This window comes from Emticicia fluvialis, from assembly GCF_024793945.1.
Lineage (GTDB): Bacteria > Bacteroidota > Bacteroidia > Cytophagales > Spirosomataceae > Emticicia > Emticicia fluvialis.
Genome location: NZ_JANUSD010000002.1, coordinates 230,687 through 288,357 on the forward strand (window position 1 = coordinate 230,687; position 57,671 = coordinate 288,357).

Consider the following 57,671-nt stretch of genomic DNA (forward strand, 5'->3'; position numbering starts at 1 on the left):
TTTTTATCTTTTTCAATAATAGATGGCGCCCACATGGCACGTTTTGCCCATTTTATAGATGCGGTGTCTAATATGCGTTCATGTTTGGTCCAGGTTACAAGATCCGGAGAAGAAAAGGCATCAAAAAATACCTGTTTGCCGTAAGGAGCCGAATAGGTGGGGTATATCCAATACTTTTTGCCGAAAATGGTACCTTCGGGGTCGGCGTACCATCCTTGAAAAACGGGGTTTCCGGCTGTTTTTTTATTTTGAGCAAAGATACAACTAACAGCCAAGGCTATTAGCAGTGTGGTTAACAGAAAACGAACCGGGCTTTTTAGCTTTAACATAGGTTTTGATAGAAAATAAGGTTGAAATTTTTTGAGTTGTAAATATAAGCCACAAATGTTTATTTTCTGAAGGAACAACCAATTAAGCCAGGTAGTCGTCATGGCTTTTAAACGATGTAACATCGGTATTTAAGGTAATGAAGTTAAATAGGACAGCAGAACCAGGTTTTAATTGAAGCCCTGTTTTAAAAAAATGCATTCGTTAAAGGCAATGCCCTTCAATAAAAGTTGATATATTTGTATAAGATTATCTTCAATTACCCCGTTGTTACTAAAATCCAGAAGCATTCTGTCTATTTAAATTAGCATCATGACAAGAAAAATTCCATATCTGTTTTTTGCTTTCTTCTTATGTATCAGCTCTCTATGTTTTGCTCAGCCTCCCGGATTTATCGATGAAAAAATCTCTGATAACTGGACAATACCCGTTGGGCTGACTTTCGATAAATTGGGTAGAATGTATGTTTGGGAAAAAGCAGGGAAAATATATATGGTCGAAAAGGGAGTAAAGAATCCGGTTCCTGTTTTAGATATCAGTGAAGAAGTACTTAATTTCAATGATCATGGGCTCAATGGAGTTGTTCTGGATCCTGATTTCCTTAACAACGGCCATATTTATCTGCTTTATACTGCCAGAAGGCATCATGTTTTATACTATGGCACGCCCGAGTATAATCCTGGCATTGAAGAAAATTTTAAAACATCTATCGGCAGGGTTACCAGATATACGCTCAAAAAAGATGATGACTTTAAAAGTACTGATTACAATAGCCGGAAAGTTCTGATTGGAGAGAGTATATCAACAGGTATTCCTATTCTGACAGATAATCATGGTGTTGGTTCTTTGGTTTTCGGGAAAGATGGTACCTTGCTTGTGTCGGTGGGCGATGCATCTATTACCAGCGAGCCACCATCTGATGACAGTAAAAGTCCATGGTTTCTTGAAGCTATTGAAGTAGGCATTATTACTCCTGAGCTAAACGTAAATGCTTTTAAAAGCCAGATTATTAATTGCTTTAACGGTAAATTGCTTAGAATTGACCCAGTAACCGGCGATGGACTGGCCTCTAACCCTTTCTATGAGGCAGCAAACCCCAGAGCGGCGAAATCTAGAGTCTGGGCTTATGGTTTGCGTAATCCGTTCCGGTTTGTGGTGCAACCAAATACTGGTAGCACGAATCCGGCAGATGGTAATCCGGGTACTTTATTTGTAGGTGATGTAGGCTGGGACCACCGGGAAGAAATTAATATAGTAACTAAAGGTGGGCAGAATTTTGGCTGGCCCATGTATGAAGGTATTAGCTATGTAAATCAGTCATATTCAGACTCGGCTTACAGGCCTGTGAATCCGGTAATGCCGATTGTTGAGTGGCGAGGGCCTTTGGCGCAAAGTACAGTTAATGGCGAAACTTATGGCGTTGGGTCTCTGCAGTTTAAAGGGAATCCTTTTACGGGGATTGCCTCAATAGGAGGTATTTTTGATACATCAGATGCTTTTCCGGAAAATTACAGGAATCTGTATTTTCAGGGTGACTACCAAGGCTGGGTAAAAGCATTCAGGCTTAACGGTAACAACAATGCAGTTGAGGTAATTGATATCACAGACGGTGTTTTTCCGACTTGCTTTGCCCAGAACCCACTTGATGGCAGTATTTATTATGTCAGCTATGATTATCCGGATAAAAATGAGGTTAGAAGAATTTACTTTGACCCTCAGGCAAACCTGAGACCAATTGTAGTTGCTGAGATGTCGACCAATTACGGTAAAACACCCCTATTTGTTAAGTTTAAAGCCAGCGATTCAAAAGACCCTGAGGGTGGACCCTTAAAATTTCATTGGGATTTTGGAGACGGGATTACTTCTGATGAGCCTGACCCATACAATGTGTATATTCATACGGACGACCAAATTAAAGAAGCAACCGTAACACTTACTGTTACAGATAACGTGGGTAAGTCAGACACCAAAACGTTTGTGGTCTATCTGAATAATACCCCACCGAAAATATTAAAAACAAGCATTGATTCGCTCGATAGTTTTTCAAATGTAGCAGACTACAAAGTAAAACTTTCGGCATATGTTGTTGATGATGAACATACTGATTTATCGTATCAATGGATAGTTGTGTTGCACCATGACCAGCACACCCATTTTGTAACCAGTTTTAAAAAACCGGAGGGAGAGGTTGTTCTGGGTCGCGTGCCATGCGATAACCAGGAGTATTACTACAGAATAAGTCTTGTGGTAACTGACCCAACAGGTTTAAGTGGTACTTTCAACAAAGGCGTAATTCCGATTTGTCCAAAAGACCCTGACCCGGATCCTGACCCCGACCCTGATCCGGATCCCGACCCAGATCCTGACCCTGACCCGGAAGAAATTATCCTGGGGGTTTATCCAAATCCTACCCCAAACACGATTTCTTTGCTGGCCAATAAAGATTTTGAAAATCAATTTGTAAAAATAAACCTGGTTGATAGCAGAGGCCAGTCAATAAGCAAAAAAGAGGGCTATTGGGTAAACTTGAAAGAAGACGTGAATAAGGCTTTGTCGAGCCAGAGTATAGGTATCTATTTTCTTACTATAAATTACGGCGATAAGACCAGGGTTTTTAGAATTTATAAAGAATAGCCACAAAAAAGCCGGATGATTATAGATTCATCCGGCTTTTGAATTTAAAAAGTATGCCAATTTTAAAGATAAACTACCTGCCCCGTTTTTACAGATTCATCGCAGGCAAAAGCAATTTTCAAGCTATTTACGGCATCCTGAATGTGGTCTGTCAGGTCTAGATCATCCTGTATAGCTTTCAGAAAATATCTTTGTTCTCTGTTGCAAAGTTCCTGATGGTCAGGCTCGTCAGTCAGGTTTATCCATTCATCATCTTGTAAAAACTGATTTTTTACGTCAATGTCGGCATGATGAAAACGTAACGACTCCGTTTTGGTGTGAGAATCGACATTGTCTGACTTACCGGTGCCGCCTGCTTCTTTCGCTACAATTGAAACACAGCCTTTAGGGCCTATAACGTCTTTAACAAAAAATGCGGTTTCGCTCATCATGGGTCCCCAGCCTGCTTCATACCAGCCTACTGAGCCATCTTCAAATCTAATTTGCAACTGGCCGTAGTTATAATTATCCTGCGGAATATCATCTGTCAATCTGGCGCCAATTGCTGTTACCTGTAAGGGTTTAGAGCGGGTCATCTGGCACATTACGTCTATATAATGCACGCCGCAATCTACAATAGGGCTAAGGCTTTTCATCAGGTTGCGGTGCACATCCCACATATTGCCGTGGCTCTGCTGGTTAAGATTCATCCGCATTACCAGAGGCTTACCAAGCTGATGCGACAACTCTACGAATTTTTCCCATGACGGGTGATGACGCAAAATATAACCTACAACCAATTTTTTGCCATACTTATTGGCTGCGGCAGCCACTCTTTCTGCACCTTCTACGGTGTCGGCCACCGGCTTTTCTATAAATACATGGGCACCACTTTCAAAGGCTTTGATGGCAAAAGCCTCGTGGGTGTCGGGGTAAGTAGAAATACAAACGGCATCAGGCTTGGTTTTGGCCAATGCTTCGTCGTAATCTGAGAACAAAGGATAACCACCCCCAAGGCGCTCATTTAATACTTCTTTACTTTTACCGGTTGAAACAATACCGCAAATTTCAAATCCGCCAATGGTTTTGTAGGCAATAGCATGCGATGCCCCCATATTACCACAGCCAACTACTAATACTCTGATCTGGCTCATAAGTTTTGTTTTACTAAATTAGGATTGCTCAATTAACAACGGAAAAACTATGTTTTTTACCTTGATAAATTACAAATTTATAACCTTAAACGTTCCCAACCCGGCTGTGGAGTTCCATAATGCAGTGAAGAGAATGTTGATATATTTTCAATGTATTTTGAAAATATAATATATTTTATCTTTTCAGTTTAGGTGATACGTTTAAAATAAATTCTATTTATCGAAATATTTGTATTTTCTTGAAACTGTGAAAGTTTCTGACTGTATAGCTACTGACTAACGTGTACTTAATTCATCAAGAGCCAGCCATGCCATTAAACCCGGGCCTATTTCAAGGGCTGTTTCGTCAATATCAAAAGTAGGGGTATGCACACCAGAAATTATGCCTTTGGCCTCATTTCTGGTTCCCAGTCGGTAAAAGCATGAGTCAACCACCTGAGAGTAAAACGCAAAGTCTTCACCCGCCATCCATAAATCAAGGTCAATTACGTTTTCTTTGCCCATGTAAGCAGTAGCAGCTGTTTTCATGCGGCGGGTCAATTCAGGATGATTTTTCAGAAAAGGGTAACCTCTAACAATTTCAAAATCACAGATACCGCCCATGGCTTCTGTAATGCCCTCTGCCATTTTTTTCATGCGTCGCAGCCCGTCTTCTCTCCATTCTTCATCCATACATCTGAAAGTACCCTGAATGGTAACCTCATTAGGAATCACATTAGTAACGCCATCGGCAATGAATCTCCCAAAAGAAAGTACCGAAGGGTTGGCCGGTTTTTTATTGCGGGAAATTATCTGTTGAAGTGAAACTATTACATGCGAGGCAATCAGTACGGGGTCAATTAATTGGTCGGGCATGGCGCCGTGTCCGCCTTTGCCTTTAATGGTCAGGTAGAGTTCATCGGTACTGGCCATGTACATCCCTTCCCGGAATCCGATTTTACCAACAGGCACATTAGGCGCCACATGTTGCCCCAGCATACTGGCAGGAGCCGGATTTTCAAGTACGCCTTCTTTTATCATAATGGATGCACCACCGGGGGCTTTTTCTTCTGCCGGCTGAAAAACCAGCTTGATGGTTCCTTCAAATTCATCTTTCAGTTGGCTCAGAATACGTGCTGTGCCTAACAAAGAAGACGTATGTACATCATGCCCGCAAGCGTGCATAACGCCCTCATTAACCGATTTATAGGGTACATCGTTTTTCTCAAAAATGGGTAAGGCATCCATATCGGCTCTCAGACCCACCACTTTGCTTTCAGGATTGCGCCCTTCAATAAGCGCTACTACACCTGTATCAGCAATGCCTTCCTGTGGAGACAGGCCAAGGTCTTTCAGCTTTTGTGCAACAAATCTGGCTGTATTGTATTCCTGAAACGAAAGCTCGGGATTAGTATGCAGATAACGGCGATTGGCAATAGTTTCAGCGGCATATTCTTTGGCCAGCTGTTTTATTTTTGAGTCGAGAGACATAGGCGTAACAGTAGTTAACAAACAAAGCAGTATTTATCTGCCTGTAATTCAAACTTATATTCAGGCCGCTAAGATACGCATGTATCGTGGCTTTATTGAGTAATTAAATAAAAAATAGTGCTACCCGGCAGCTGGCACTATACATTAAACCGGGTAGCTTTTTTTATTTTTCGGTTTTAGGTTCTTCTGTTTTTTCTGCGGGCAAACCTTCCCCTTTCAGGTAATTGGGCAGATTCAGCCCGGCCATATTGAAAAGGTCGTTTAGCGGGGGTACGGTTTTCATCATGCCGGATACAAAATTAGCAGTAGATGAGTTGCCGTTTTCAGAGGTACCATTGCCAGAGTCCCACACTGTAATTTTATCAATTTTAATGTTTTTGACAGCCTCTACCTGTGTTTTAACTAATTCGGGTAGTTTTTCAATCAGCAATAGCTGGAACGCCTTGGTTGGGTCGCCGCCGGCAGCAGCTACTACCTCTTTATAACCTTCGGCCTGCTTGGTTAGTATTTCATATAAACCTTTTGCTTCGGCTTCCATTTTGGCATAAATGGCATCAGCCTCACCTTTGGCATTTTCTCTGATGCGTTCTGCTTCGGCCTGGGCTTCTATAATGGCTCTCTGCTTGGCAATTTCAGCAGGCACCACAATATTGGCAATTTGGGTAGAGCGTTCTCTTTCCGAGCGAGCCAACTCTGCTTTTTGCTCGGCTACATAGGCTTCTTCCAATGCTTTGGCCTGTTGCACTTTTTCGGCCGAAATGGCCAGACGAAGCGCTTCTGCCTCTTTTTCTCTTCTTTGTGCCTCAGAATTGGCAATTGAAATGCGGGCTTCGTTTTCGCCCTGCACGGCAACGGCATTGGCCTCTGCCGTTTTTACACGGGTGTCGCGGCTGGCTTCAGCCTTACCAATGGCTTCATCTTTACCTGCCGATGCGATGCTGATTTCTCTGTCTTTCTGGGTTATTGCAATTTTAACGTCTCTGTCGCGGTGGGTTTCGGCAATTTGTGTATCTCTTTCGCGGTCGGCCATGGCTTTACCTGTTTCCCCGATTTTCTCTTGTTCAGCCACACTTATCTTTGCTTCATTAATGGCCTTTGCTGCTGCCTCTTTACCCAATGCTTCAATATAGCCAGACTCATCTTTAATGTCTGTTACGTTAACGTTTATTAGCTTCAACCCGATTTTTTTCAGTTCTGTATCAACGTTTTTCGATATGTTATCCAGAAACTTGTCACGGTCTGAATTGATTTCCTCAATGGTCATTGTGGCAATTACCAAACGCAACTGACCAAACAGGATGTCTTTAGACAGCTCCTGAATCTGGTCGGCGCTCAGGCCTAATAGTCTTTCAGCGGCGTTATTCATACTATCAGCCTCGGTTGAAATGGCAATGGTAAAGCGGCAGGGTACATCTACCCTGATATTCTGGCGGCTCAGCGCATTGGTCAGGTTGGCCTCAATTGAGATGGGTTTCAAATCAAGAAAAGCAAAGTCCTGAAACACCGGCCAGATAAATTCGCCCCCTCCGTGAATACATTTAGCCGAGCTGCCGCCTGTTCTACCATAAATCACCAGGATTTTATCAGAGGGGCATCTTTTGTATCTTGAAATAAGAGCCGTGATTGTTACAAATAGCACAAACACCGCCACAATAATAATTAAAAGTGGAGAAGTCATTTTTAAAAGGAGTGTTTAAATGATTAAATTTTTTCTACAATTAAGGTGTTGTTTTCAACGCCGATGATTCTGACAGACTCGCCGGTTTTGATTCTTTCTTGAGCAGTTATGGCGTCCAGTTCAAAAAAAGCGCCTTTTACGCTTATCTGTACTTTGCCTTTACCATTCTTTTGACCAGGGATGCTCAAATAAACCGAGCCGACCTGATTGATAGTGCTTGCAATACGGAAGGTATTGTTTTGAGATAGTTTTCTTATCTGCAAAATGATAAAGAAAAAAAGGGCAACAAAAACGGCTCCAACTATAATGGCAAGGGCAATTAGCAAAAGAGGGTTGGCTATCAGTTGGTAAAATGAAATGCCTGTCCAACTGAATCCTAAAAGAAAATTGATAAGGTTCCGGAACGAAAAAAGCTGGAAGGGTTCATCGGTACCACTCATGTCTCCATCAAAATCAGCATCAAGGCCGTCGGCCGCATCAACTCCTGCAAACGTCAGGATGGTCTGAATCAGAAAGATAACACTAGTCGGCACAGCCACATACCAGAAGGAACGGAGCAGAGGCTCTAAGTTGTTTAAAAAATCCATAGGGTTTAATGAAGTTTATGTCAAAAGCCAAAAGTTTAATACCCCAAAATAATGAAATTATCGGGTAAACGTGCCAGGTGATTTTGACAAGAGGGCGAAATGAATTAGAAACCGGTTTGAAAACGGTATGTTTTGCTGTTTTGTCAGCAGCATTGTGGAGTAAAAGCAGGCAAATGTGATGGTTTTTATGATGTTTAATTTTTTATTAAAAATGCACAATCAGGTTTTTCGTTTCTTCTTTTTGGCCGAAGGAAACAATACGTTGTTGAGAATAAGCCTGTAGCCGGGTGAATGTGGAAAAAGATTCAGGTCGGTAGGAATGCGGTGAAAACCCCGCCGACCCTCAGGGTCATGGCCACCGTAGAAAACCCATTGGCCAAGGCCTAGTTCTCCATAAATATAGCGGTCAGACTCCCTTCCTTCGCCCATCACCAGTACATTGGGTTTAACGGTCTTTTTATTAAACGAAGAAGTTTGCCCCATAAACTCCCTGATCAGATGCTCATGGTTCTGGCAAAGCATGGCCGGGATGACATCCCACTTGGCTGAGAATTCGAACAAATTGAAATAAGAAGTTATTTCGTCGTCGAAGCGGCCTGACCATACGTTGATGTCTGAAAAAGACATAGAGCCATAATAACCCTCGTTATCGTTAAGCGACAGGTTGAAGTTATGAAAGGCCAGTGTTTTGTCGAAATCCAGTTTCGACTGGGCTTGGGCGTCTATGTCGTCGCCATCAAACCGGCTACTTACGATATCGGTATTTTCGGCAGATAGCGCAATGTCGAGCGTTTCAGCCCCCGAACACATAGCAAACAGGTATCCTCCGCCCATACAAAACATCTTTATCATTTTGGCGACATCCAGTTTCAGGCTCGAAATCTTTCTGTAATTAAGCCTGCGGGCAATGTCTTCCTGTGCTTTCATGTCGGCAGGCGACATCCGACGCATGTTTTTGCCGAACTGGCCTGTAAAATCTTCATGGTGCAAATGCAGCCAGTCATACTTGGCTAAATCTCCTCTGATAATCTCTTCATCATAAATGACCTCGAACGGAATCTCGGCGTATTTTAATGCCAGTAAAACGGCGTCGGTATCTTCAAAATTTGAAAGGCTTATTTTAACGGGCGAGTAAACAGCAATTTTGGCAGCTTTAAACAGCCGCACCATTTCCATGTTTACGTCGGGGTCAGAAATTTCTCTTTTAATGGTTTGTACACTGGCAGACGATAACACCTCAAAAGCTACCCCTCTAATCAGGCATTCTTTCTGCAGCGTGGGCGTGTAATCGAACAAAAAGCTACCACCTCTGTAATTTATGAGCCAGTCCAGTTCAATGTTGGCTTGTAAATGCTGGTAGGCAATACCATAGGCTTTCAGATGGTTCGATTGACTGTCGTCCATCGGTATCAGTATTGAGTTGGCAAAAGATTGCCAGGCGTTCAATAATAAGCATAGAACCAGTAATTTCTTTGCCATTGCCCAGGTAAGTTTTTAATCAAATATACTAAGCAATTTTAAAGATTCAGTGTTTTTTGTCTTTTTATTTGCTGATAACCAATGCTTTAGTGCAAGTATTAAAGGTGGGTGGATTTTACCAGAGAAAAAGAATATTACCTGATAGTTTGTAGCGATTGGTTATGCGGGCAATAAAATTAACAACAATCGTGCATTAAGAAGTAAAGTTTTGATTGGGCTCAATGAGGTCCCATAAATTACCGTATAAATCCTCAAATACAGCTACTGTTCCGTACTCTTCTACTGACGGTTCTCTTATAAAATTGATTTGTTGCGCTGTCATATTTTCATAATCCCGCCAGAAGTTATCTGTAAAAAGAAATAAAAAAACACGCCCGCCTGTCTGATTCCCCATTCTTGTTTCCTGCTCTTCTGATGATGCCTTAGCCAGCAATAAACTGCAACCCGAAGTGTTTCCGGGAGGGCTAACGATTACCCAGCGTTTGTTGTCGTTTAAGGGTGTGTCCTGAAGGAGCTTGAAATTCAATTTTTTTGTGTAAAATTCTATGGCTTCATCATAATCCTTTACAATTAAGGATATCCGGGCAATTTGCTGTTTCATGGCTGTGGTGATTAATGTCAATTCTTTATTGTTTTTTAGCCCGTTTTACTTTTTTGCCATCACCCAGCCAAAGCAGGGCGTTCAGCAGAAGCTGGTTTTGAGTAGCGTTGTTGAAGGTAAAAGATAATTCTTTGTTGGTTTTGCCTTCGTAGTCAATGTCGTTATGCCCCATGTTGGCATAAATCATTTTATAATTTTTGTTGGTCCAGACCACCGGATAATAGCCACTATGCCAAATCTCATGCTGTTTGGGGCCTGTGCCTAGCGGGAAACTGCCGGGGTCAATAGATAAGAGTATTTCAATATCAGGGTTCGCTTTTAAATCATTGCTCCAGCGATACCATTCATTGGGCGAAGATTTGAAGGTTTCCGGCAGGTTCTTCATGGCAGGATGATTTTTGGCCTCTACTCTTAAAACCGCCGGGGTCGGTCGCCATGTATTACTCTTATATTCGCCGGAACCCAGAAACTGGTTATGGTACCAATCCCAGTCCTGATTAAAAGCTGAATTATTGAGCGCAAATGCTGAAAAGTGAAAACCCATCCAGGCACCACCGTTATCCATATATTGTCTGAACGCCTCTCTTTGTGCGGGGTCTTCCGGGCGTGTATCCAGAAATATAACAACCTGATACTTTTTTAAGAATCCGGTATTCAGATTGTTCCAGTCATTGGTTGAATCATAGACAAAGTTATTTTCTTCTGCCAGTTTCGGAAACCACCTGTTGGCTTCGCCAACAAAGCTTATGTGGGCTTTGTCGTTTTTGGCGGTGTAAAAAGCAATTACTTTAAATTGGGGTTTACGTTTTTGCGCATGGCCAACTAAGCAGACAAACAACACAAGTAGTGTAACTAAGCAGACACGCGCAGTAGAAATCATTCTATTTTATGGTTGAATTGTAAAATCTGGTTTTTGGCTCTATTTCTTGTCTTTTAGTTTATCTGCATGTTTTGGGTTCAGGGTGGCATAAATAGCCATGGCGTGCCCATGCCCCAGGTCAAAATCCGCTTTCAGCCATCCCACAATTTCACCGGCTTTAACATCAGGCCTTAATAAGCCTTTGGCTTCGGCCAGTTTTTTAAAATCTTCAGGGGTTTTTCCTGTTTTCTTTTGTATGTTATCAATATAAGCCTGAAACGACATGGCAGTACAGATTTAATTCTGAATAGAGTTTTTTCTCAATACTATAATTTATTAAGGTAAAATGCAAGAGGAGCGTTCTGGTAATGCTTATGGAAAAATGATGCAAGATATTTCAGCAAGCGTTAAACAAACTAATATTTAAAGTCTGACACAGGATTCACCAGCAATTTGCTGAGTTGTTCATGGTGGATTTTACTGTGGTCAATACAAATTTGTATAAGCTTGAATCTGGGCATATAAAAATCTAAAACACCCGGTATGTAAACATGAACCATTTCATTCATACGGGTTTCATTAAGCGACCAAACGTATGCCGAAAATTGATTAGATAATTGTGCCCAGCTGTTTAATATTTCTTCAGATAAAAACTGACCATCATGCCGGTAGGGGTGAGGTACGCACCGGATACAGGCAAACCAGGCAGACTCTATCTGCCATATCTGACAGAGTTTATCCTTCAATGCAGGGTCGATGGACTCAGTTTTTAGGTTTTGGATTATTTTTCTGCTGCATTGAACATGGTAATGCACGCTTTCTTGCAGATACTGATACTTATTAGCACGAATGTTGGTGTTGGTTGTTGGAGGCATAAATCAATTGGTTTATGCTTCAAAACAAATCAGCTGCACTGACAACCGTATGTCAGTGCAGCTGAAGATTTTTTAAAAATTTACTTAAGGCCTAAATATTTATTGCTTTTTTGAGGCGCTGTCTACTGCATAACTGTTATGGTTGAGATAAGAAAGCAATAAGGCAAAAAAGAAAGTATGTATCATTTGAGACGGGATACCGCCCCAATCTTCTATCATGCAGGAACCAAAAATAAGTATTACCATCGTGATACCCCCAACCAGTAAAGCCTGTCTGGTAAACAGACCAATAATGATTAATACGCCAATAACGAGTTCAACTATGGGCAGCGCATAGCTGAACGGCTTAACCAGTGCGGCTGGCAGCAAGGAGTTTTCATATTTCCCAAGCATCCATTCGCTGAATTTGGCCAGTTTAAAAACCCGCACAAAACCGTGGCCAAACATGCTCATGCCCACTGCCAGGCGAAGAAGCAAAAATGTTGAAGAATTGTTAATCATGGTTGTTAATAGATTATTGATTTATTGCTGATACAATCAGAATTGTCAGGGTTTTATAACAATTTTTCCCTTGGTTGAGCCAGTCTCTATCTGTTGGTGGGCTTTGCCTATTTCATCAAAAGTATAAACACCAGAAACATGTGCTTTAAGGGTTCCGCTTTCAAGAAGAGAGGCTATTTGTTGCATATCTTCTCCGTTCGACTGCACCAGGAAGAAGAAACCGTTAATGCCTTTCTCTTTTGCTTTTTCAACTATGCCTTCTGAGGTGTTTGAGGGTAATGTAATCACTGTTCCGCCTTTTTTTACTACTTCAAATGAGCGTTCAATGTTATTACCACCAACGGTATCCAGCACAATATCAATATCATTTATTACTTCTTCAAAGGGTTGGGCTTTGTAATCGAAGTATTCATCAGCACCCAGACTTAACACAAATTCTTTATTGACCGCTGAAGCAGTGCCTATTACGTAAGCGCCCAAGTGCTTTGCCAATTGAACCGCAAAATGCCCGACACCACCTGCAGCGGCATGTATCAACACACGGTCATTAGGTTTTATTTTACTGTGCGTATGTAGTGCCTGCCAGGCTGTCAATGCAGCCAGAGTAGCAGCTGCCGCTTCTTCATGGGTAATATTGCCTGGTTTCAGTGCCAGATGTGCTGCAGGAGCGGCCACGTATTCGGCATAAGCCTTACCATGGCCGGGGAAATTGACCATGCCAAAAACTTCATCGCCCACTTTAAAGGTTGTTACTTCTGAGCCCGTCCGGGTTACCACACCGGAGATATCCCAACCCAATATAACCGGACTCTCAGTTTTCAGCCTGCCGGCCATGGCTTTGCCTGAGCGTGTCTTTGCATCTACCGGATTAATACTAACGGCTTTTACTTCTACCAATACTTCGTTTTCATTTAGGGCCGGAATGGGCAAATTCTCTATTGAAAAGTTTTCAACGCCGCCAAATTCTTTTAATACTATTGCTTTCATTGTTGTTTAATGTTTTAATGGCACAAAATTAGCGCCTGCAAAAACATATTTGCTTGTATAAGTACAGGTTTGTCTTGTATATTTGCAGGCATGCAGATAAGAAATTTATACGAGCCTTTTGAAATTGAATATGTTGAAACCAGCGAGTGTCCGATAACCGGACACAAACATAATTTTTTTGAGCTGGTTTACATCATTGACGGCACGGGTGTTCAGTGCATTAATAAAAATAAATGGACTTACGGACCCGAAAAACTGTTTTTGTTAATGCCTCAAGACTGTCATTCGTTTGAGGTTGAAAGAGCCACCCGGTTTTTCTTTATCCGTTTTAATGATGTGTATCTCAAAGAACAAGGTAAAGAATGGCTCCGCAGGCTGGAATTCATTTTCCAGAATTATAACCGGCTACCGGGATGCATACTTAAAAATAAGGCCGATAAACCTCTGGTAAAATCACTGATTGAAGCACTGATTCGTGAATATGTGAATCAGCAGCCTTATCAGAGAGAACTCAGCCAGCAGATTGTAAACACCCTGCTTACCGTTGTTGCCCGCAATGTATCGCTCGCCTCAACCGAACTGCCTAAAAATACCGAAAGTAAAGACCTGAGCATTTTGGGCTATATACATAAAAACATTTACACACCCGAATTGTTGAAAACCGATGCAATGGCAGATCAGTTTAATATTTCGCCTAACTACATAGGAGAGTACTTCAAGAAACTAACCGGCGAAAGCTTACAACAATACATTATCAACTATAAGTTGAAACTGGTAGAGACCCGCTTGCAGTATAGCGATATGCGCATGAATGAAATTGCTTTTGAATTGAGTTTTACTGACGAAAGCCATCTGAACCGCTTATTCAAAAAATACAAAGGCCTTAGCCCATCAGAATTCCGCAGGCAGAAAACTGCAATCACTGTCAGTTAATGTGTACTTATCTTTTCTTTTTCAGCCAGCGATTAATGCGATGGGTTGCCCAGGCCGAACCAGCTCCGATAACTGCCCCGACTAATACATCGGTAGGGTAATGGACTCCCAGATGCAAGCGCGAATAAGCAACAGTACCAGCCCATGCATACGCCGGCACTATTACATACCACTTAGGTACGGCAAGGCTTAAAGAGGTAGCTGCCGAAAACGCAGCGGTAGTATGGCCCGATGGGAAAGATGGGTCAGTTTCTAAAACGTAGGGGTTAATAAACGGATACTTCTCGTAAGGGCGCGGTCGGTCAATTACTTTCTTCAAAACAAAGGTTGTTCCTAAAGATACCGCCAGTGCGGCACCAGAGGCCAACCCTTCTCTTTGAAGGTTTTTATTCTTAGTGATTAACCCTACACCCAGCATACCAATCGGAACGGCCGCACTGACAGGGTAGGTAGACTTGCTGAAATTTTCAAAGGCAGCATCTAGCCTGTGATTTCTGTTCGATTGAATGTTTTTTAGAACGTTGATGTCAAAATTCTGCGCCGAAACATCAAAATGCAAGAGTAAGACCATCAAAAGGCAGGCAGGTAGCTTCATACAACGTTTAATTATAAGCTTAAAATGGCTCTTTCGTTTTCTAATAAATGCATGTTTTCATCCAGATGTTGCGCTGATATCCGGTTATCAAACTCGTCTTTATACCTTTCTTTCAGCTGTTTGCGTTTAATGGCCTCCAGGCATCGGCGCAGGTCTTCTCTGGTTTCAATTATAAGCTCCGGAACAAGCGTTGGTTTCCCTTCATCATCTTTTGCCACCATAGTAAAATAAGACGTATTGGTATGTTTTTGCTCTCCTGTTTTTACATTTTCACTAACTACCCTTATGCCTATCAGCAATGAGCTTTTACCTACATAATTAACCGAAGCATGTAAAGATAGAAGCTCGCCAACCTCTATGGGCTGCAAGAAAGTAACACCATCAACAGACACCGTAACCACATAGGCGCCTGCATGCTTAGAGGCACAGGCATAAGCTACTTTATCCATTAATGACAATAGAATACCACCGTGAATCTTCCCTCCGAAATTGGCATAAGACGGAATCATAAGCTCAGTAATGGTAGTGCGTGAATAAGAAACGGGTTTTGGTTTTAACTCTGAATTCATAAGTATCGGGTATGCAGTTGTAAATATATAGAAATTAACGTATCAAGGTATTAATCTTTGTATTGTAGCAAAGATTAGACCTTGCTAATATTTTAAAAATTGTTTTAACTTTAAGCCATATTGTGCTTTTGAAGCTGATATAGTTCAAATATTTCTAAAAATAATTACAAGTTAGAATAATGTTTTGATTAAATTGCTTTTAACAGAATAATCATTAAATACTAATAACAATTAAAATTTGGGAGAAATAAATAAAACTGATTACTTTTGCGCTGAAACAATACAACCCTATTGAACTATTAATATTTTAATTCTAAGCTAAAATAAAGTACCTATTTAAGATGAAACGAATTGCAGTTTTTACTTCTGGTGGAGATGCTCCGGGCATGAATGCTTGTATTAGAGCGGTGGTACGTGGAGCAATCTATCATGGACTGGAGGTATTTGGTATCAGAAGAGGATATAGCGGAATGATTGCGGGAGACGTTTTTCCGATGACCTCGCAATCGGTAAGTAATATTGTTCAAAGAGGCGGAACCATTCTTAAATCTGCACGCAGTAAGGCATTTATGACACCCGAAGGTAGAAAAAAAGCCTACGAGAATCTGATGAATGCCGGTATAGAAGGGCTTGTAGCGATTGGTGGAAACGGAACATTTACAGGAGCTGAAGTTTTTTATAACGAATACGAAATACCAACCGTAGGTTGCCCGGGTACTATTGATAATGACCTGTATGGCACCGACTACACAATCGGGTTTGATACTGCCGTAAATACTGCCCTTGAGGCCATAGATAAAATACGTGATACAGCTGATTCGCACGACCGCGTGTTCTTTATTGAAGTTATGGGGCGCGACTCTGGCTATATTGCCATTCAGTCGGGTATTGGTGGCGGAGCCGAAATTGTAATGGTACCAGAAACCCATACACCGCTTAAAAAAGTACTAAGCACCTTGAAAGACGGATGGACACGCTCTAAGTCTTCTTCAATAGTTGTAGTTGCTGAGGGTGACGAAGAAGGGCACGCCACTGAAATTGCTGAAAAGATTAAGTCGCAGGTGGCTGATAAGTTAGATATCAGAGTTACCACCCTGGGGCATATTCAGCGCGGTGGAACCCCAACTGCCTACGATCGTATTCTGGCCAGCCGCCTGGGTGTGGGTGCAGTAGAAGGTCTAATAAAAGGAAACAAAAACGTAATGGCAGGTATAGTGAACAACGAACTGGTTTATACACCGTTTATTGACACTATCAAAAAACCAAAGCCTATCCATGATGATTTACTTAGAATGGTTCATATTTTAAGTATTTAATCATCTCAACTCAATCAGTATGTTTGTTCTGACCGAAAACTACTCTGTTGCAAACCATTTCCTGGCAGAACTCCGTGACCAGCAGATTCAGAAAGATGCCCTCAGGTTCCGTAAAAATATGGAGCGGCTGGGTGAAATCTTTGCCTATGAAATCTCTAAGACACTGAGTTACCAGAATAAGGATGTAACCACTCCTCTGGGCGCAAAAATTACTCAGCAGATGTCGCAGCAGATAGTGCTGGTTACTATTCTCAGAGCAGGTTTGCCGCTTCATCAGGGCTTGCTTAATTTCTTCGATAAGGCCGAAAACGCATTTATAGGCGCATATCGTGGCAAGCATGATGAGAAGGAGTCGTTTGAAATAGAGATGGACTACATTACAAGCCCTGATATACAAGACAAAATACTGATTATCAGTGACCCTATGCTGGCAACCGGTAAGTCAATCGAGAAGGCCTACCATGCCATGCTAAGATACGGTATACCAGCCAAAACGCATATCGTATCTGCTATAGCCAGCAGAAGAGGCGTACGTTTTATTAATGCCCGCCTGCCGCAATGCCGTTTATGGATTGGTGATGTTGATGAGGAAATGAACAATAAATCTTATATTGTTCCTGGCTTGGGTGATGCCGGAGACCTGGCCTATGGTGGTAAAGTCTGATGCTTATTTTGGGGCGCTTAATGTTGCCGAAAGCCTGAATTGCAGCACAACCTTTTTGCCCGATATGTTTTCAAGAATTGGCCTTAAAACTAAATCGGCATTTTTTCTGGTTTGTTCAAGAATACCCATTTCCAGTGCCGATTGCTGAATTTTGCTTTCTGCACTTTTATAGGCTTCATTTAGTAGTTGTTGCTCGTTCATAAACGCATACTGCGTATCATAAATCTTCGAATTTTTGTGGTCTATGCTATAATGGCACAGCTCGGGGTCTGGCAAATGCACAATAAGCGTATCGTTTTTTGTAGCTACGTCTTCTGCCCTTACTTTGGTTAAATCAATACACCCTATTGCATTGCCCTGTACAATCAGAATTGCCTTCGGGTTTGGCAAATAGCTTCGTTTTATTTCCTGCTCAACCACATCACGAAAAGTAAAATTAGCCAGTTCTATCTTGCCCAGCGTTGTCATTTCTTTCAAAACAATATTGTGGGTGGTGCTTGCCTCTTCTGTGCCAAACGGGTTAAAGTTCTTTAGTTTTTCCCACAGAAAAATGGCTACAAAAGCAACAATCAGAATAATCAGTAGGTTTATGGGGCGTCGCATAGGTTATGGCTTAAATCTGGCAATGCTTACAAAAAGGCGGAAACCTCACAAGGTAAGGTAACTTACTTTTTGGCTTCTTTGTCTTTTTTGCCAAACAATGAAAAATGAACATAACGTTTCGGATTGGCCTTCAGGTCTGCTAAAAGAACAGCCAGGTTGGCAGCAGTACGGTCAAGATTAACATAAAGCGAGTCGTTTGTAGCCAGTTTGCCTATGGTGCCTTTTCCATGGTTGATTTCGTTCAGTATCTGGTGCATACTGGCAACAGAGCGGTTAAGTTGTGCCAGTGTTTCTCCCATCCTTATGGCATTTAATGAATCTGCAAAAGTGTTTGTCTTTTTCAGAATGGGTTTAATCTGGGTGTCCAGGCTTGTCGTAAGCGTATTCAGATTGGCCGTAAGCAAAGCAGCATTGGCTGTTACAGCAGATAGGTTCTGGGCGTTAGCAGCAACTACTGAATTTACACCCGTAGTGGTGGCATCGGCATTGCTGATAAGCGCTTTCAGAGCCACGCCCGTCTGATCAAATTGTTTAACAACCGTTGTGAGCGAAATAAGCAGCGAATCGGCATTTTTTAAGATTGGAGAGGCTTTTTCGCTCAGGCCACTCATCAAACCACCCTCAATTTCACTTTTAAGAACGCCCTCATCTTTGATTGGATTTCCTGCCTGAATCAGCATTTTTATCATTTTACCTCCCAACAGCCCGTTATCAGCCAGAATGGCCACCGAGTTGTCGTTGAGCATTATATCTCTCTTAATGGCAAGTAAAACTTTTACTCTGTTGCGGTCCTGCTCTGGTATTACTTCTACTACTCGCCCTATGGTAACACCATTATACATTACAGGGTTTGAGGTCTGCAGGCCTTCAACATTAGAGTAATAGGCATAGTATTCGTTTTCAGTGCTGAAAACGTCCAGGCCTTTCAAGAAATTAAAGCCCAGATAAAAAATAACAAATGTTATAATACCCAGCAGTCCTACTTTTACTTCCTTTTTCATAATAATACGTATATGGTGAATTTAATTATAAGCACAGACGCTGTCAACTTTTTTAAACCTGATCGCCCGTACTTGTGGTTCTATCGGTTAGTAATTTAAACTTATTTTTCTACTTCTTCTTTATATGCTTTTATGGCTTTAACTATGGCACTGGCAATTTTGTTGTGTCCTTCCTCACTTTCCAGAATCTTTCTGTCAGTTGTATTCGTCAGATACCCGGTTTCAATATAAATTCCGGGCATGGTTGTTTCCCATAGCACCTGAAAACCCGCCTGTTTTACCCCTCTGCTTTTACGCCCGTTTTTTTGAAATTGTTTTTCAACCTTCGAAGCCAGATTTAAGCTTTGTTTCATAAAGGCATTCTGGTAATTTGCCATTTTTATGTGTGCAAGTGGTGAATTCGGGTTGAAATCGTAGTTTTTCTCGTAATTATCTTCTAACAATATTACGCCGTTTTCACGTTTGGCCAGTTCAAGGTTTTCTTCTGTTTTATGCAGCCCCATTGTATAGGTTTCAGACCCATAAACAGCAGATGAATAGGGGTTGGCATTTACATGAATGCAAATAAACAAATCGGCTTTGCTGCGGTTGGCAATGGCGCCTCTTTCATGTAGTGGAATAAAAACGTCTTTTTTACGGGTATATACCACCTTTATGCCCAGTTCTTCCTCAATTAGCCGGCCTGTTTTAAGCGTAATGCTTAGTGCAATATCCTTTTCTCTTAGTTTTCCGTGGCTGGTGCCGGGGTCTTTTCCGCCATGACCTGCATCAATTACGATAGTTCTTATTTTTCCCGTTTGCGCATCTGCCGAAACAGTTGCAACAATGGCAATAAACAAAGCTTTAAGAATTTTTAACATGATTTTCCGGGCAAACGTTCTGTCTAATGTTTTAATAAGCTAATTTTGTGCCACGTTACACCGTTATTCCAGTGATAGAACGTAATTTGATTACAAAAATACTATTTTTGAGGCGACAATAAATACAATCTTGTCTGAAAACATAAGAAAAACGCCCGGCGGTTAACAGTTTTTCGGTATAATTTTAAATGAAATATAATCTCTTGAAGTTTCCACTTATACTCTGTTGCTTTTTGTTCAGTGTATCTGTCTTTGCGCAGTTTCCGACTATTGACCCGCTCAGGCGCGCCGGTACCGGAAATAGTGGCTTTGGACAGCCACTTCCGGAGACTCCCAGAAAAGCCCGTGCAGCAGGTAATAAGTTGTTTGCCGAAAAACAGGATACCGTAAAAGTAATTATTCCTGACTCACTGAAGAGTAAAGATAACAGCCTTCAGTCAATCGTAAAATATACTGCCCAGGATTCAACAGTAATGGAAGTAGACGGCCGTACGGTGCATCTCTACGGCCAGGCTAAGGTTACCTATGGCGATATTGCTCTGGATGCCGACTACATCAGGCTTGACTGGGGAAAGAACGAGATTTTTGCACACGGCTCGCCGGATACCACCAAAAAGGGAGAGAAAGTAAAAGGCAAACCTGTTTTTACACAGGCCGGAGACACGTATAATACAGATACCATCAGGTATAACTTTAAGTCAAGGAAGGCCATTATCAAGAATATTGTTACCAGGCAGGGTGAAGGTTTTGTGCAGGGAGAGCGGGTAAAGAAAGACCCCGAAGATAACCTGTACCTGGTACACGCCAAGTACACTACCTGTAACCTGAAAGAACCGCATTTTCATATTGCAGCCAGAAAAATCAAGCTTGTCAATAAAAAACAGATAATATCGGGGCCATTTAATTTTGTTTTAAGTGGTGTACCGCTGCCGTTGGGCCTGCCCTTTGGGTTTTTTCCTGTTCCCAAAAAGAAAGAAATAGGTACTTCTGGCATTATTATGGGGTCTTACGGAGAAGAACCCCGTAACCGTGGCTTTTATTTCCGCGATTTCGGTTATTATTTCGCTATCAGCGAGAACATCGGCGCTAAAGTACTCGCTCAGATATACTCCAAAGGCAGCTTTGGGGTAGGGGTTCAGTCCAGCTATTCCAAACGATATAAATACTCCGGCAATTTAAGTTTTCAGTACAATTACAACAAACCCGTTGCTGAGGTAATAGATCCTAAAACTACGCAGTCAAGCGCCAAAGACTTTAGTCTTAACTGGTCGCATTCACCCGCCAACAAAAGGCCAGACAGGAGTTTCTCGTCATCAGTAAACCTGCGTAGCAATGGTTTTAATCGAAACAATGTTAATACAGCCGATGTAAGCAATTATCTGAGCAGTACCTCCAATTCATCGGTTCAGTATAACCGTACTTTTGCACAGAAGTTTGTAACCAGTACCGGGCTTAATATTTCTCAGAACTTTACAACAGGGCAGGTAGATGCCAACCTGAATTACAGTTTGGGTTTAAATCAGTTTAACCCATTCATACCCGAAAAGAAAATGGTTGGCCGCTGGTTTGAGTCTTTTAGGGTAGGTTTTAATGTCAATGGTGGGTATCAGGCCACCAACACTAAAGTAAATAGCATTACCAGTTATTCAGAATACAAAATTGTTCGTCAGTTGCCGGATGGTTCTTATGAATCAATAGAAGCGAAGCCGCTTACAAACGAAGAAATTCGGTTGAGAGATGCCAATCCGCTGACGCTGACTCCGGCGGAAAGAGAAAAACAAAAGGCTATTCAGGAAAGGCTGAATAATGTAAGGAAGATAAACAGCCTGAATGCCTTTCAGGACATCCTTTCAGACGGGCAGTTTCGTACTACCTATTCTATTCCTATTGTATTGCCTAACTTCAAAATTGCGCGATACATCAACTTTACCCCCAGTGTGTCGTTAAGGGGCGATATTTTCACCCAATCGCTCCGCTATCAGTATATCGAAAGTCAGAATGCCGTTAAAATAGATACCATTAAGGGCTTTTTTCCAACCTATCAGACCTCTGTATCGGGTAGCATGAATACCCGTGTTTATGGTACTTATCAGTTCAGGGGAAAAGGGCGCCTGCAGGCTATCAGACATACCCTGGCACCGTCAATCAGCGTAAATTATGCCCCTGATTTCACCAAGAATCTGTTTGATTACATGGTTGTGCGCATCGATCAGGACACCGTCAATGGTGTTATAAACCGCACCCGCCTCAATAAACTTTTACCAAGATACCCTACACTTGGGGCGTCAGCGGGGGCATCTGGTAGTATTGGTTTTTCTCTTACTAACCAGTTGGAAGCCAAAGTTAGGTCCAGGTCAGATACTGCTGCTAAAGCATTTGAAAAAATTTCATTGCTTGATAACCTCGGTATCAGCGGAAGTTACAACCTCCTGGCCATTGGCGACTCCATGAATCTTTCTAATATCAATATTTCAGCCAATACCAATTTACTTAAGAACCTGATAAATATTAATGTATCTGGCAGCCTTGACCCGTATTATTACAGACAGGAAGCTACCAGCGCTTTGCAGCTTCAGAACCCCGCCGGGCGTATTACAAGGTTTTATAAGATTTCGCAGGCTGATAAGTTCAGTCTGAGCAATCTGGCTACCTTGCGCAATGCCAACGTGGCCATTGCCACAAGGTTATCGCCGGCAACTTTTGATAAATCAAAAGAGAAACCTAAAGAGATGAGGTCAACTGACCCGGCTATGGAGGCCATGAAGAAATTTGTGGCAACCAATCCTGAACTTTATGTTGACTTCTCTATACCCTGGACCCTCAGTATCAGTTATAACCTGAACTACATAAAACAGGGGCTGGCGAATCCGCAAATTACCCAGGCTGTAACAGTGCAGGGTGACTTAAGTCTTACACCCAAATGGAAAATTGGTTTCAATACCGGATGGGATTTTCAGTTCAAAGCCGCTACATTAACCAACATCAGCCTGCATCGTGAACTGCACTGCTGGGACATGAGTTTTAACTGGACACCCATAGCTGGTAATAATATCCGTTCAAGTAACTATTCTTTTGACCTGCGCGTGCGAAGCACGCTGCTGCAGGAATTGAAACTTAGCCGCCGCCGCCAGACTTACGGATTAGGAGGATTTTAACCTTTCGAAAGATAATAAATGATACTCATTGCAGACAGTGGCTCAACCAAGACAGACTGGCGTATTTTAGATAAAGGCCAAGTAATAGGGCAGGTGCGAACAGTTGGGTTTAATCCGTATTATCAAGACACCGCCACCATTGCTGCAGAGCTGAAAAGCGGAGTTTTACCACAAGTTTCAGGCAATATAACAGATATATACTATTACGGCACCGGAATAACTAACGACGAAAAAACCACCGTTGTGCGTTCGGCATTACAAGCTGTATTTACTGCCACCGGCCTTATTGAAGTTAATAGTGATGTGCTGGGTGCTGCCAGAGCCGCCTGCGGACACAGCCCTGGTATAGCCTGTATTCTGGGTACGGGTTCAAATTCCTGCTATTTTGACGGAGAGAAAATAGATTTTCAGGTACCGCCGCTGGGTTTCTGGCTGGGCGATGAAGGCAGCGGAGGCCACCTGGGTAAGTTATTGTTGCTAGCGTATCTGCACAAAGAAATGCCGGCAGATATCAGACAATTGTTTGAGGCGCAATATGGCGTAACAGACCGGCTTCTGGTGTTAGAAAATGCCTATCATCGGCCTTTCCCTAACCGTTATTTTGCGGCTTTTGGTAAATTTCTGCATGATAACATCCGCCATCAGTTTTGTGATAATCTTGTAAGGGGGACTTTTAATGCTTTTTTTGAAAAGTACATATTAAAATACCCGATGTGCCATGAGGCAGAACTCAATTTTGTAGGCTCGGTTGCTTTTTATTATGAGCAGCTATTACGTAAAGAAGCCCTGAAACTGAAATTACAGATAGGAAAAATACTGATGGCCCCAATAGACGGATTGGTGACGTTTCATACTACTAAACTATTAAGCTGATGAGGAATCCGAGGCCATACCTGCTTTTGCTTGCCTCTATGTATCTGGCAGGCCTAATTGGGCTGAATATCCCACAGACAACCGAGCTTTTTCAGGCGCTTACACCATTTAATCTGGTGGTGTCGTTGGTTATACTTCTGGGTTTTAACCAGCAATTCAATGGCCCGTTTTATATTTTTGCAGTAATTACTTTTCTTACCGGCTATTTTATTGAGGTAGCAGGTGTACATACCGGCATCATTTTCGGTCATTACCAATATGAAACCACACTCGGCTTCAAGATTATTGATGTTCCGCCATTGATAGGCGCCAACTGGCTGCTTTTAATTTATTGTATAGGTAGCTCAATTAGTCGTTTATCTGTGCCTTTTATTGTAAAGATTAGTTTAGGGGCATTGTCAATGACACTACTTGATGTACTGATAGAGCCGGTAGCAATCCGTTTAAATATGTGGTCATGGGACTCTCTTCAGCCGCCTTTACAGAATTACATAGCGTGGTTTATTGTTTCTGCTTTTTTATTCGCTTTGTTTTTCAGCCTTAAATTCAGAAAAGATAATCCGATAGCCCTCTGGCTGCTCATTTTTCAGATATGTTTTTTCGGCATTCAAAATATAATTAGCTAACTCCCTTACTTATGACTATCGACGCGCATCAACATTTCTGGCATTACAATGCAAAAGACTATGATTGGATTGACGAATCTATGAAATCTATTCAGCGTGATTTCCTTCCTGCTGATTTAGAACCCCTGCTGAACAAAAATGGAATAGATGGCTGCGTACTGGTGCAGGTGAATCAGTCTGAACAGGAGAATATTGATTTTTTGAAATTTGCTGATTTATACTCTTTTATTAAAGGCGTGGTAGGTTGGATTGACTTACGGGCTGATAATCTGGCAGAAAGGCTGAAGTATTTCAGCCAGTTTCAGAAATTGAAAGGTTTCAGGCATATTGTGCAGGGAGAACCCGTCGGATTCATGCAGCAGGAATCGTTTATTGATGGTGTGAAAAAGTTAGTTCCTTTTGGCTATACTTACGACATCCTCATTTATCCGAAACAACTAAAAGATGCGTTGCATATTGTAAGAGAATGCCCAGACAATAAATTTGTAATTGACCACATTGCCAAGCCAGACATTAAGAACAAGGAAATATCGCGGTGGTCAAACTACATGAAAGAGATAGCCCGGCATGAGCAGGTTTACTGTAAAGTATCTGGTATGGTAACTGAGGCCGACTGGTATAACTGGAAGAAAGAAGACTTCTATATTTATCTGGATACGGTACTCGATTGCTTTGGTACAAATCGCCTCATGTATGGGTCAGACTGGCCGGTTTGTCTGGTTGCAGGTGCGTATGAAGACCAGCTTTCTATTGTGCAGTCATATTTTGAAAAACTAACCCAGACAGAAAAGGATAAAATTTTTGGTGAAAACGCAGTTCGTTTTTATGGTCTTCAATAAAAAATGCTCGGTGTCCCGGTCGCCTGCCAAAAGACTTTTGTAGTTTTGGCTTTACCAAAAGAATTGCTTTTTTAACGGCAAATGAATATACCCCGATGAAGATTTCAATAGTAACTGCGGCATTTAACTCTGCTGCAACCATTAAAGATACCATAGATAGTGTGCTGGCGCAGGATTACCCTGATATTGAGCATTTGATAGTTGATGGGGCATCGAGCGATGGTACTGTTGATATTTTAAAGTCGTATGGAGATAAAATCAGATGGGTTTCTGAGAAAGACAAAGGCATTTATGATGCCATGAACAAAGGTGTAAGTATGGCCACCGGTGAAGCCATCGGAATTGTTGGTTCTGATGATTTTTATCCTGACAGCCACGTGATATCAAAGGTAGCAAAGGCGTTTCAGGAATCTAAGGCAGATGCAGTTTATGGAGACCTTCACTACGTAAACAACAAAGATGTAACGAAAATTGAGAGAAACTGGGTCTCTGGCGAGTATAATAAAAACAGATTTCTCAATGGCTGGATGCCGCCGCATACCGCATTTTTTCTCAAGAAAAAGATTTATGATGCGCATGGCCTGTATAATCTGAATTTGCAGAGTGCCGCCGACTACGAGTTGATGTTGAGGATGTTATACAAGTATAATGTATCGGCCTGTTACATACCAGAGGTTTTAATGAAAATGCGTATTGGTGGCAACAGCAACAGTTCTTTCAGAAAACGCCTTGCCGCCAACCGGGAAGACCGTTTGGCATGGACCATAAACGGCCTTGAGCCGCGCTGGTATACCCTATATGCCAAGCCATTATCTAAGCTATTACAATGGGTGGTAAAGTAACAGTATTCTCTATCGAACCAATATCTGTTCTGTAAATTGATTCAGCCCGAGAATCTAAGTATCATTGCTGAATCAGTTTTTCAAAACATCAGGTATCAACATTATAATGTTAGGCTGCCGGGTTATTCAATACTGATAATTTGCTCAGTTTTGCCTCTGAACGTAAACGTTTCTCCAATTTGTTTTCTCATAATTACCTGCCCAATAGGCGATTGCGGAGAAATAACCATTATGCTTTTGCCATTTACATTTATAGCGCCCGTGCCGATAGCCACATAAAAGGTACCCATTGAAGTTTCTGTGAGAGCTCCGGAATTGACAGCAGTGTGTGTAACATCCGGGTTGATTTTATCCAGCAACTGTCTTTCCTGACGGGCCTGCTCAAACATGCGTCCATTCATTTCACGGTCCAGCTGGCCCATGGCTCGAGCTGTTTCGTATTTATCACCTGCCGAGCTTTTACTTTCTTCGTTTGCCGAATTTTTGGCCGCCTCCATGGCTTCCCAGGAGGTATTCATTCTTTTTTCAACCAGTTCTTTTACCTTTTCTAAAATTGCTTTTTTCATTCGTTGCTGCCGGGCGTTACAATGGCATTGATGCCTCCGGATAGGTTTATTAAATTGTTAAATCCGTATTTTTCTTTTAGTAAACTGATGGCTTTTCTGCTCCTGATACCACTCTGGCAGTGTATAACCACCGTTTTGTCTCGTCTTATTTTGGCCAGGTGCTTTTCCAGCTCCGACAAAGGCATTAGTTCGCCGTTGATATTAAAGCTGTCATACTCATGTTTTTCTCGTACATCTATCAACTGAAACGGGGCCTCATCAGCATCGGATTCAGCCAACCGCATATATGCTTCATAACTTATCTCATCCAAAGGTTCTGATGTTTCAGCTGTTACACCACAAAATGCTTCATAATCTATCAGTTTGTTTATTGCGGGTGTGCCGGGTATTTTCGGAATCCTCACCATCCTGCTTTGCATGCTCAGGGTATCCATTATCAGCAATTTACCTGCCAGTGGCTCGCCGATACCTGTAATGGCCTTTATGGCTTCAAGCGCTTGTATAGACCCAATAATGCCCGGTAATACGCCTAAAACACCAGCTTCGGCGCAGTTGGGAGCCTGTTCAGGTGGGGGAGGAGACGGGAACAGGTCTCTGTAAGTAGCCGATTCATTATAATTAAACAGTGCTACCTGCCCTTCAAAGCGATTGATGGCACCGTAAACATAAGGTTTATTAAGCATTACGCAGGCATCATTGACCAGGTATCTTGTCTGAAAATTATCAGTACCATCTACCACAATATCATAATTGCTTATTATTTCAAGTGCATTTTCGGCCGTAAGGCGCGTTTGGTAGCCTATGAAATTAACAAGAGGATTAAGCATCTTTAACCTTTTAATTGCCTCATGAAGTTTGGGCTCCCCCACTGTGTCTGTAGCATACATAATCTGCCTTTGAAGGTTGCTAAGTGCTACGGTGTCGTCTTCAACTATACCAATGGTGCCTGTACCGGCGGCTGCCAGATACAAAAGCACCGGGCAGCCTAAGCCGCCGCATCCTACTACAAGGACACGGGCTTCTTTCAGTTTTTGCTGGCCGCTCAGGCCTAGTTCCGGCAAAATAATCTGCCTGTCGTATCGCCTTATTTCTTCAGAGGTTAGAGCCATGTTAAAAAATCTTAAAAAAAACTGAAAACTTATATTTTGCAGAGTTTTTTTTTTCGAAATCTAATTTTTAAAGTAAAAGTACGTTTATTTGTTGTTCCTTAACAAATATTTCAAAAACAGTGTTTTTAAAATGAAGAAAATCATAGTAGCTCTCTCAGTTAGTATTTTTGCCACACAATTGTCTTTTGCGCAAACCCCTAAAACCCCAGCTAAAAAACCGGCTACACCTACAGCCAGACCCGCCGCGGCACCTCCGGCAAAACCTGTGCAGGCCGAAGCAACAGTTATGCGCAATACCATTGATTCGCTTAGCTATGCAATCGGAATGAACATTGCCGCCAATCTTAAGCAACAAAATATTAAAGCCAATACAGCCATGCTTGCGCAAGCCATAGAAGATGTGCTCAACGGCACACCTACGGCCATTAACCCTAATGATGCCAACGCTTATATTCAGTCTTATTTTCAGAATCAGGCAATGAAAGAGGCAAGTGCCAATCTGAAAGCAGGAGAGGCATTTCTGGCCGCCAATAAAACAAGACCCGGTGTTGTAGAGTTACCTAGTGGTTTGCAGTATCAGATTGTGAAGGAAGGAACAGGCGCCAAACCAACAGCCAACGATAAAGTAAAAGTACACTATAAAGGTATGCTGATTGATGGAACAACTTTTGATAGCTCTATAGACAGAGGCCAGCCTGCCGAGTTTGGTGTCGGGCAGGTAATTCCGGGCTGGGTAGAGGCTATTCAACTTATGTCGGTGGGTTCTAAATGGAAATTGTTTATACCAGCCGAGCTGGCTTATGGTCAGCAGGGCCCTCCGAGTATCGGCCCGAATCAGGTTTTGGTGTTTGAGGTTGAGCTGCTTGATATCGTAAAATAAAGTGGTAGCAATTGTTCTGATTCAGAACGAATTTGCAACCTAATCTGGCAGATAGATGTTTTTCAGTTAAGCCGGCCTTTAGCGGTAGGCTTTTTGTTTGGTATGATGTTAATTGGTAAATTGTTTAATTAAACTCTCCGTTTGGGGGTTGCTTTGTTATGTTAGAAATTATGAAAAAAATTCTGGTACTCTTTACCCTGACAGGGCTTTTCGGATGCTTCGAGAACAAGGCTCAGAACAAAGTATCTACTGCCCCTACTTACGGATACAATGAGTTGGTGCCAACCCGCACGCAAGAGCAGGTAGAGCAATTTGCCACGCAGTTTCTTAGTTATCATCATTACCAGAAATTTAAACTGGACGACAACTTCTCGTCTAAAGTCTGGGATAATTTTCTGAAAGATGTAGACGGCAGCCATGCCTATTTTACACAGGCTGATATCGCGTCATTTGAAAAATACAGATATGGCGTAGATGAAGATTTGCTGGAAGGAGACCTTACCCCGGCTTTTGAAGTATTTAATCTGTTTAGAGCTAAATACAAAAAACGCCATGAAAAAATTATAACCCTGCTTGACAAACCTTTTGATTTTACAACTGATGAAGCTTTTGATGCTGACAGAGAGAAAGCAAGCTGGGCGAAATCGGAAGAAGAACTTGATGAAGTATGGCGTAAGATTGTAAAAAGCCAGGTGCTTGACCTGAAACTGAGTGGCAGTAAAGATAGCGCGATAGTGGCTACCTTGAAAGATCGCTATAATCGCTGGGAGTCTAGAATTGCCAAGTGGCGGTCTGAAGACGTGTTTCAAACTTTCATGAACGCCTTCTCTGAGACCATAGACCCCCACACCAATTATATGATACCCAGCACGGCGGCTCAGTTTAATATTGAAATGAGCCAGTCGGTAGAAGGCATAGGTGCTTCTCTGAAAAATGAAGGCGACTATGTAACCATTGCCGAGGTAATACCGGGCGGGCCACTTTTTAAAGATGGCAGGGCATTGAAAAACGACCGGATACTGGCTGTTGCACAAGGCGAAAATGGCCCTTGGCAGGATATTGTGGGCTGGCTGACTGATGATGCCGTAAAACTGATAAGAGGTACAAAAGGTACTGTAGTGCGCATTCGGCTGCTACCGGGCGATGCCCCCGCCGGGTCTGCCACAAAAGAGCTTAGACTAGTACGTGCAAAGGTAAAACTGGAAGAAGCCGTAGCCAAAGGAACGGTTGTGCCTTTCAAACAAAACGGCAAGGATTACAAACTGGGTGTAATTGAGATTCCGATGTTTTACCGCGACTTTGAGGATGCCCGCAAAGGCGGCGATTTTCAGAGTACAACCAAAGATGTGAAGCGTTTTCTGAATGAATTTAAGGCCAAAGGAGTAGAAGGAGTAGTAATTGATTTACGGAACAATGGAGGTGGTGCACTAACGGAAGCCATTAACCTTACCGGACTATTTATTACCAAAGGCCCTGTGGTACAACGGCGCGACAATAATGGTGCTATTGATGTTGAAAGCGACACAGATCCTGAACTAGTTTACAACGGCCCGCTGGTAATTTTGCAGAATCGTTTCAGTGCTTCGGCTTCTGAAATATTTGCAGGCGCTATTCAGGACTACAAAAGGGGGCTGGTTGTAGGCGAAAAATCTTTCGGAAAAGGCACCGTTCAACAATTGGTTGACCTTGACCAGTTTCTGCTGTCACCGCGTACAGCCTCAAATGATAAAAAGGCCTCTTCTAATGTTGGTTTCGACCAGAAGGAAAAATATGGTCAGCTGAAGTTAACTACTGAGAAGTTCTACCGTATTACGGGTAACAGCACCCAAAGAAAGGGTGTGTCGGCTGATATTAATCTGCCTTCACCTTTTGACCCTGACGAAATGGGCGAAAGTTCTCAGCCGGCCGCGCTGCCGTTTGACCAGATTAGTACCTCTGCTTATGAAAAAACCAATATAATTACGGATAAGGTTCTTGGCAAAATTCTGGAAAAATATGAACAAAGGCTGAGCTCAGACCCTGCCATGAAACAATTGGTTGAAGACCTTACTGAGTATCGCAAGACAAAAGATGTAACGGTTGTGTCTTTAAATGAAGCGAAACGTAAAGCAGAAAGAGATGAAAGCGAAAAACACAGAAGCGCAGTAAACAAGCTGAGCGCAGGTGAAAAGGATAGCAAAGATTTGATATTGACAGAATCTGAAAGAATATTGTGCGATTTGATTTCTCTGAAATAAAACAAGAATAATATCAAAAAAGCCGGTAGATTTTGTCTTCCGGCTTTTTTGATTACAAGTCATTTCTATTACAAAAGATTATCTGACTTGGCTGAATCAGCAGGTACGCTTTCTTGCTGCGGATGCGGAAAAGGCTCTTTCGTAGGTACCTCCTGGTTGTTCAGAAATTCAACATCAACAACAAAGTACTTGGTATCTCCATTCCATGGAAACTGAAAAAACTTTTCCTGATACTTTAAAGTAACACGTTCTCCGGTTTTTAAGGCCTTTTCTAACTTGGTTGTTACTGAATCCAGCTTGCAGGAGAAGTCCCAGTAGCGAGGGGTAAGCGTGCCAGTTTCGCCAGAGTATCCTCCTTCATTCAGCACACCCTCAAACGTTTTAAAAATATAGCCTCTTTCACTGATTTTTGAAATAGTTCCTGCTCTATCGCCTTTTGAATAATGTCCCACAGTGAGGTAATAGGCAAAGCCAATAACTAATAGCGCAAGTATAATAAGGGAAATTCTGAGTTTCATTGTGTTATCGTTTGGATTATGTTTGCAAATGAAATGAATTTTGACAGAATTGCAAAAAATCCTTTATTAAATGAAATTAACACGCAGATTAAGCCCGATATTGTATGGGCGTATCTTCAGATAATTGTTGGCGTCAGCCGATTGTGAGAGACTGTAACGAAATGTGGGTTCTATCCATAAGGATTTGCCTCCTTTAATAGGATATGAAACACCCACCGAAGCATTGATGTAAAATCCAAAATCTTTATTGGTAAGCACATGTACCGCTTCTGCACCTGCAATGGCGTAGACAGCGTTTTTCTTACGGCTTACCAGATACGCGTTGTCAACCTTTAAGCCTACCGTTTGCATAAATTGCTTTTGAGATACCTGTTCACCAATACCTACAAGTGTGTAGGTGCCGTTATTACTGGTTTGTACTTCATATTCGCCGTTGTTCAATTCATAGTTTGCCCATTGTTGCAAACCAGTGTAAGTGGCAGAAAGCCCGACAGCATATCTGTTCGACAACGGTTTCATAGCCCCTGCCCGCAATTGTATCCCCAGCCTTTGGTTATCTATGGCATCCAAACGCCCGACCTGCTGTATATAAGTATTGGTTTGAGGCATTACAGTAAATGCCTGATAGGTTTGAAGCGGCATCAGGCTTGCATTAAAGACAATGTCGCGGTGCACTCTCTGCGCTTTTTCCTGGTACGGTTTTTCTATGTTATAAGCAATGGCATTAAACGGCTTACGAACCGACTTCTGGCGATAAACTTTTGCCTGCAAAAGTTCTGCATTAAACTCCGCCTGTTCTGATGTTTGCGCATTGGCCAGGGTTGCCTGTGGTTCCTTTGTATCCATTATTGCCGGGGCAGGTAAGGTTCTGCCGGTGTTGGTTTTGTTTCCGGCAATCATTGCTTCATTTTTAAGCTTTGTCTTGTTTTTACCTGTACGAACCCCCGTGGCAGGCTGTTTGCTAATGGCTAAAGGTATCTTTGAAGCATTCCCCGGGAGATGTTTGCCAGGGTGTTTTTCTGCGTTATTTTCAGGTCTTGCAGAAACGGCAGCTGCATCAGAAACAGACTTCTTAACCGAAGAATTGTTTGCAACAGCAGCAGGGGTATCATTACGGTTAAGCAACCACCATAAACTACCCAGCATGAGTACAACTCCTGCTGCCAGCCCAATCCTGAAGAAAAGCGGAATAATGCCTCTGCGGCATTTTTGTGGTTGAATGGCCTCCTGAATTTTTAACCAGCTGATGGCTTGGGGTTCAGGTTCATAGTTTTTGAACTTTTCAGCCAGCTCTACACCTGCACGAATTTTCTCCCATGATTCCTCTTGTGGCTCAGCTTCAAATTCATTCATTCTCCGTTGCAGGTCAATACCTGCTCGTATTTTCTCCCACGATTCGTCCTGAGGTTCAGCTTCGTAGTCCTGAAACATCCGGTTCAGATTAATACGCGCACGAATCTTCTCCCATGATTCTTCCTGGGGTTCTGATTCAAAACTGCCGAATTTCTCTGTCAGCTTTCTTCTTATTTCGTCTTCTGAGAGCATATTTTATCCCCTTTAGGGATGTATTGAAAATTTTCTTAAATAGTAACACCCATCTCAATGAGTTTCTTCCTTAAATGAACCTTAGCCCTTGATAGCTGAGATTTTGATGTGCCTTCTGAAATACCTAATATTTTGGCTATTTCGTTATGTTCATAACCATCTATCAGATAAAGGTTTACCACCATTCTGTATCCGTCTGACAACTCGTTAATTACCGAAACTATCTCTTCGTGGCTCAATTGCGATATCGCACTTATATCGGCATTTCCGGTATCTTCCAGCACATGATAATCTACAAACTGCCTTTCATTGCTATTTTGCCTGTAATGGTCAATGGCTGTTCTGATAACCAGCGACTTTACCCAATATTCAACCGACTCAGGTTTTTGCAAGTCATGAATTTTATTGAAAACTTTAATAAAGGCTTCCTGAAATATATCTTCAGCTTCCATAACTGTGCGTGCATAACGACGACAAATACCCAACAACCGACCTTTATATAAATTATAAAAGGCGGCTTGTGCTCTGGGATCGTTCCGTTGGCATCCAAGTACTAAATCAATTTCACCGGGCATTCTGAAAGGGATTGCAGTGTTCTTAGTAATTACGTTTTAAATAGGCTAGCGTTATTTGCCCCGATAATAACTGCGAAAGGGGGTCAGCCTTTTCTGGCAGCTACAAAATTGCTGTTGGCATCAAAACTCAGAATATAAATGTCGATCCCTGTTTTAATAACCACTATATATGAAAACAATTGATTGTCTACAAAATTTATCATGCCTGTCTGGAAACTCCAGCCGGGATAATAAGAATTAATATAGGTTTTTATTTTTTCGGTAATGTTGTCTTCCTGCATCAGACGGGCAATACCTTTGCCGATGTTCACTTTCAGTATGGTTTCAACAATGCTTATAATTTTACCTTTGTCGTCAAATGCATAATTCAGTACCTGGTCATCTCTGATAATGGCCACCCAGTATATTTTCTTATCCTTATCGGTAATGAGCGAGGTTTGTATATAACTGAAATCCTGATGCCGGCTAATCAGAAAACTACTGATGGCTTCTGGCAGGTCTTTTGGCTGAATGGTTTTGATTTCATATTTACCGCTCGATGCCCCCAACGGCCCGCATACCTGCCCACCTCGCATGAAATCACCTTTATCATTAAACTGCAACGAAAATTGTTTTTTGTCGGCCGTAACCAGAATAAAATACCCCTGCAATTGCCCGCTTTGCGAAAACTTTATTCCGTTTTCATAGGTCCAGCTCGTAAAGTTTTTGTTGAGGCCATCTTTAATTGTCTGAGGCAGTTCACTAAGCGACACCAGCTTGTACTCCAGCTTGTTAAAAGGTACGCCAATGCCCAGGTTGCCCGCCCTCAAAACATTGCCTTTTTCATCAAACAGATATTCAAAGCTGGTCATATCTTTAGAAACCACCACCGAATACAATTTGCCATTAGGCATGAGCGAAACCGCTGCTTTTACAAACGTATAGCCTTCATGTTTGCTGCCCAGATAGGTTCTGATAATTGTAGGCAGGTCGGTTTCCTCAATAAAATATATTTTAGGCCCACCCTGGCCGTTTCCTGGCTGGGGTGGCCCTGGCCTGTCGTTAGCAGCCACCAAAACCAAAGTGCCGGTACTGTCAAAAACAATAGCAATTTCTTTACCGTCAGTAAGTTTTACAATTACTTTATAACCAATAACTGAACCATTGGCAGGCGCCATTTGCTGGCAAATGTACTTGATTTCGGCACCCGGATAGTTGTTGTTTATGTAGGTTCTGGCGTTTTCAGGTAATTGTACTGAATTGGTGATTTTGTAGGCTTCAGAGATTTTGCCGGAATTGTTGACAACGGCCGACATCCGGTCTACTTTGAATTGAAAGCTGGACTCCCACAGCTTGCCTTTTTCAAGTGTGGAGAATTTTATCTGTGTTGCTTCCGGAAATTCCTGCTTAATGGCATTGACCGCTACCTGCGGCACGGCCTCATTTGCATTCAACGCCGGTTGAAGGTCCTTCACGCTGTCGCAGGCTGAGAAAACCCAGCTGGTTAGAAACAGGTATATGTAAAGTCTTTTCATTAGATGCGTTGATAACTTATTACTTTGGCCTACTACTTTTAAAGACGCAAACGGGCTGATTTCGGTTGCATGAATAATGTCAGAAGAACTTCTTTATGAGATAGATGATGAAATTCAGAAGCAGACTGAGCAGAATCATAGTTACAACGGGAAAATACACACGTGTATTGCCATTCTCATACCTGATGTCGCCCGGCAATCGCCCCAACCAATGCAGCTTATCGGCAAAGAAATAGACAATAATGCCGATGATAATAAGAATACCACCGATGATGATTATGTATTTGCCTGTAGTTTGGTTCATGGGTTGGGTTACAAATTGAGGTTGAATATTTCCATGGCTTGCTGATAAAAATTACACTGTTACACTATCCATTACCTTTTATAATATTTGTAGATTATATTTCTATCACCTTCATTCTTGCCTTGAATAACCAGGCTATCTTTCGTTAACTTAATAATTTTAAACTCTGAGACTATTTGGTTTGAATCTGAAATCATAAAATATTTCCTACTATTTATTTCATAATTATATAAGTAACCAGTATCGAAGTCCTCTGGCTTATTTCTGTAATGACATAATATGCATTTTCCTCTTCATTTTCAGCCCAAATACCTTTTATTAGAATAGAAGTCTCTTTCAAATTAAAGGAAGATTTACATTGAACTAACAATAACCCAACAAAAACCAAACTGAATAAAGTAGTGTACTTTTACATTACTTTTTCTTAGGGATTTTTCATCAGTTCCTTCCTATACTCATAACAGAATAAGCCTATACTCAAAATCATTTTAACAAGCATCCAAACTTCAATTTTTTATTTGTAATGTACCAGCCCATTAAAAAGGCAAGAACCAAAATAGAAATCATTATCCACCCCTTTTGTTTTAAGGCAAAATTAATAGGTAAGATAAGTATAATAATTTCTAATACTGGTAATGTAAATAACATAATTACTGCTAAAGCATACCCTTCCATGTTGGATTTTGGATTCCATTTAAATCCACTCCCGATAAATTGATAAATATAAAAACAAAGCCATTTGAGTAAAATATACCCAGCGAAGAGACTGTAAATTAAAATGTGTCAAGTAAAAATTTAGCTAAAATGTTAATTTTACTTTAAACACAGTTTTTTTTATGGAAGAGAAAGAAGAATTCGACTTTGACGAATTTAAAAAGCAAGCAATTGCAGGTATGTATGCTGGTAAACCTTTTAATGGTGAGAGAGGGATTTTTGCGCCATTGATGAAACATTTTTTAGAAGCAGCCCTAGCTGGGGAACTAGAAAGTCACCTAGTAGAATCAAAAGCGAAAGGGATAGCTAATCGTAAAAATGGAAAGGCTAGTAAGCAAGTAAAGAGCTTATCTGGGGAATTTGAACTGGAAAGTAGCAGAGATCGTTCAGGCACCTTTGAACCTATGATTTTACCTAAGAGACAGGTAATAATTACAGAAGAACTTGAAGCTAAAGTTATAGGATTGTACGGTTTAGGCATGTCTACCAGAGATATATCTTCTCATTTAAAGGAGCTATATCAAATGGATATTTCGGCTACTCAATTATCTGCTATTACAGACAAAGTAATTCCAGCCATGCAGGAATGGCGTAGCAGACCTTTGGAGAGCATCTACCCCATTGTTTTTATGGACTGTATTCATTATAAAGTTAAAGAGGATGGTAGAGTAGTTTCACGAGCCATATACAACATCTTAGGAATAGACTTAGAGGGGAAAAAAGATTTAATAGGTATGTACGTGGCTGAAACCGAAGGTGCTAAATTCTGGCTTTCTGTTTTGACGGATTTAAAACGAAGAGGTGTAGAAGACATTTTAATTGCTTGCATTGATGGACTAAAAGGATTTCCTGAAGCTATCGTTACAGTATATCCCCAAACCCAAATACAACTCTGCATTGTCCATCAGATACGCAATAGTTTAAAATACGTCCCTGAAAAGGATAAAAAGGCTTTTATAGCTGATTTAAAGCTTGTTTATTCTGCTGTAAACAAAGAAGAAGGTTTTAGACAATTAGAAAGTTTAGAAGCTAAATGGAGCAAAAAATACATCATTGCTGTTCAATCCTGGTTTACTAACTGGGAAAACCTATCTAGTTTCTATGAGTATGCAGAAGACATCAGAAGATTGATTTATACGACAAATCCTATAGAGGGATTCCATAGGCAAGTCAGAAAAGTAACCAAGACGAAAGGCTCATTCACTTCTGATACGGCACTCTTAAAACTGATTTATCTGGTCGTACAGAGAATCTCTCAAAAGTGGACTATGCCTGTCCGAAATTGGGGTGTTACACTATCACAGTTGTACATCATTTTTGGCGATAGATTGAAATTTCATAATTTTGAAAAAAACTCACTTGGAGTTAACAACAAGTGAGTTGTAAAAATCCTTGACACAGTTCAGTTTACACTCCCCCAGCGAATCTTAAAAATATTCTTGTCATTGGTTTTATTCATGATATCGCATATAAAAATCTGAATCGGGGTATTTTGGATAGTTTTAATTTCATAGCTAATTCGTCTTTACTTTAATTATAATATCTGACTGAATTAAATAAACGGTGAAATTTTCAATACATCAACTAAAAAAAAGTACCTGCAACATCGGATAATAATTCAATCATGATAGTTATTTATACATTTTATAAAATTCCTGCTTTAATATTTCGGCTTGTCTGGTATCAAGTTGTTTTATCTTCTTGTAGGTTATGTTAAACCTTTCTTGATTAGTTAAATTGCCGTTTAAAGAACCGTCAAAAACAAATCTCCAAAAACCGGCAGCTTCTTTATCTGGTTTAGTAGCCAAAATTTTTAAAAACAAATTTGGGTAGTTTAATATCATTTCTGATAGATATGATTGGAAAAGGTCAACTGTATCTACATTCCAGATTGCATCTTTGGCAATGCCATAAATTTTTGCAGCAAAAATTTCCGAATTTATTCTTCCCTTATTGGCAAATAGATATTCAATATGTTCATCATGCCCGTATAATAGTTTTGCCCCTGACTTTTCATCATATCCATAAAAGTTAAAAAACTCTTCAAACGTGTTTGGGAATAATTTGAAAAAAGACAAATAATCCTTTCTTTCAAAAGCACGCCTTAGAATTTCTATTCTTTTATCCTGAATATACTCAAATTCAGAATATCTACTATGTCTTTTATCAGTTGCGTTAATTGAGAGGGACAAAAAGACAACTATTATAGTTAAAAGAAATCTCTTCATTTAATTTCAATGCGTTGTTATTAATATTTATCCTAACATTCTTACCTCTTTGCTTTGCTGTCTTTTGCCAATTCGTCCGATAAATTCCTTACTAAGTATGCCCAAAGATTTGTGTCAATTGGCAACGGTGCTGTTATTGCTGATAAGCTGTATTCTCCATATCTTTTACCATTAATATCTTTTACTACAAAATAGGATAGTCTGCCCGCTGCCATTTTTGCATCAGGCAATTTGGTAATAAGTCCTGTATGGTATATACTTAAATCAAATATAGGTTTCGCCTCAGAGAGTAACTTCCGGTATTGCTTCTGTTTCTTCCTAGTTTTTGTTTCCTCTTTTGCAAGGTTTATTTTATCTATTCCGCCTAAACTGTCTAAGGCAACGTAATATTCCTTGTTCAACGGAGTATCTTTAATAATCAGATAGTAATACCTGTCTTCCAAAGAATACAAAATCTTGGGGGCTTGTAATGTATCAAAGTTTTTCAATACTGCATCTGCTTTCGCCCTGCTGAACATTGCCATACGGTTGGGTATGCTCTCCTTACCTTCCTGAGCTTTACATACAACTGAAAAGCACAGCATTAAAATTATAGAATATGCTAATTGCATCTTGTAATAAGTATTGAGTATTCAGAATTTAATTCAAAAGAAACCTTTATCCATTCTTCCTGATGTTTTCGCTATTCTTTATTTTATTTAAAACAATCAAAAATGTATTCGTTTGCACTAAATTCCGAAGTAAAAACCCTTTCATTATTTCTATTGCCCCTTTCATCGAAATAAAAAACCTCCCATTTTTTATAATTTTATATCTAACCACACGGTCGGGCAATAGTTCACCATCTAATGAGTAATACCCTGGATAAACATTTAATTTCTTCTGTAATTCTTCTCTAGTCATAATTCATGTTTATTACATTTTCATTCCATAGTTAACGCCATAAAATACTTTTCCTCTTTTCTGGTCTTTGATACAAAGTCAGGGATTTTTTTAATAAAATATAAGCTACTATTGCCAGCCCACACAATACTATCAGGTTCCCATTCGTCCTGCTTATATTCCCATTCTAGATTTAAAGTCCCACTTTGTAAGCTCCACATTTGAATGCCATTAGGCATAGCATCGTATACTAATGAATTAGATGAAGCAACGATATGCTTTTTGTCTGGAGATAACTTTGGTTTCTCCCAAATTTTTACTTTATAACCTGTTTTGTCATTTATAAGTAGATATTCACTAGTTTCATAGTGTTGTGCTTTAATTACATAAAATCCAACATCTTTAAGATGTTCTATATAAGTATAGATAACCTGTTCAACATTATCAGAGTCCGCAAGGCTGTCTTTTAAAATAACTTTCTTATTGTTTGCCAAAGCTATTATTAGTTTTCCCTTATTTTTCACAACCGAGGTGGTGTCAGAGTTTTTTTGCTCGACTTTTAGAGCTTTCCTAAATTTATCTTCTGAGATGTTACTCATATGCACTTTGTGCCTATTTAAAACTAAAATTGTATCCTCTTTTTTATCCTCAACATTTTTACAGTCGCCGATTGAACAACTCTGCATAAAACAACAGAATACGCTGACTAATAGAAGAAGTGTATTAAAATTTATTCCTTTCAATTTTTTCGATTGATGTTTATTGCAAGGTATTTTAAGAGAGCTTGATTCAAAGAAATGTATTATTTACAATATTGAGAATATAAGTCGCTCAGCCTACGTTTTTCATTGCTAGATAAACTACTGAATATTTTGCAAAAATACTTTGTATGTTTCCCAATAAGAAAATCTAAGCTTTCAAAAAAACCTTCTGCATATTCTCCATCAACAAAGTTTGTTAATCCAACATAAGACCTGAAAACTTTCTGGCTAACACTTGCTCTTTTTCCTATATATATCTCAATATTGCTGAAAATTACGTTCCATTTTTTTTCCTTATTGGGGGAAGTCAATGAATAGTATACGCTAAACTCATTTTCGGTTTTAGGAATCAATCTGACTAATTCTTCATCTGTTAATTTCTTTTGACTGTTGAATTTTTCTAACAAAGCATATAGTTCTGTTTTATAGTCAACGTTAGCATGCAATGGAGGGGTAATTGCAAATGATACCAGAGGAAGTGTTATGTATTTTATCATTATCTTTAAGATAGGTTATAATAATATTGATTTATAATTATTCCAATACGATACCGGAAACTTAAGTGAAGTTATTTTTACAATTAGAATGTTATTAAGTTACCAAACTTTCCTGTGTTTTAATACTTATCCTCCCTATTTTTGCAAAAAATAAAATTACCCAAAAATGACAAACGAAAAACTCGAAGATGCACACAAATTTAAGATTTGGAAGAATAATCTGATAGAAAACGGACTGAAAATCAACGGGATAGACCAACACTATACAAGATACCGTTACAACGGCGAAATTCTCTTTTCTCTGCTGATGCTGGACGCCGAGACCCCCGAAGGAGATAAAATACCACCCATCTGTTTTCTGAAAGGGGAAGTAGTTTGCATTCTGGTTTGTCTGATAGATAAAGACACCAAAGAAAAATATCTGCTGCTAGTAAAGCAACGTCGCATTGCCGAGGGAGGTTTCACTTATGAACATCCGGCTGGTATGGTTGATGGCAGCAAAACTCCGTTGGAAATTTCAGTGCAAGAGGTAAAAGAAGAGACCGGGCTGGATATAACGGCAGACCAGTTGATTAACGTAACACCTCAAAAACGGGTTTTCCCGAGCACGGGTACCAGCGACGAAGCTATGTACCTATATTATTGCGAACTGGAAATGTCGGCCGATGAAATAGCTGACCTGAACGAAAAAGAAATGGGTACTGATTACGAGTTTGAGCGTATCACCACCCATATCTTACCGTTTATAGAAGGACATAGGCTTATTAACAACAGCAATGGGTTGTTGCTCAATTATCTGTATCTTTCAAAAGTGAAAGATTTTGATTTAATGGCTCAATTGTAATAAACAGAAAAACCTGCCCAAAAGGCAGGTTTTTCTTCTATAAAAAGGAAGTGGAAATCTTAAACTAATTTCCAGCCTTCGCGGTATTGGCGTTGTACAAACTGGTTGGCCTCATCGAAGTTGGTAATCTTCATATTAGTGCCATCCCACAACAGTTTCTTACGGCCATCGTAGTTGAAACCATTTTTGCCGTTAGATTTACGCAGGTTATAGCTGCGGATAGCCAGGTTACCCATCAATACTGTTTCAGTTAATGGGCCTGAGTAATCGAACGACGAAGAAAGACCTTTATGCTCTTTGCTGTTAAAGCCGGCTTTGCAAGCCTCAGCCCATGATGCCTGGTGGCCATGTTCAGGAAGCGGTTTAACGCTAGGGTCTTCTTTAGGAGTAATATCTATTTTCTCACCGGTTTTCAGATAAATCTTCGGTGTGTTTCCGTAGGTTCCGCAGGTCATAACACCTTTGGTACCAATCATTAATACACCGTTGCTGCTGTCGGCTTCTGCCAATGGTTCGTTGGCCGGAATCCACTCTGGGTGGAACGGACGGATACCGCCGTCTGTCCAGTACATAGTAACAGGCGAGTTATTTCTCTTGGTAGCAGGGAATTTAATCTGAACACTTGATGACGGAGGGCAGCCTTCAGGGTTATATTCAGGGCTCCAGTCTTTCAGAAACACCTGTCCTACGCTACACTCTACCTCAGTTGGGTAGCCCAAACCTAAAACTCTGAACGCAGGGTCAATCAGGTGGCATCCCATATCGCCCAATGCACCGGTTCCGAAATTCCACCATCCACGCCATTTGAATGGGTGATAAAGCGGGTGATAGTCAACCCATGAAGCAGTACCAACCCACAAATCCCAATCCTGCGGAGTCATTGAATCAATCATAGCAGGTTTATCTGTTGGCACGGGGTTACCTTGAGGCCATACTGGGCGGTTTGTCCAGATGTGTACATCTTTCACCACTCCAATTGTGCCTTTATCAAGCCATTGCATCATGGCTTTTTGAGTAGGGTTAGAGGCCCCCTGGTTACCCATTTGCGTAACCACTTTGTATTTTCTTGCGGCCTCGGTCAACTTACGGGCTTCATAAATATCGTGTGTCAAAGGCTTTTGCACATATACGTGCTTGCCCATAGACATGGCAGCCATAGCTGCTACGGCATGCTGGTGGTCTGGAGTAGAGATAGTAACTGCATCAATGTCTCCTTTCATTTGTTCCAGCATTACTCTGAAATCCTTGTAACGTTTAGCATTCGGAAACTTATCAAGGCTGCCTTTACAACGAGCCATGTCTACATCACAAATAGCCACTACATTGTTCACACCGTTGTTGTAGGCATTAGCAATGTCTGAGCCACCTTTTCCGCCTGCACCAATGGCAGCAATATTTAGCTTATCGCTGGGTGCAATAAAACCTTTACCTAATACATGACGTGGCACAATAAAGAATCCACTGGCGGCAATAGCACCGCTTTTAATAAAATCCCTTCTGTTCGTTGTCTTTTTGTTTTGCATTATTGAAGAGTTGAATAGTGAAAATTAGATTTAAACCGGCACAAAATCATACTTAAATTCTGTAACCCACAAATTTTGTATAATACGCTTGATTGGTACTTCAAACTTACAAAAAAATCTTTTTTCCTGGCAAATTTTGTAAGATTTACATAAAAAATATTGATTAATTTCTTTTTGAACCCTTTCAGGTTTTAAGAAACGTTTTATTCCTAATATATTACTTAACACCGTCTTGAAAATACTATTGCGGAACGTAAGAAATTTAATCTTTAATTACCTGTGTACGCTAGTGCGTTAAATAAACCGATACAGCATTTAAAAAAAGCGCCGATAAGGTTGGTAATACACACCGACCGCTGGTCATAAAATTTATAACGTGGTTTGTTTTAGTCTGAATGAAAACTAAATTTGCAGCTATGCCGTTAAGTATAACAGCAAACATATTAAATAAAAAGCTTTTTAATAAATGGCGAAAGTAATAGGTAACCTGACACCACAACAAATAGTAGAGGAGCTAGATAAATACATTATTGGCCAGAAAGACGCAAAGCGTAATGTGGCCATTGCTTTAAGAAACCGCTGGCGAAGGATGAACGCCAGCACGGAAATGCAGGCCGAGATAATACCGAACAATATTCTGATGATAGGTAGCACCGGAGTAGGTAAAACTGAAATAGCGCGTCGATTGGCTAAAATTGCCGAGGCTCCGTTTACTAAAGTGGAGGCGTCAAAGTTTACAGAGGTGGGGTATGTCGGGCGTGACTGCGAAAGCATGGTAAGAGATCTGGTAGAGCAATCGGTAAATATGGTACGGGCTGCAAAAAAAGAAGAAGTAAAAACGAAGGCATTGGATACTGTTGAAGACACCCTGCTGGATATTCTGATACCGCCTGTAAAGGATAAAAAAGACGTTGGGTTTTCGATGGAAACAAAAAAGCAGGAGGTTGAGGATAACTCAGAAAATCTGCTGAATGAGAAAACACGTGAGGCGTTCAGAGAAAAATTAAGAAACGGAGACCTGGACCACCGCAAAATAGAAATTGATGTGCAAACCAACGGAATGCCCAATATTGGCGTGATGGGAGGGCCTATTGATGATGTGTCGATGATGAATCTGCAGGATATGATAGGCGGTATGATGCCCAAAAAAGGTAAAAAACGCAAAGTAACCATTGCAGAAGCCAGAAAAATATTATTGGACGAAGAGGCTGCCAAACTGATAGATATGGATGAGGTAAAAGACGAAGCCATCTGGAAAGCTGAAAACCTGGGAATAATTTTTATAGATGAAATTGATAAAATTGCTTCATCGAGCGGTAAGTCGGGCGGGCCGGATGTAAGCCGTGAAGGTGTACAGCGAGACCTGCTGCCGATAGTGGAAGGAAGCACCGTGAACACCAAACATGGCTCTGTTAAGACAGATCATATATTGTTTATAGCCGCGGGGGCTTTTCATGTGGCAAAGCCTTCAGATTTGATTCCGGAATTACAGGGGCGTTTCCCGATCAGAGTTGAGCTGGAAAGCCTGACAGAAGAAAACTTCTTTCAGATTTTGCAAACACCTAAAAATGCTTTGACGCGCCAGTATGAAGCCATGCTGGAAGCCGAGGACGTTAGCCTGAGTTTTGATACCGAGGCACTGCGAGAAATTGCCCGTATTGCCTTTTATGCCAATAGTGAGGTTGAAAACATTGGCGCCAGAAGGCTACAAACCGTAATGAGCCATTTGCTGAATGAGATTATGTTTGATGTACCCGATAAAATTGGCGCTAATGCCCGAATTGTTATCACTAAAGATATGGTGAACGACAGGCTGGCAGGTCTGGTAAAAAATAAAGATTTAAGCCAGTTTATATTGTAAAACCTTGGAATATAAATCAAAAAGCCACTATCTTTCTTCAGACAGTGGCTTTTTGATTTATAAATGGTTATTTTTTCTTTGGGTAATAATACAAATAAGAGATGGCGTTCTGGCCGTCTGGCCTTTCGCTGTTGGTAAAATAGCCTTTCCCGTTTTTATCAAAGCAGAAACCTTCTCCCTGCGGCTCCTGCACGTAAGGCAGTAATTTGTCGCGAGTTCTGGCAAGCGCCTGAGGTATGGTTTCTCCATCTTTACGGTACCAGTAAAAAAGTGTAAAGTAGTTTCTGATAACAATTTCTTTACCGTCTGATGATATCCCGCCGCTGGTAACATAGGTAATGGGTAAAGTCTGTAAAAACTCTGCCGTTTGATTTTCTGTAACAGACTGAGGATATTTAAGCCTGTACAGCCGTACATTAAACTCTCTTTTCGAAACTATATAAATGTCTTTGGTCTGAGGGTCTATCAGTATACATTCGGCGTCACGGCTACCGTCAGGATATTGAAAGGCTATGCGGTCAAAACTGGTAACGGGTTGTAATGATTGCGGCTCAACGAAGCGATAAATGTAATACTGGTTATTATAAACCGCATCATTGTCTCCAATTTCGGCCAGGTATAGGTAGGTTTTGCCAGCCTCAGGGCCGGGGCCAATAGATATGTCTTCCCAGTCGCGGTTAGGGAAAGGCATTTTTACCGACCCTTTGTATTGCCCCTCATGTGCAAACAAATAAATATTATTGGGGTTATCGCCATCTTCCTGCACCCAGACGTTCCCCGGCATACTGCGGCTGTCGCATACACCAGAAGCTTCATTGGCTATATCTTCCGGCAATCTGGCCATTACCGGCACCGTTTCATATTCAGGAATTACCTCTGTTACGGGGGTTGGGTCTGGTTTTTTAAACCAGTCGCAAGAACTTATAAATAACGAAACTAATACGTAAATCAGTGTTTTTCTCATTCGGTTACCGGCAACATTCAATGCAAAGAAAACGATTATGCCACTAAGTTATCAGGTTTAATAAATATTTAATGGCTTAGCCACGCCACCGGTGCACAAATTATTATTCTACGGACAATTAAAAATCAATTTTCTGGTTTCTGGCTGCTTTTTTGTCTGAATCGATTTTTTTTGTCTTCAACCTTTTTTCTACTGCAGCCAGCGAGGGTTTTGTGGCTCGTCTTTTCTTGGCTTCATGCAGAGATTTTTCAAGTAATTTGTAAAACTTCTGCACCACCAGTTCTTTGTTTTGCAACTGGCTTCTTTTTTCCTGCGAGCTAATCAACAAAACGGTTTCTTGTACCAGTTGGCTTTGAAGCTTTTCATAAAGCCTTTGTTTTTGGGTATCTGTCAGTAGGGCAGAGGTAGCAATGTTGAATCTAAGCTCTACTTTTGTTTCTACCTTATTTACGTTCTGTCCGCCCGGGCCGCCACTTCTGGCAGTAGCGAACTCAAATTCAGGCGAAAAATCTATATCTTTTATCATGGTTTTATATTCTGTATAATTAGCCCTGCACCACCGTGCCCAAAAGTGCAGCCAATTTTTTAATGATTCCTTTCAGTTCCATCATTTTTACCAGTATTTGCTCTTGCGTTTCAAAAGATTCCGTTTCAATGAGCTCCTTACTTAGTTTTTCCATCTCTATTTCAAAGCGGCTTTTTTTTAACCTCAGCACGTTGGTGTAAACCATTTCGTCTAGTTTATCGCTTTCTAATGGTACGTATATTTCAAATTTCTCCCAGTTTTCGCTCAGCTGATGTGGAGACGAAAGCCAGTTAATGCTTAAGGTCTGAATTTCAATATCCTGATGGCTGGTAAAGTAAGAAGTGTCCGGAATTTCGCCTCTTTGATGAAACTCCCGGCATATATCCAGTATTTTCTGGTAAGATGCCGTTTCAAAAGTTATATCCTGAATTTCATTAAAAATATAGTCGGTAAGAGTAAAGTCTATGTTTTCTGCAACGTTTTTCTCCAAAACATGGGTGCCGTAACATACCAGCAGCCTTACACATTCTTCTTCATGATAAGACAAGGCACTCCGTTTCACGGTTCTGGCTGTCTCTTCCATACCCGGCACAAAGGTATCAGGCTCGGGCGCTACAAATGCGTTGATATCACCCAGTGGATTAGTCCTCTGCTGTCTTTGTCTGTCGCGGTCTGAATCCTGCCTCTTTTTCTGGAATATTTTATTGCCTTCTGTAATCAGGATGTGCTCATCAATACTAAGCAAAGAGGCCACCTCTTTATAAAATACCGAACGTTTGATGGAGTCCGGAATCTTAGAGATGGTTTCTACCAGGTCTTTTATCAGTTCAGCACGCTTAAGGGCGTCTGTGCCCACGTCTTTCAGTGAAATCTCGGTCTTGAACCTGATAAAATCCTTCTGGGTATTCTTAACGTATTCTTTAAAAGCCTGGCTGCCAACTTTCTGAACAAAACTGTCGGGGTCGTCTCCATCCGGAAACACCACTGCCTTCACATTCAGGCCTTCTTCCAGAATAATGTCTATTCCTCTTAATGATGCCTTAATACCGGCGGCGTCGCCGTCATATAAAACGGTTATGTTTTCAGTAAATCTTCTGATTAGCTGAATCTGCTCTTTGGTAAGCGAAGTGCCAGACGAAGCCACTACGTTTTCTATACCTGCCTGATTTAACGAAACAACGTCGGTATAACCTTCTACCAGATAACAGTTTTCTTCCTGCCTGATAGGATTCTTGGCCTGCGCTATACCATATACTATATTACTTTTATGATATACAGCCGTTTCGGGCGAATTAAGATACTTGGGGGCGTTGGGGTCTTTTTTCAGAATCCTGGCACCAAATGCAATAGGTTTGCCTGCTACATTATGAATCGGGAAAATTACCCGTCCTCTGAAACGGTCTATCGGTTCGCGCCCTTCTTTCAGTATAGTCAGGCCGGCTTTTTCAAGTATATCCAGTGTAAAACCGTTCTTAAGCGCATGTTTGGTAAAAACATCCCGTCCGTCAGAACTATAGCCCAGGTCAAATTTCCTGATGGTCTGGTGGTTAAACCCCCGTTCTTTAAAATAGCTCAGCCCGATGCTCTCGCCCTCAGGGGTTTGCCAAAGTTGGTCCTGATAAAATTTATTGGCAAAATCCAGGGCTATAAAAAGGCTTTCCTTTTCGTTCTGAACCTGCTGTTCTTCGCTGGTATATTCCTGCTCGGCTACTTCTATACCATATTTTTTAGCCAGGTGTCTCAGTGCCTCGGGGTATCCTATACCTTCAATGTCCATCACAAACCTTACAGAATCACCGGCCTTGCCACAACCAAAGCATTTATAAATGCCTTTTGATGGCGACACCGAGAATGATGGCGTTTTTTCATTATGAAAAGGGCAGCAGGCTATCATGTTTGCTCCCCGCTTTTTGAGAGAAACATAATCGCCCACAACCTCAACTATATCGGCGGCCTGAATAATCTGCTGTACGGTATCCTGATCTATTCGCATGTACCAAATTTACTGTAAAAACATAAAAATGACGTTTTTACTACTATTTTTGTTGCAAAACTACTAAAACTAATGGAATTTTTTACATTTATAAATATTGGTGGCACCATTGCTTTTGCGGCTTCAGGCACTATGGCGGCTATGCGCAAAGACCTAGACATCTTCGGCCTGGTTGTTATTGCCTTTGTTACTTCTGTTGGCGGTGGTACCATACGTGATATGCTCATTGGGCATCTGCCTGTGCGCTGGATTCTGGATTCTACAATAATAATTCTGATTGTGATGGTAGCAATGGTTACGGTTATTTTCAGACACAGGATTGTGCATCTTGATAAAACCCTTACCTTGTTCGATTCCCTCGGGCTTGGTTTTTTTGCGCTCAGGGGCATCCAGGAAGGTATATCCGCAGGGCTTAATGTCCCTTCCTGTATTATTCTGGGTACCATAACTGCCTGTTTTGGTGGTGTAATAAGAGATATTTTCCTTAATGAAATACCTGCGCTTTTCAGAACAGGCCAGTTGTATGCTACCGTTTGTATTATAGGGGGCTGTTTCTACTTTGCCCTTCGCAAGTTAAACCTGTCTGTTGAAGTAATAGATATCATAACCGTTTTATGTATTTTTGGAATTCGTACACTGGCTATCAGCAAAAATATATCGTTGCCAAAAATCAATAAAATGTAAAAAGTTGTTGGAAAATTTCAATTTAATTGATTTATTTGTTGCATGAACCAAAATTACTACTGAAAAAAGTCGCTTCCATATCGCTTCTGGCATTGCTGGTGTGTAATATGCTGGGCTCTACGTTTGTCATGCTTTTAGACAAATGGCAGGAGGAACGCGTAGTACACGCAAATGTGACTTTTCAGGAAAAAGGTGAGTTTCTGGTTATGAAAGTGCCAATGGCCATTCCGTATATGGCCAGTTGGAGCGAGTCTGAAGAGACAGACGGTCTCATTATCTTCAAAGGCGATTTTTTCCGTACTTATCAGCGCAAATTTGAAAGTGATACCCTTTACACTTATTGCAAGAAAGAAAATGCAAGCCGCGAGAACGTTTTTAGTTTGCTGCAACAGGTAAAAAAACAGGTAAACGATGAGCCCACCGGCTCGGGTAAAAAGGCGCTCAATTTTTTTAAGAATCTCACTAAAGATTATACTCAGTTCGGTAGTAGCACAATTGCCTACTTCTGGGTTGAAGACCTCCCGTTAAAAATCTACACTTATCAGGAGTTTATTCCTGCTTCAACGTTATTTGTTAATTCTCCACCTCCCGATTTAGCTTAATACAGTCTTTTCTACAAATTTTATGCCTTGCCGCCTTGGTTTATGCCCAAAGCGCAATGTGTGAATGCATCCGCTCAAATCTATACTTCTTATGTGGTAAGTTGTGCCAATGCCCGGCACTAAACATAGACCTTTGTTCATGAACGCCCTCTTTGGCCGTTCTTAATAATCTGTCTGTGCGTTTAGGTTGGGGTACGGTATTAGCTTGCACATGGGTTACATGACTGTTTTTAACTAAAAACTTACTATTCTAAAATGAAATTATTTTACAAGTTTTTACTTGTGCTGGTAGGTGGTGCGGTTTTCAATGCGCAAGCCCAAATGCCTCATGACGCCATTTACATGAACAAAAAATCTATTTGTATAGCTACAACCTATTCAAATAGCCAGTGGAGCGAATATTGGGAGAATAAATTAAAACGCGAAAATTTCAATATAGGTACGCACACTACACAAAGTGTTATGCCTATGATAGCCTACGGTATTACCAAAAAACTGAATGTTCTTGCCGGCTTACCTTATGTGTGGACAAAAACCAGCGCAGGTAACCTGATGGGGCAGCAGGGTTTTCAGGATGTATCGGTATGGTTAAAATACAATATGGTGCAATCGGCAAACGGCCTTTCCTTGCATGGAGTATTGGGCGGCTCGTTACCGGTAAGCAACTATGTACCAGATTTTCTCCCGATGTCAATTGGCCTTAAATCCAAAACAGCTACTGCACGTTTAATTGCTCACTACAAGCATACTTCTGGTTTTTATATTACCGCACACGGAAGCTACGTTTTCCGCAGTAATATAAAGGTAGACAGAGATGCCTATTACGCTTACGACAAAGTTTATAACACCAATGAAATAAGCATGCCTAACGCTACTGATGTAGCCGCCCGGATGGGTTACTACAAAAAAGGGATTCAGGCCGAATTATTCATTGACAAAAACACTTGCGTAGGCGGAGATTACATACGGAGAAACGATATGCCTTTTCCGACGAATAACATGAAATCATCGGGCGTAGGTTTCTATGGTAAGTTTCAGCCAAAAAATGTAGGGTTCAATGTAATGATCAGAAGAGTAATAGATGGCGAAAACATGGGCCAGGCTACTACAATATCAGCCGGTTTCCTGTATCAGATAAATTTCAAGAGTAAGTCTGAACAGGTAACAAAAAAATAAAATTTGCAGAAAAGATTTCTAACAGAAAATTTGCTTCCCCGGGCAGTTCGCTCATTTGAATACGGGGCCGTAATATGAAAAAAATACATGTATCATTTTTAGTAATAGTAATATTGAGTCTGGTTGTTTCGTCTTGCAATAAAGATTTGGAAGAATCATTGAAAGAGGCCTATATCCCGGCAAAATTAGATGAAAAAGGAGGAACCTGGAAAACTTATGTACTCGCCAGCGCTGATGAATTTCCGGTGGCAGAGCCAAAAGCGGCAGGTTCGGCAGAGTACCAGTCAGAAATAGCAAAACTGAAAACCACGGTTTCGACCATTACCCCGGAAAACAAAAAAGCAGTAACTTACTGGGGTGCAGGTGCCGTGTATCGCTGGAACGAAATAGCTCGTGAGCTGGCAGCCAGATATAACCTTCCGCCTGCTTCAAATGCAGAGGGCAAGTATCCGGTTCCTGATGCTGCCAACCCATTGGCAGACCCTAAGTTTCCGTTTGCCAATCCGCCTTATACAGCCCGTGCACTTGCTTATTTAAGTGTAGCGCAGTATGACGCACTGGTGGCCGCGTGGAACTACAAGTTTAAGTATAACCGCAAGGCTCCTTCAAAAACAGATGCTACTGTTTCTGCTTTGTTGCCGGTTTCTGATTTACCGTCTTACCCGTCTGAAGATGCAGTTGTGGCTGCGGCCTCATATACCATATTGGTGGCGATGTTCCCCGGCGAGGTACCTTTGTTGGATGCCAAGCTGGCAGAAGCCAAAAATGCCCGTATCTGGGGTGGTATGAACGTTGATTCTGATATTTCGGCAGGCGATGCCCTGGGCAAAGCCGTAGCTGCCAAAGTAATGGGTCGCGCAAAAACAGACGGCATGGGTGCCGCCAATAATCAGACAGTCAATGCTGCTGCAATTGCTAATGCCAAAGCACAAGGCTTGAAGTCGGAGTGGTTAAGCCAGGAAATTCCTGCCCGCCCGCCAATGTTGCCTAACTATGGTACCGTGCAGACCTGGAATTTTGATAAGGCAGCCATGCTGGCCATGCGCCCAAGCCCTCCGCCAGCATTAGATAGTGACGAGTTTAAAAAAGACCTTGACGAGCTTAAGGCCATTGATAAAAATCAGACGCGTGAGCAGGCCCGCATTGCCAATTACTGGTCAGACGGTGCCGGCAGCTACACGCCTCCTGGTCACTGGCATCGTGCCGCTGCTAATCTCTGTTTCCAGAATAAGTTCAGTGAGTTGGCAACAGCCCGCACGCTGGCATTGCTGGGTACTGCCGAGATGGATGCAGGTATTGCATGCTGGGACGCCAAGAACTATTATTATTATCCGCGCCCTCAGCAATTCGGTATCAAAACCTCTGTTGGTTTGCCCAATTTCCAGTCTTATACCTCGGGGCACTCTACTTTTTCAGGTGCCGCCGCCACAGTATTGGGCTCTATCTTCCCGACGGAGGCTGAAAAGTTGAATGCGATGGCTCAGGAAGCATCCAATTCAAGGGTTTATGGACTGATTCATTATCGTTTCGACTGTGTTAAAGGTCTTGAACACGGTAAAAAAATTGGTCAGTATGCTATTGCCCGTGGAAAGGCCGATGGTTCTGGTTTATAAAAACTAATGGTTTAATCAGCTTGCTAAGATTTATTCAAACGTATTTTCAATGAAAAAAATATATTATTTTTTCTCACTAGCCATGCTTTTGGGATCAATCAAGGGGTTCTCGCAAGGTTGTATTGCCGTACGCCACATGGCATCGGCAACGGGTAACCCCAACAGCCCGGCCTCAATGATGAAAGGCGGCCAGTTTCAGTTTACGGCTTCATACAGATATTTGCATTCTTTCCGCCATTTTGTGGGTACAGAAGAGCAAAAAGAACGTATAGAAAACGGTACTCAGGTTATTAACACTTCTCATGCTTTTGATTTTGGCCTGAGTTACGCTGTTAATCCGCGTCTGAGCTTTTCATTGAATTTGCCGTATCTTGACAACGACCGTTCTTCTCTTTATGAACACTACGGCAACTCAATTGAAGCTAACCCGGAGCAGAAACGTTTTCATACGTATTCTAAAGGGGTGGGCGATATGCGTGTATCTGCTACCTACTGGTTGTTCAATCCGCTTACCCATCTGAAAGGTAATCTGGCCATAGGGTTGGGAGTCAAAGCTCCAACCGGTGATGCCAACGTTCAGGGAGACTTCCATAAACTGGATAAAAACAAAAAAGAATACATCCAGCGCAAAGCCCTTGACCAATCAATGCAATTGGGCGATAGCGGCTGGGGATACAGCATTGAAATGCAGGGTTACCAGTCGGTATTCAAAAATGCCTCTGTTTACTACAATGGTTTTTATATGTTCAGCCCTAAAACGGTTAATGCGGCTACCGGCTTTTCTGTACCTGACCAGTTTGCAGGTCGTGCGGGTTTAAGCTATTCGGTTGCACCTAAAAAAGGTATTTCATTAGCATTGGGTGGCAGGGTAGAAGGCTTGCCTGCTATAGACCGCATTGGTAATAGTGAGGGTAGCCGCAGACCCGGATACATTATCTCTGTTGAGCCAAGTGTCATTATTAATACGCATCACCATTCGTTTATTTTTGGTGTTCCTTATGCGGTTGTTCGTAACAGAATAAAATCATGGAGCGACATGCAAGACCCAACCGGTAAAAAGCATGGCGATGCAGCATTTGCAGACTACCTGATTACAGCAACTTACGCTTACAGGTTCTGATTATGGCACACATCAAATTGTTGAACGAGGAGCTTCCGGGTATTTCCGGGCTTCTCAATCATAATCCGCGTACGGCCATACCCTTGTTAAACCTGGCTGAAACCCTTTTGAGGGGGCCGTCAACCTTAACAAGTGGCGAACGCGAATTGATTGCTTCTTATGTTTCGCACCTGAACAACTGCCATTTTTGCCATACTTCGCACGGAGCAGCGGCGGCAGCTCATTTAGGTTGTGATTTGAATATAATAGATGATATCAAACAAAATTTTGCCGAAACTGCTATTTCTCCAAAGCTGAGAGCCTTGCTTAACATTGCTGCACAAGTGCAAAAAGGCGGCAGGCATGTAACAGAAAAGGAGATTGAAGCAGCCAGAAATGAAGGAGCAACCGACGAAGAGATTCATGATTCGGTACTGATTGCGGCAGCATTTTGTATGTTTAATCGCTATGTAGATGGCTTAGGCACGTGGGCGCCGAAAGAAAACGAAGCCTACCGTGAAATGGGACAGAGAATGGCCTTTGCCGGTTATAATCGTCCTCGCTAAGAAAACAGGTTTAACCTGTCTGTTTTTCCCTGATTATTTTATTGTACCACATCTGGCATCGGCTGCAAACAGCCGGTAAGCCTTGTTATTGCCTAAATTATGCCTCATATATCACTTCCTGACCATCTGCCCGGTATTACAGGGCTTTTAGAGTATAGCCAGGATACCGCAGCGCCTATTCGTGAACTGACACAAATTTTGTTAAGAGGAGACAGTTCGCTGACCCAGGGCGAAAGAGAGTTAATAGCCACCATAGTATCGCACCATAATGAATGCCGGTTTTGTACGGCTGCTCATACCGCCGCTGCCGATTTGCTATTGGGTGAAACCGAAACCTGCGAATTGGTAAAACATGATTTAGAGAATGCTCCGGTGAGCGATAAAATGAAGGCCTTACTAACCATTGCCAGAATGGTGCAGAAAAGCGGGAAGAGCGTTACCTCTGAAGCTATAGCCAAAGCTAAAGCAAAAGGCGCAACCGACATGGAAATACATGATACCGTGCTTATAGCTGCACTTTTTTGTTTGTATAACCGCTATGTTGACGGCCTGGCCAGTATAACACCAGGCGACCCCTCATTTTATCAGTACTTAGGTGAAAGAATAGTGAACCACGGCTACACGCGTTTGCCGCAGGGCTATGACCACCTGAAGAAATAAGTATGATGAGGATTAATTAAGCTAATCCTATATTTTAACCGAGCTTTAGAATGAAAAATATTTTTACCTGTATAATCTCCTTATTGTTGTTTTCAGCAGGAGCTTTCGCCCAGAAAAGTGTCATCAAGGGCAAAGTGACTGATGCTGAAAATCAAAAACCACTGATAGGTGTTTCGGTTTTTCTGAAAGGAAAAGTTTCAGGAACCATCACTAATGCCGAAGGAAATTTTGAACTGAATGCCTCTCTTCCGGCCACATTGGTAATTTCAATGGTGGGCTATGAGCGCCAGGAAATTGCGGTGGCCAGCGAAACCACATTGAGTGTCTCATTGAAAACCGCCTCTGAAGACCTGAATCAGGTGGTTGTTTCTGCTTCCAGAATTGAAGAAAGCATTTTGAAGTCGCCGGTGAGTATTGAAAAGATAGACTCAAGAGGTATCCAACAATCTCCGGCAGCCAACTTCTACGATGCTTTGCTCAACATGAAATCGTTAGATATTGTTACCAGTGGCCTTACCTACAAACAAATCAACACCAGAGGTTTTAATACCACCGGTAACAGCCGCTTTTTGCAATTGGTAGACGGCGTTGATAACCAGTCAGCTGGGTTGGGTTTTGCCATGGGTAATCTGCATGGCCCTAACGACATTGATATAGAAAGCGTTGAGCTGATTCCGGGAGCTGCCTCAGCTTTGTATGGCCCGATTGCATTCAACGGAATGTTGCAGATGCGCACAAAAAATCCATTTGATTATCAGGGGCTAAGCGCGCAAACCAAAGTAGGCGTAAACCATTTGAATGACGGCACAGGGTTGGGGGCAAAACCATATTATGACCTGGCAGTGCGATATGCCAAAGCATTTAAAAACAAATTTGCTTTCAAGGCAAATGTCGCTTACCTAAGCGGTACCGACTGGTATGCAAATGATTATACAGATATAGACCCCAATACGCCTACAGCTAACCGTGGGCCAAATAACCCGGGCAAAAATGCCTTGAATATTTACGGCGACGAGGTTGCACAGACAATTGATAAAATTGGGCGGGTGTCAAGAACGGGTTATGAAGAAAAAGACCTGGCCCAGTATGGTGTATATAGCCTGAGGTTAAACGGAGCATTGCATTACCGTATTACAGATAATCTGGAAGCCATCTATCAGGCAAATTTTAGTCAGGGTATTGCACAGTACACCGGTAGCAGCCGTTTTGTAATTAATAATTTTTACCTGATGCAGCATCGCCTTGAATTGAAAGGCAGCAATTTTTATGTGAGAGCTTATTCAAATCAGGAAGATTCGCAGGATTCTTACAACAGCCGTTCTTTAGGGCAGCTCATTAACCGCATGTGGGTAAAAGACCTGAATGGTAACACGGTTGCTCCGGCTCAGGCCGATGCCACCTGGTTTCAGCGTTATTCGGCGGCTTATAACGGAAACGTCAATGGAGTTTCTGCGCAAAACCATTCTGCCGCCCGGGCATTTGCCGACCAGGGAAGGCTACTACCCGGAACTGCTGCATTTGATGCTGCCAGAGACCAGCTGATTCATACCCAGGGCTTAAGCGGAGCAGGTATTTTCAGCCGTTGTGGTTTAAAACACATGGAAGGTATGTACGATTTCAGTGAATTACTGAAAGTAGTAAACATTCAGGTAGGTGCCAACTACAGAAGATATTATCTGGATACTCAGGGAACCTTATTTGATGACAAAGGCAAGAACCTCACAAACGACGAGTTTGGTGCGTTTATTCAGGCTTCAAAGTCATTGGTAAATAATAAACTGAAAATTACACTGTCAGGTCGTTACGACAAAAACGAGAACTTTGATGGCCGTATAACACCAAGGGCTTCGGCAGTATTTTCACCAAACGACAACAATCATTTCAGAGCTTCCTATCAGACAGGTTTCCGCAACCCGGTTATCGGCGACCAGTATATTAAGCTGAACGTTGGGCCAATCATTATTCTGGGCGGTGCACCAGTTAATTCTGTTGGCATGAAGGCCTATGAAAACTCTTTCACGGCGGCATCAGTAGGGGTTTTTGCCAGCGCGGCGGGTGCTCAGCTTGGGCAGGGTGTTCCATTCCCGACCGCTATTGCCAACAACAAAGACAAACTGGTGAAATCGAAGGTGCCATACATCCAGCCAGAGAAAGTTCAGAGTTTTGAGGTGGGTTATAAAGGAGTTTTCAGTCAGAAAATACTGTTTGATATCAATTATTACTACAGTCAATACAAAGACTTCATCATTAATACGGTGGTTATCCGCCCTGATAATAATGTGCTGTTACCAGACGGCTCTATTAACCCTGCTGCAGCAGGTGATATTCTGGGAGGCAAAACACAGGCGTTTCAACTTTATACCAATGCCGCCGATAAGGTGTCTATTCAAGGTGTAAGTGCAGGTTTGTCTTATTTGTTTCCTAAAAACTACCGCCTGAATACGAACGTAACCTGGATTGACTTCAACCTGATGGATGCTAACCCGAGTAATATTCCTGCCTTTAATACACCAACCTGGAAAACCAACGTGGTGTTCGGTAATCCAAAACTGACAGACAAATTCGGCTTTAACGTGGCATGGCACTGGCAAAGTGCTTTTGACTGGTACGGTACCTTTACGACGATGTATCCGGGCAAAATCAATGCTTATAGCTTGCTCGATGCGCAGGTGAGCTACAAACTGCCTGCCATCAAATCGGTTATCAAGCTGGGTGCTTCAAATCTTACTAACCAATACATTGTGCAGGCTTATGGCTCTCCGGACGTTGGCGGGTTGTATTATGTTAGTCTGAATTTTGATGAATTAATGCGATAAAATTAATAAAAGGGGTAAAAACAACTTTTGCTTAATTACCTCTTTATAGCCATACTTAAATTTCACCAACATGAAACTTTTTGAATTAGTATCAGGAAGAGCTAAATATTGGATTTTGCTGGTATCGGGCTTGATGGTTTTTGCCTGCAGTAGTGATAAGAGTGAAGAAATGGTTAAAATACTGGCGAAGATTCATCAGGAAAGTTTTAAAAGAACGAATCCTTTTTCGCCAAAGGCAGAAATTGCCTTTTATGATTCGATGAGTACACTGGCTCAGGGGAATCCATACAAAAGCTTTATTACAGATTTTTATAAGGCCAATGCCTATCTGAAAAACGGTGAGGAAACAAAAGCGGTAACCTTATTGGAAACCATATTGCCTATGGCTTTAACAAAGTTTCAGGGTA

Annotated in this window: 56 protein-coding genes (2 of these 56 running past the window's edge); 23 read left to right on the top strand and 33 right to left on the bottom strand. The window is 41.5% G+C overall.

Annotated elements, in window-relative coordinates; all coding sequences use genetic code 11:
* On the bottom strand, positions 1-329 hold the 5' end (the start) of the coding sequence (locus tag NZ848_RS02885) for a glycoside hydrolase family 43 protein (RefSeq protein ID WP_259014279.1). Its footprint begins 664 nt before the window's first position; 329 of the gene's 993 nt are visible here — the first part of the coding sequence; it begins with the start codon at positions 327-329; its stop codon lies beyond the left edge, outside the window.
* A 310-nt stretch (positions 330-639) separates the two neighbouring features.
* Between NZ848_RS02885 and NZ848_RS02890 the strand changes: the two genes are divergently transcribed.
* Positions 640-2,961 (top strand): PQQ-dependent sugar dehydrogenase, encoded by a 2,322-nt coding sequence (locus tag NZ848_RS02890; protein ID WP_259014280.1) that lies wholly within the window; start codon positions 640-642, stop codon positions 2,959-2,961.
* Positions 2,962-3,023: 62 nt separating this feature from the next.
* Here the strand turns inward: NZ848_RS02890 and NZ848_RS02895 are convergent, their stop codons facing one another.
* The 11 genes from NZ848_RS02895 to NZ848_RS02945 form a co-directional block, all read right to left on the bottom strand.
* Positions 3,024-4,094, bottom strand: coding sequence for a Gfo/Idh/MocA family protein (locus NZ848_RS02895; protein WP_259014281.1), 1,071 nt, complete (start codon positions 4,092-4,094; stop codon positions 3,024-3,026).
* A 276-nt stretch (positions 4,095-4,370) separates the two neighbouring features.
* Positions 4,371-5,564 carry a M20 metallopeptidase family protein gene (locus tag NZ848_RS02900; RefSeq protein WP_253533796.1) on the bottom strand — a complete coding sequence of 398 codons (1,194 nt, stop codon included), beginning with the start codon at positions 5,562-5,564 and terminating at the stop codon, positions 4,371-4,373.
* Between the two features lie 163 nt (positions 5,565-5,727).
* Entirely contained in the window at positions 5,728-7,242 is a 1,515-nt protein-coding gene (locus NZ848_RS02905; RefSeq protein WP_259014282.1) for a flotillin family protein, read from the bottom strand.
* Between the two features lie 23 nt (positions 7,243-7,265).
* On the bottom strand, positions 7,266-7,829 hold the full coding sequence (locus NZ848_RS02910) for an NfeD family protein (protein WP_259014283.1): 564 nt from the start codon (positions 7,827-7,829) through the stop codon (positions 7,266-7,268).
* A 219-nt stretch (positions 7,830-8,048) separates the two neighbouring features.
* Positions 8,049-9,308, bottom strand: coding sequence for an asparagine synthetase B (locus NZ848_RS02915; RefSeq protein ID WP_259014284.1), 1,260 nt, complete (start codon positions 9,306-9,308; stop codon positions 8,049-8,051).
* A gap of 193 nt (positions 9,309-9,501) precedes the next feature.
* The gene (locus NZ848_RS02920; protein WP_259014285.1) at positions 9,502-9,909 is read right to left on the bottom strand and encodes a VOC family protein; all 408 of its coding nucleotides are present in this window, start codon (positions 9,907-9,909) and stop codon (positions 9,502-9,504) included.
* 25 nt (positions 9,910-9,934) lie between these two features.
* On the bottom strand, positions 9,935-10,789 hold the full coding sequence (locus NZ848_RS02925) for a ThuA domain-containing protein (RefSeq protein WP_259014286.1): 855 nt from the start codon (positions 10,787-10,789) through the stop codon (positions 9,935-9,937).
* A gap of 39 nt (positions 10,790-10,828) precedes the next feature.
* Positions 10,829-11,053, bottom strand: a complete 225-nt coding sequence (locus NZ848_RS02930) for a DUF4287 domain-containing protein (RefSeq protein ID WP_259014287.1) — start codon at positions 11,051-11,053, stop codon at positions 10,829-10,831.
* Positions 11,054-11,184: 131 nt separating this feature from the next.
* Positions 11,185-11,643: a hypothetical protein gene (locus tag NZ848_RS02935; protein WP_259014288.1), complete on the bottom strand. Its 459-nt coding sequence runs from the start codon at positions 11,641-11,643 to the stop codon at positions 11,185-11,187.
* Positions 11,644-11,742: 99 nt separating this feature from the next.
* Positions 11,743-12,144, bottom strand: a complete 402-nt coding sequence (locus NZ848_RS02940; protein ID WP_259014289.1) for a DoxX family protein — start codon at positions 12,142-12,144, stop codon at positions 11,743-11,745.
* Positions 12,145-12,189: 45 nt separating this feature from the next.
* Positions 12,190-13,131, bottom strand: coding sequence for an NADP-dependent oxidoreductase (locus NZ848_RS02945; protein ID WP_259014290.1), 942 nt, complete (start codon positions 13,129-13,131; stop codon positions 12,190-12,192).
* Between the two features lie 90 nt (positions 13,132-13,221).
* On the opposite strand from NZ848_RS02945, the gene NZ848_RS02950 reads away from it, so the two are divergent.
* Positions 13,222-14,064 (top strand): AraC family transcriptional regulator, encoded by an 843-nt coding sequence (locus NZ848_RS02950; RefSeq protein ID WP_259014291.1) that lies wholly within the window; start codon positions 13,222-13,224, stop codon positions 14,062-14,064.
* A gap of 7 nt (positions 14,065-14,071) precedes the next feature.
* On the opposite strand, the gene NZ848_RS02955 is transcribed toward NZ848_RS02950, so the two are convergent.
* Together NZ848_RS02955 and NZ848_RS02960 are read right to left on the bottom strand one after the other, a co-directional pair.
* On the bottom strand, positions 14,072-14,659 hold the full coding sequence (locus NZ848_RS02955; RefSeq protein WP_259014292.1) for a phosphatase PAP2 family protein: 588 nt from the start codon (positions 14,657-14,659) through the stop codon (positions 14,072-14,074).
* Between the two features lie 11 nt (positions 14,660-14,670).
* Positions 14,671-15,228 (bottom strand): acyl-CoA thioesterase, encoded by a 558-nt coding sequence (locus NZ848_RS02960; protein ID WP_253533807.1) that lies wholly within the window; start codon positions 15,226-15,228, stop codon positions 14,671-14,673.
* 341 nt (positions 15,229-15,569) lie between these two features.
* Between NZ848_RS02960 and pfkA the strand changes: the two genes are divergently transcribed.
* Both pfkA and upp read left to right on the top strand, forming a co-directional pair.
* Positions 15,570-16,544, top strand: coding sequence for a 6-phosphofructokinase (gene pfkA / locus NZ848_RS02965; RefSeq protein WP_101727705.1), 975 nt, complete (start codon positions 15,570-15,572; stop codon positions 16,542-16,544).
* Between the two features lie 19 nt (positions 16,545-16,563).
* Positions 16,564-17,208, top strand: a complete 645-nt coding sequence (upp, locus tag NZ848_RS02970) for a uracil phosphoribosyltransferase (protein WP_253533808.1) — start codon at positions 16,564-16,566, stop codon at positions 17,206-17,208.
* Between the two features lie 3 nt (positions 17,209-17,211).
* On the opposite strand, the gene NZ848_RS02975 is transcribed toward upp, so the two are convergent.
* The 3 genes from NZ848_RS02975 to NZ848_RS02985 form a co-directional block, all read right to left on the bottom strand.
* Positions 17,212-17,811: a DUF4230 domain-containing protein gene (locus NZ848_RS02975; RefSeq protein WP_259014293.1), complete on the bottom strand. Its 600-nt coding sequence runs from the start codon at positions 17,809-17,811 to the stop codon at positions 17,212-17,214.
* 62 nt (positions 17,812-17,873) lie between these two features.
* Entirely contained in the window at positions 17,874-18,812 is a 939-nt protein-coding gene (locus tag NZ848_RS02980; RefSeq protein WP_259014294.1) for an MlaD family protein, read from the bottom strand.
* 101 nt (positions 18,813-18,913) lie between these two features.
* Positions 18,914-19,672 (bottom strand): N-acetylmuramoyl-L-alanine amidase family protein, encoded by a 759-nt coding sequence (locus NZ848_RS02985; protein ID WP_259014295.1) that lies wholly within the window; start codon positions 19,670-19,672, stop codon positions 18,914-18,916.
* Positions 19,673-19,860: 188 nt separating this feature from the next.
* Here NZ848_RS02985 and NZ848_RS02990 point away from each other — a divergent pair, with 188 nt between their 5' ends.
* The 5 genes from NZ848_RS02990 to NZ848_RS03010 all read left to right on the top strand — a co-directional run bounded on the left by NZ848_RS02990 (position 19,861) and on the right by NZ848_RS03010 (position 26,007).
* Complete coding sequence (locus tag NZ848_RS02990; protein ID WP_259014296.1) at positions 19,861-22,827, top strand: putative LPS assembly protein LptD; 2,967 nt, start codon at positions 19,861-19,863, stop codon at positions 22,825-22,827.
* An 18-nt stretch (positions 22,828-22,845) separates the two neighbouring features.
* Positions 22,846-23,700, top strand: coding sequence for an N-acetylglucosamine kinase (locus tag NZ848_RS02995; RefSeq protein ID WP_259014297.1), 855 nt, complete (start codon positions 22,846-22,848; stop codon positions 23,698-23,700).
* Positions 23,700-24,326, top strand: coding sequence for a carotenoid biosynthesis protein (locus tag NZ848_RS03000; RefSeq protein ID WP_259014298.1), 627 nt, complete (start codon positions 23,700-23,702; stop codon positions 24,324-24,326). Before NZ848_RS02995 ends, NZ848_RS03000 begins: the two co-directional genes overlap by 1 nt.
* Before the next feature lie 11 nt (positions 24,327-24,337).
* Positions 24,338-25,165, top strand: coding sequence for an amidohydrolase family protein (locus NZ848_RS03005; RefSeq protein ID WP_259014299.1), 828 nt, complete (start codon positions 24,338-24,340; stop codon positions 25,163-25,165).
* Between the two features lie 95 nt (positions 25,166-25,260).
* The gene (locus tag NZ848_RS03010) at positions 25,261-26,007 is read left to right on the top strand and encodes a glycosyltransferase family 2 protein (RefSeq protein WP_259014300.1); all 747 of its coding nucleotides are present in this window, start codon (positions 25,261-25,263) and stop codon (positions 26,005-26,007) included.
* A gap of 122 nt (positions 26,008-26,129) precedes the next feature.
* On the opposite strand, the gene NZ848_RS03015 is transcribed toward NZ848_RS03010, so the two are convergent.
* Both NZ848_RS03015 and moeB read right to left on the bottom strand, forming a co-directional pair.
* Complete coding sequence (locus NZ848_RS03015) at positions 26,130-26,573, bottom strand: GreA/GreB family elongation factor (RefSeq protein ID WP_259014301.1); 444 nt, start codon at positions 26,571-26,573, stop codon at positions 26,130-26,132.
* The gene (moeB, locus tag NZ848_RS03020) at positions 26,570-27,682 is read right to left on the bottom strand and encodes a molybdopterin-synthase adenylyltransferase MoeB (RefSeq protein ID WP_259014302.1); all 1,113 of its coding nucleotides are present in this window, start codon (positions 27,680-27,682) and stop codon (positions 26,570-26,572) included. The genes NZ848_RS03015 and moeB overlap by 4 nt, the downstream gene beginning before the upstream one ends.
* Positions 27,683-27,812: 130 nt before the next feature.
* Here moeB and NZ848_RS03025 point away from each other — a divergent pair, with 130 nt between their 5' ends.
* Both NZ848_RS03025 and NZ848_RS03030 read left to right on the top strand, forming a co-directional pair.
* Positions 27,813-28,562, top strand: a complete 750-nt coding sequence (locus NZ848_RS03025; protein ID WP_253533818.1) for an FKBP-type peptidyl-prolyl cis-trans isomerase — start codon at positions 27,813-27,815, stop codon at positions 28,560-28,562.
* Between the two features lie 170 nt (positions 28,563-28,732).
* On the top strand, positions 28,733-30,799 hold the full coding sequence (locus tag NZ848_RS03030; protein WP_253533819.1) for a carboxy terminal-processing peptidase: 2,067 nt from the start codon (positions 28,733-28,735) through the stop codon (positions 30,797-30,799).
* Between the two features lie 68 nt (positions 30,800-30,867).
* Here NZ848_RS03030 and NZ848_RS03035 read toward each other — a convergent pair whose 3' ends face one another.
* From NZ848_RS03035 to NZ848_RS03055, 5 genes are all read right to left on the bottom strand, one after another.
* The gene (locus NZ848_RS03035; protein WP_259014303.1) at positions 30,868-31,317 is read right to left on the bottom strand and encodes a hypothetical protein; all 450 of its coding nucleotides are present in this window, start codon (positions 31,315-31,317) and stop codon (positions 30,868-30,870) included.
* Positions 31,318-31,383: 66 nt separating this feature from the next.
* On the bottom strand, positions 31,384-32,862 hold the full coding sequence (locus NZ848_RS03040) for a hypothetical protein (protein WP_259014304.1): 1,479 nt from the start codon (positions 32,860-32,862) through the stop codon (positions 31,384-31,386).
* 35 nt (positions 32,863-32,897) lie between these two features.
* Positions 32,898-33,437 (bottom strand): RNA polymerase sigma factor, encoded by a 540-nt coding sequence (locus tag NZ848_RS03045; RefSeq protein ID WP_259014305.1) that lies wholly within the window; start codon positions 33,435-33,437, stop codon positions 32,898-32,900.
* Between the two features lie 83 nt (positions 33,438-33,520).
* Positions 33,521-34,951, bottom strand: coding sequence for a PepSY-like domain-containing protein (locus NZ848_RS03050; protein WP_259014306.1), 1,431 nt, complete (start codon positions 34,949-34,951; stop codon positions 33,521-33,523).
* Positions 34,952-35,030: 79 nt separating this feature from the next.
* Positions 35,031-35,255, bottom strand: coding sequence for a DUF2905 domain-containing protein (locus tag NZ848_RS03055; protein WP_259014307.1), 225 nt, complete (start codon positions 35,253-35,255; stop codon positions 35,031-35,033).
* A gap of 836 nt (positions 35,256-36,091) precedes the next feature.
* Here NZ848_RS03055 and NZ848_RS03060 point away from each other — a divergent pair.
* On the top strand, positions 36,092-37,348 hold the full coding sequence (locus NZ848_RS03060) for an IS256 family transposase (RefSeq protein WP_259014308.1): 1,257 nt from the start codon (positions 36,092-36,094) through the stop codon (positions 37,346-37,348).
* A 252-nt stretch (positions 37,349-37,600) separates the two neighbouring features.
* Here the strand turns inward: NZ848_RS03060 and NZ848_RS03065 are convergent, their stop codons facing one another.
* From NZ848_RS03065 to NZ848_RS03085, 5 genes are read right to left on the bottom strand one after another with little or no spacing between them, the layout of a single operon-like run.
* The gene (locus NZ848_RS03065) at positions 37,601-38,197 is read right to left on the bottom strand and encodes a hypothetical protein (protein ID WP_259014309.1); all 597 of its coding nucleotides are present in this window, start codon (positions 38,195-38,197) and stop codon (positions 37,601-37,603) included.
* Between the two features lie 41 nt (positions 38,198-38,238).
* A complete protein-coding gene (locus tag NZ848_RS03070) occupies positions 38,239-38,808 on the bottom strand; it encodes a hypothetical protein (RefSeq protein WP_259014310.1) in 570 nt (189 codons plus the stop codon).
* A gap of 46 nt (positions 38,809-38,854) precedes the next feature.
* On the bottom strand, positions 38,855-39,100 hold the full coding sequence (locus NZ848_RS03075; protein WP_259014311.1) for a hypothetical protein: 246 nt from the start codon (positions 39,098-39,100) through the stop codon (positions 38,855-38,857).
* Positions 39,101-39,120: 20 nt separating this feature from the next.
* Positions 39,121-39,822: a hypothetical protein gene (locus NZ848_RS03080; protein ID WP_259014312.1), complete on the bottom strand. Its 702-nt coding sequence runs from the start codon at positions 39,820-39,822 to the stop codon at positions 39,121-39,123.
* Positions 39,823-39,881: 59 nt separating this feature from the next.
* Positions 39,882-40,337: a hypothetical protein gene (locus NZ848_RS03085; protein ID WP_259014313.1), complete on the bottom strand. Its 456-nt coding sequence runs from the start codon at positions 40,335-40,337 to the stop codon at positions 39,882-39,884.
* Between the two features lie 166 nt (positions 40,338-40,503).
* Between NZ848_RS03085 and NZ848_RS03090 the strand changes: the two genes are divergently transcribed.
* A complete protein-coding gene (locus NZ848_RS03090; protein WP_259014314.1) occupies positions 40,504-41,181 on the top strand; it encodes an NUDIX hydrolase in 678 nt (225 codons plus the stop codon).
* A 59-nt stretch (positions 41,182-41,240) separates the two neighbouring features.
* Here the strand turns inward: NZ848_RS03090 and NZ848_RS03095 are convergent, their stop codons facing one another.
* Positions 41,241-42,704 (bottom strand): Gfo/Idh/MocA family protein, encoded by a 1,464-nt coding sequence (locus NZ848_RS03095; RefSeq protein WP_259014315.1) that lies wholly within the window; start codon positions 42,702-42,704, stop codon positions 41,241-41,243.
* Between the two features lie 466 nt (positions 42,705-43,170).
* Here NZ848_RS03095 and hslU point away from each other — a divergent pair, with 466 nt between their 5' ends.
* Entirely contained in the window at positions 43,171-44,565 is a 1,395-nt protein-coding gene (gene hslU / locus NZ848_RS03100; protein ID WP_259014316.1) for an ATP-dependent protease ATPase subunit HslU, read from the top strand.
* A gap of 67 nt (positions 44,566-44,632) precedes the next feature.
* On the opposite strand, the gene NZ848_RS03105 is transcribed toward hslU, so the two are convergent.
* The 3 genes from NZ848_RS03105 to dnaG form a co-directional block, all read right to left on the bottom strand.
* Entirely contained in the window at positions 44,633-45,529 is an 897-nt protein-coding gene (locus NZ848_RS03105) for a PE-PGRS family protein (protein WP_259014317.1), read from the bottom strand.
* Positions 45,530-45,647: 118 nt separating this feature from the next.
* Positions 45,648-46,055 carry an alternative ribosome rescue aminoacyl-tRNA hydrolase ArfB gene (gene arfB, locus NZ848_RS03110; protein ID WP_101725474.1) on the bottom strand — a complete coding sequence of 136 codons (408 nt, stop codon included), beginning with the start codon at positions 46,053-46,055 and terminating at the stop codon, positions 45,648-45,650.
* A gap of 19 nt (positions 46,056-46,074) precedes the next feature.
* Positions 46,075-48,048, bottom strand: coding sequence for a DNA primase (gene dnaG, locus NZ848_RS03115; RefSeq protein ID WP_259014318.1), 1,974 nt, complete (start codon positions 48,046-48,048; stop codon positions 46,075-46,077).
* Positions 48,049-48,120: 72 nt separating this feature from the next.
* On the opposite strand from dnaG, the gene NZ848_RS03120 reads away from it, so the two are divergent.
* From NZ848_RS03120 to NZ848_RS03160, 9 genes are all read left to right on the top strand, one after another.
* Complete coding sequence (locus NZ848_RS03120) at positions 48,121-48,732, top strand: trimeric intracellular cation channel family protein (RefSeq protein WP_259014319.1); 612 nt, start codon at positions 48,121-48,123, stop codon at positions 48,730-48,732.
* Positions 48,733-48,770: 38 nt separating this feature from the next.
* Positions 48,771-49,334, top strand: a complete 564-nt coding sequence (locus NZ848_RS03125; protein ID WP_259014320.1) for a hypothetical protein — start codon at positions 48,771-48,773, stop codon at positions 49,332-49,334.
* Positions 49,335-49,589: 255 nt separating this feature from the next.
* Entirely contained in the window at positions 49,590-50,510 is a 921-nt protein-coding gene (locus tag NZ848_RS03130; protein ID WP_253533833.1) for a hypothetical protein, read from the top strand.
* A 74-nt stretch (positions 50,511-50,584) separates the two neighbouring features.
* The gene (locus NZ848_RS03135; protein ID WP_259014321.1) at positions 50,585-52,123 is read left to right on the top strand and encodes a phosphatase PAP2 family protein; all 1,539 of its coding nucleotides are present in this window, start codon (positions 50,585-50,587) and stop codon (positions 52,121-52,123) included.
* Positions 52,124-52,172: 49 nt separating this feature from the next.
* Entirely contained in the window at positions 52,173-53,243 is a 1,071-nt protein-coding gene (locus NZ848_RS03140; protein ID WP_259014322.1) for a hypothetical protein, read from the top strand.
* A 2-nt stretch (positions 53,244-53,245) separates the two neighbouring features.
* Entirely contained in the window at positions 53,246-53,788 is a 543-nt protein-coding gene (locus NZ848_RS03145; RefSeq protein ID WP_101725467.1) for a carboxymuconolactone decarboxylase family protein, read from the top strand.
* 99 nt (positions 53,789-53,887) lie between these two features.
* Positions 53,888-54,448: a carboxymuconolactone decarboxylase family protein gene (locus NZ848_RS03150; RefSeq protein WP_259014323.1), complete on the top strand. Its 561-nt coding sequence runs from the start codon at positions 53,888-53,890 to the stop codon at positions 54,446-54,448.
* Between the two features lie 50 nt (positions 54,449-54,498).
* Positions 54,499-57,264: a TonB-dependent receptor gene (locus NZ848_RS03155; RefSeq protein ID WP_259014324.1), complete on the top strand. Its 2,766-nt coding sequence runs from the start codon at positions 54,499-54,501 to the stop codon at positions 57,262-57,264.
* Positions 57,265-57,334: 70 nt separating this feature from the next.
* Positions 57,335-57,671, top strand: partial view of a CRTAC1 family protein gene (locus tag NZ848_RS03160; protein WP_259014325.1) — the start only. 1,922 nt of this gene lie beyond the right edge of the window; 337 of the gene's 2,259 nt are visible here — the first part of the coding sequence; the start codon lies at positions 57,335-57,337; its stop codon lies beyond the right edge, outside the window.

Coding starts and splice junctions, on each gene's coding strand:
- NZ848_RS02890 (WP_259014280.1), top strand. CDS start 640: ATGACAAGAAAAATTCCATATCTGTTTTTTGCTTTCTTCTTATGTATC.
- NZ848_RS02895 (WP_259014281.1), bottom strand. CDS start 4,094: ATGAGCCAGATCAGAGTATTAGTAGTTGGCTGTGGTAATATGGGGGCA.
- NZ848_RS02900 (WP_253533796.1), bottom strand. CDS start 5,564: ATGTCTCTCGACTCAAAAATAAAACAGCTGGCCAAAGAATATGCCGCT.
- NZ848_RS02905 (WP_259014282.1), bottom strand. CDS start 7,242: ATGACTTCTCCACTTTTAATTATTATTGTGGCGGTGTTTGTGCTATTT.
- NZ848_RS02910 (WP_259014283.1), bottom strand. CDS start 7,829: ATGGATTTTTTAAACAACTTAGAGCCTCTGCTCCGTTCCTTCTGGTAT.
- NZ848_RS02915 (WP_259014284.1), bottom strand. CDS start 9,308: ATGGCAAAGAAATTACTGGTTCTATGCTTATTATTGAACGCCTGGCAA.
- NZ848_RS02920 (WP_259014285.1), bottom strand. CDS start 9,909: ATGAAACAGCAAATTGCCCGGATATCCTTAATTGTAAAGGATTATGAT.
- NZ848_RS02925 (WP_259014286.1), bottom strand. CDS start 10,789: ATGATTTCTACTGCGCGTGTCTGCTTAGTTACACTACTTGTGTTGTTT.
- NZ848_RS02930 (WP_259014287.1), bottom strand. CDS start 11,053: ATGTCGTTTCAGGCTTATATTGATAACATACAAAAGAAAACAGGAAAA.
- NZ848_RS02935 (WP_259014288.1), bottom strand. CDS start 11,643: ATGCCTCCAACAACCAACACCAACATTCGTGCTAATAAGTATCAGTAT.
- NZ848_RS02940 (WP_259014289.1), bottom strand. CDS start 12,144: ATGATTAACAATTCTTCAACATTTTTGCTTCTTCGCCTGGCAGTGGGC.
- NZ848_RS02945 (WP_259014290.1), bottom strand. CDS start 13,131: ATGAAAGCAATAGTATTAAAAGAATTTGGCGGCGTTGAAAACTTTTCA.
- NZ848_RS02950 (WP_259014291.1), top strand. CDS start 13,222: ATGCAGATAAGAAATTTATACGAGCCTTTTGAAATTGAATATGTTGAA.
- NZ848_RS02955 (WP_259014292.1), bottom strand. CDS start 14,659: ATGAAGCTACCTGCCTGCCTTTTGATGGTCTTACTCTTGCATTTTGAT.
- NZ848_RS02960 (WP_253533807.1), bottom strand. CDS start 15,228: ATGAATTCAGAGTTAAAACCAAAACCCGTTTCTTATTCACGCACTACC.
- pfkA (WP_101727705.1), top strand. CDS start 15,570: ATGAAACGAATTGCAGTTTTTACTTCTGGTGGAGATGCTCCGGGCATG.
- upp (WP_253533808.1), top strand. CDS start 16,564: ATGTTTGTTCTGACCGAAAACTACTCTGTTGCAAACCATTTCCTGGCA.
- NZ848_RS02975 (WP_259014293.1), bottom strand. CDS start 17,811: ATGCGACGCCCCATAAACCTACTGATTATTCTGATTGTTGCTTTTGTA.
- NZ848_RS02980 (WP_259014294.1), bottom strand. CDS start 18,812: ATGAAAAAGGAAGTAAAAGTAGGACTGCTGGGTATTATAACATTTGTT.
- NZ848_RS02985 (WP_259014295.1), bottom strand. CDS start 19,672: ATGTTAAAAATTCTTAAAGCTTTGTTTATTGCCATTGTTGCAACTGTT.
- NZ848_RS02990 (WP_259014296.1), top strand. CDS start 19,861: ATGAAATATAATCTCTTGAAGTTTCCACTTATACTCTGTTGCTTTTTG.
- NZ848_RS02995 (WP_259014297.1), top strand. CDS start 22,846: ATGATACTCATTGCAGACAGTGGCTCAACCAAGACAGACTGGCGTATT.
- NZ848_RS03000 (WP_259014298.1), top strand. CDS start 23,700: ATGAGGAATCCGAGGCCATACCTGCTTTTGCTTGCCTCTATGTATCTG.
- NZ848_RS03005 (WP_259014299.1), top strand. CDS start 24,338: ATGACTATCGACGCGCATCAACATTTCTGGCATTACAATGCAAAAGAC.
- NZ848_RS03010 (WP_259014300.1), top strand. CDS start 25,261: ATGAAGATTTCAATAGTAACTGCGGCATTTAACTCTGCTGCAACCATT.
- NZ848_RS03015 (WP_259014301.1), bottom strand. CDS start 26,573: ATGAAAAAAGCAATTTTAGAAAAGGTAAAAGAACTGGTTGAAAAAAGA.
- moeB (WP_259014302.1), bottom strand. CDS start 27,682: ATGGCTCTAACCTCTGAAGAAATAAGGCGATACGACAGGCAGATTATT.
- NZ848_RS03025 (WP_253533818.1), top strand. CDS start 27,813: ATGAAGAAAATCATAGTAGCTCTCTCAGTTAGTATTTTTGCCACACAA.
- NZ848_RS03030 (WP_253533819.1), top strand. CDS start 28,733: ATGAAAAAAATTCTGGTACTCTTTACCCTGACAGGGCTTTTCGGATGC.
- NZ848_RS03035 (WP_259014303.1), bottom strand. CDS start 31,317: ATGAAACTCAGAATTTCCCTTATTATACTTGCGCTATTAGTTATTGGC.
- NZ848_RS03040 (WP_259014304.1), bottom strand. CDS start 32,862: ATGCTCTCAGAAGACGAAATAAGAAGAAAGCTGACAGAGAAATTCGGC.
- NZ848_RS03045 (WP_259014305.1), bottom strand. CDS start 33,437: ATGCCCGGTGAAATTGATTTAGTACTTGGATGCCAACGGAACGATCCC.
- NZ848_RS03050 (WP_259014306.1), bottom strand. CDS start 34,951: ATGAAAAGACTTTACATATACCTGTTTCTAACCAGCTGGGTTTTCTCA.
- NZ848_RS03055 (WP_259014307.1), bottom strand. CDS start 35,255: ATGAACCAAACTACAGGCAAATACATAATCATCATCGGTGGTATTCTT.
- NZ848_RS03060 (WP_259014308.1), top strand. CDS start 36,092: ATGGAAGAGAAAGAAGAATTCGACTTTGACGAATTTAAAAAGCAAGCA.
- NZ848_RS03065 (WP_259014309.1), bottom strand. CDS start 38,197: ATGAAGAGATTTCTTTTAACTATAATAGTTGTCTTTTTGTCCCTCTCA.
- NZ848_RS03070 (WP_259014310.1), bottom strand. CDS start 38,808: ATGCAATTAGCATATTCTATAATTTTAATGCTGTGCTTTTCAGTTGTA.
- NZ848_RS03075 (WP_259014311.1), bottom strand. CDS start 39,100: ATGACTAGAGAAGAATTACAGAAGAAATTAAATGTTTATCCAGGGTAT.
- NZ848_RS03085 (WP_259014313.1), bottom strand. CDS start 40,337: ATGATAAAATACATAACACTTCCTCTGGTATCATTTGCAATTACCCCT.
- NZ848_RS03090 (WP_259014314.1), top strand. CDS start 40,504: ATGACAAACGAAAAACTCGAAGATGCACACAAATTTAAGATTTGGAAG.
- NZ848_RS03095 (WP_259014315.1), bottom strand. CDS start 42,704: ATGCAAAACAAAAAGACAACGAACAGAAGGGATTTTATTAAAAGCGGT.
- hslU (WP_259014316.1), top strand. CDS start 43,171: ATGGCGAAAGTAATAGGTAACCTGACACCACAACAAATAGTAGAGGAG.
- NZ848_RS03105 (WP_259014317.1), bottom strand. CDS start 45,529: ATGAGAAAAACACTGATTTACGTATTAGTTTCGTTATTTATAAGTTCT.
- arfB (WP_101725474.1), bottom strand. CDS start 46,055: ATGATAAAAGATATAGATTTTTCGCCTGAATTTGAGTTCGCTACTGCC.
- dnaG (WP_259014318.1), bottom strand. CDS start 48,048: ATGCGAATAGATCAGGATACCGTACAGCAGATTATTCAGGCCGCCGAT.
- NZ848_RS03120 (WP_259014319.1), top strand. CDS start 48,121: ATGGAATTTTTTACATTTATAAATATTGGTGGCACCATTGCTTTTGCG.
- NZ848_RS03130 (WP_253533833.1), top strand. CDS start 49,590: ATGAAATTATTTTACAAGTTTTTACTTGTGCTGGTAGGTGGTGCGGTT.
- NZ848_RS03135 (WP_259014321.1), top strand. CDS start 50,585: ATGAAAAAAATACATGTATCATTTTTAGTAATAGTAATATTGAGTCTG.
- NZ848_RS03140 (WP_259014322.1), top strand. CDS start 52,173: ATGAAAAAAATATATTATTTTTTCTCACTAGCCATGCTTTTGGGATCA.
- NZ848_RS03145 (WP_101725467.1), top strand. CDS start 53,246: ATGGCACACATCAAATTGTTGAACGAGGAGCTTCCGGGTATTTCCGGG.
- NZ848_RS03150 (WP_259014323.1), top strand. CDS start 53,888: ATGCCTCATATATCACTTCCTGACCATCTGCCCGGTATTACAGGGCTT.
- NZ848_RS03155 (WP_259014324.1), top strand. CDS start 54,499: ATGAAAAATATTTTTACCTGTATAATCTCCTTATTGTTGTTTTCAGCA.